Genomic DNA, 57671 nt, shown 5'->3' with positions numbered 1-57671 from the left:
AATACCGGTGCCGTCTCTTCCGGTGCTGCCGGCGGTGTAGCGGACGGCGTAGCTGCCGGAGACGGCGCTACAGTCGGGCTTGGCGTGGCCGCCGGAGACGGCGCTACAGTCGGGCTTGGCGTGGCCGCCGGAGTTACGGAGGTTCCGCCGCCGCTGTTCACAGCTGACGCAGCAGTAGCCGCTGCAGTGGCGGCTGGCAGTTCCAGCTTGATCAGGCTGCTGAACTTCGGATCATACGTTACTTTGCCGCTGCCTTGAATGGTAATCTGTCCGCCTTCATTGACAATCAGATTCTTGATCTCAGTTCCGGCATCCAAGCGCAGACCCGCTTTGCGGTTCAGCGTCAGTTCAGCAATGCTGCCTTTGGTCAGAGCAAGAGCCGGTTCGCCGAGCGCATTGACCAGAACCGTGTCGAAGCTGCCGCTAAGCTGAACCAGCGAATTGGGCGGCAGGGTCTGCTCAACGGTGATTTTACTGAACCCGGTACCGCTCAAAGCCGCATCTTCCTCCAGCTTGACACCAGAATGAACAGTTACGTCAGGCACAGAACTGCTGCCTTTGAGCACAATACGCAGCTTGCCGTTCTTCTTGTCCGCCACAAGCGCCGTTGCCGAAGAATTGTTCAGCACCACGCTGTTCTCTCCGCCGCCGGAGACGAAGATCTTACCCCCAACCTTCACGTTGTCGAGCGTGATGTCTCCTTCCGCGATGCCTTCGGTGAGATAGAGGTTGCCCGCAATCGCAGTATCCTTAAGCTCCGCACCGCCTGCGCCAATAACTATATTCCTGGCATTCTGTCCGGAGTAGGTCTTGCCTTCCAGGAGGATTTGTCCCGACAGATTGCCTATCATCCGCAGTGCTTCTGCCCGCGTCACGAAGCGCGTCCCCTTAAAGCTTCCATCCTCGTAACCGCTGAGGAATCCGTCATCCAGCAGCGTGAGCACCGCTTCCCTGCTCCACTGCGGCAGCTGCTCCGCATCTGTGGGTCCCGCTGCAGCCGCAGAAGCGTCAAGCTGGAACATGCGGTAGAGCATAACCGCAGCTTCCTGACGGCTTACAGCCTTGTCCGGCCCAAACGTTCCATCGCTGTATCCCGATACATATCCGGATAATAACGCTTTCATAATATCCTGGTAATACAAGCTGCCCGGCGCAACATCGCTAAATCCGGTTCCGTCCACAGATTGCAGATTAAAGACTCTGTTGATTAGAGAGACCCACTCAGCCCTGGTGATACTCTGATCCGGCTTATAGATACCGTTTCCATATCCCGCCAGCAGTCCCTTGTCTACCCATGTTTGAAAATCATCCTGCGCCCAGTGCCCGCTATAATCAGCCGCCGCAGCTTGTGCAGGCTGCCTAACCTCACTGTACTCGTTCGCAGTTCCAGAAGCCGCCATCATCGGCGAAGGTACGAGCAGCAGCAGCGCAAGAAATGAAGACGTTAGCCTGCCAGTTTTTTTGTTCAAAATGTTTGATCCTCCGATTCTACAGTTTAATTATTGCCAACCTTGCGATAATTCCTGCAAAAGATAAGCGGTACTCCGGTACCCGGCAGTCCTCCCTTCAAACCCAATAAATAAAACGCTTTCACAAAAAGATTAAAAAAAATCTGCTGCATTCCAGCATTTATTTCATATTTTTATGAAATAAATAATCAAATACTGCTTATACGATTTTATTTTAATGGGTAAATCAACTGTTAGTCAATTAGAATTTTTAATAAACCTAAATCTATTTATATTTATACTAATTAATTAAATAACACCACAAAAAAGCATGAAATGAATCACAAGGATCCAATTCATGCTCTTTCATACGTCAGACTACTCATAAAATAGATATTGAATGTACAAAGAAATCGCTTCTTTTGAAATGGTTGGGTGGTACCTCCATTTTACCAAAAAGGCGATTTCTTTTTTTGTGTTTGTTGAAAAAAGTGTTTTCGTATCCCGCTTAAACAGCGATTGGAACAACGGTCCGTTCGCGGAGCGTCCACCCAAGTGCCCACGTTGATGCTACTACAAAATAAAGAGCTGTCCCAAGAAATTGAAGATAATGTATAACTAAGCGCACAGATCACTATATTCGATAAAACAGCAGGCTCCGAAGGAACCTGCTGCTTACATTCACTATTTTCACATAAAAACCGAATGGCCGCCCCGTCTCGGCTCCTTACTTCGCTTCCACAGCATGGCCGCCGAATTCATTACGCAGCGCAGCAACTACTTTGCCGGTGAAGGTATCGGTCTCCAGCGACCGGTAGCGCATCAGCAGCGCCATGGCGATAACCGGCGTAGCCGCCTGCAGATCAAACGCGGTCTCCAGCGTCCATCTGCCTTCCCCGGAGGAATGCATGATTCCCTTGATCTCATCCAGCTTGGCATCCTTGGAGAAGGCGCGTTCGATCAGCTCCATCAGCCAGGAGCGGACGACCGAGCCGTTGTTCCAGACGCGGGCCACCTGCTCGAAGTCGAAGTCATAGCCGCTTTTCTCCAGCACCTCGAAGCCCTCACCGATGGCAGCCATCATGCCGTACTCAATCCCGTTGTGGACCATCTTCAGGAAGTGTCCGCTGCCGGATTTGCCGGCATACAGGTACCCGTTCTCGACCGCAGTATCACGGAAAACCGGCTCGACGACCGCCCACGCTTCCTCATCTCCGCCGATCATATAACAAGCGCCATTGCGTGCGCCTTCCATCCCTCCTGAGGTTCCGGCATCCATGAAATAAATCCCGTGGGCGCTAAGCTCATCATGACGGCGGATTGACTCCTTATAATGAGAATTCCCGGCTTCGATGATGATATCCCCCTCCGACAACAGCGGCGTCAGTTCTGAGATCACCGAATCCACAAAGGTGTGCGGGACCATGATCCAGAGGATACGCGGGGATTCCAGCTTGCCTGTAAGCTCTGCCAGACTTCCCGCACCTGCAGCTCCTTTCGCTTCCAGCTCCTGCACCGCAGCGGCGTTCACATCATAAGCCACGACTTCATGTTCGTGCTCCAATAGATTCTGGCCGAGATTGAAGCCCATTTTGCCTAGTCCAATTAAACCGACTTTCATTGCATATCCCTCCGAATGTTATAGATTAGATGATTATGCCGCCGCTCACGCACCAGGCCGGACGGCTTCCGGATTCAGCTCCTGTGTCTGGCGGACCCCGGAATGCTCCACAGCCTCCGGTTCATCAAGCCACCAGTGATGCTCTCCAAGCAGTTCATCGGCAGCCTGGGGTCCAAAGGAACCGGCTGGATACAGATGAAGCGGAAGCGTCCCTTCTGCTGTTGCTTCGATTATAGGCTGAACCCACTGCCAGGACAACTCAACTTCATCCCAATGGGCAAAGAAGGTGGCATCTCCCAGTAAAGCATCATAAATCAGGTTCTCATAGGCTTCCGGCAGATCGGGGTTGCCCGACTCATGCTTAATGCTGACCGGCTCGAGCTGTCCGTGCTGGCGCGGATTTTTGGTATTCAAGGTAAGGGAGATCCCTTCGTTCGGACCAATATCAATCACCAGCAGGTTAGGGTCCAGGGCAAGCTTGCTTCTGTTCTTATTATGCAAATCATTAAACGGCTCTTTGAATTCTATAACAATCCGCGTCGATTTCTCCTTCATGCGTTTGCCGGTGCGGATATAGAAAGGCACGTCCTTCCAAAGCGGGTCATCAATCCACAGCCGGGCGGCGATGTAGGTCTCATTCTGTGAAGAGGCTTCTATGCCGGGTTCAGCCGTATAAGCGGGAACCTGCTGCCCGCGCAGCTCACCCGCTGCATACTGGCCGCGTACCACATGCTGCGTCACTTCCTCACGGAGCAATGGCCGTACCGAACCGATCACATGGCGCTTCTTGCTGCGGACATCTTCCGGGGTGCTGCCTTTGGGCAATTGCATGGCCATCATCATAAGCAGCTGCAGCATGTGGTTCTGGAACATATCACGCAGCGCGCCAGCCTTGTCATAATACCCTGCCCGCTCTTCCACACCGACCGTTTCACTGGCCGTAATCTGCACGCTCTCGATATACCGGTTCTGCCACAATGCCCGCAGTACAGGATTGGAGTATTTGAGCACCTCAAGGTTCTGCACCATCGGTTTGCCGAGGAAGTGGTCAATCCGGAAGATCTCTTCCTCCTTAAAAGCTGCGTTCAGGCTGTCATTAAGCACCCTTGCCGACTGCAGATCCCGTCCGAACGGTTTCTCGATAATCAGCCGCTTCCATCCCTTCGTGTCACCAAGTCCGCTGGCGTTAATGTTACGGGCAATCTCACCGAAGAATTCAGGACCGACGGATAGATAGAACATCCGGTTCTGCGGAAGGCCCAGCTCTTCCTCGCGGCGCTGCACATGGCCCAGCAGCTTCACATAATCTTCGGGGCGTCCGACATCCAGCACGCTATATTCAAAAGCCAGCAGGAAATTCTGCAGCTCCGCCGAATCCTCAACCGGCCGCCGCGAGAAGGTGCGCAGTGAATCCAGCACCTGACGCTGGAAAGCCTCATGGGTCAGTTCTCTTCTGCCGAGGCCTATGACTGAGAGAGGACCAGAGAGCTTGCCATCTTTGAACAGGTTATATAGAGCGGGGTATATTTTCCGTTTGGCCAAATCCCCGGTTGCGCCAAATAGTACGAATGATGATGATTCCACTTTCATTCCTCCCGTAATTATCAAATGTTTATGTGGTTACTTATTATTACTCACAAACTTTATAACACTCATCATACGACTGCAGAATCCATTCGTCAACCTCATTTCGACATTTACGAAAAGTACTTATTTTCACGCACTTTCTGCTATGTTATAGTAAGGTGGGTATTTATAATAACTATATAAGGGGGAATCTGCATGTCACAGGAGCTTAAGCCCTTGCTCGCCAAAGTCGAGCATGTTCATCATATCATCGGCAAGAAGTGGGTGAATCTGATCATCCATGTGTTAATGGAGGGCACCAAACGGTTCAGTGAGCTGCACACGGTCATCCCCGATCTAAGCAAACGTATGCTCAACGAGCGCCTGAAGGAGCTTGAAGAATGCGGCCTGATCAGCCGCGAGGTCATTCCTGACCGACCGGTACGGACGGAATATTTGCTCACTGCCAAGGGGCAGGAGCTGGGCACGGCGCTCCTGCCCGTCGAGGCATGGGCGATGAAATGGCTGTAATGCCGCTGCCCTGAACACGCTAAACAGCAGATCTCCGGGAAGAAGACCTGCTGTTGTTAGCTTTTATAGTATAAATTAAGCCTCTCAGAATCAGGACACCAGTGTCTTCTCTCCGTCTGCTCCGCTGCCTGCCCGTACATACTTAGTGTTGAAATAGAGCAGCACGACATTGGATCCCAGCAGTGAGGCGGCCGCAAAGCACCAGATGAAGGCATACCCGAGATTCTTGGCCATGATCCCCAGGATCAGCGTAATCAGGAAACCGGCGAGTGATTTGAGCGCTGACAGTCCGGAGGAGAAGGTCGCCCGCTTGGCCCCGGGAATGAAATCCTGTACCCAGACACCTGAAGAAGACATATCCATCCCGAGCCCGAATTCAAACAGCACCAGACCGGCAATAAATACAGCCTTATGCGGAAACAATCCAACCAGCAGCAATCCGAGTGCAGAGATTACAGTTCCGCAGACGATGATCCGGACGGCAGCAACCTCTTTTTTGGCCAGATAGGAGACCAGGAAGCTCGATACACTGATTACTCCCATGAACAGAATCAGAAGGACCCCGAGGGCACTGACCGGAAATTCCAGCTCATTCACCCCATATACCTGCCAGGACAACAGAAAGGCCAGCAAGGCGGTATGTGTCAGGATGCTGCGCAGAAGGATAAACCGCATCTCTGTGCTGCGGGTGAAATCGGCCGAGCTGGCATAGATCTCCCGGAGGATGCTGCTCTGCGTTCTGCTTCCGTAGTTGTCGCTGAAGCTGAGCCAGGTATATACGCCGAGTCCTACCGCCAGCACGCCGGCAATTGCCACCGGAAGAACATAATGAACACTGCTGCTTACCGTACCCAGCAATGCGCCGACGATGGCAAATGCCGAGACAAACCCGCTGATGCGGGGCAGGGCAATTTTTTTATAATCCGGCATTCCCAGCTCTTCCAGCTGATCAATGTACCAGGCCTGGGGAGAATCCGAGATCATCGCTACACCCAAAGACATCACTATGGAGGCGAGGATGAATAAAGCGAGACCCTCAGCAGCAGCAAAAAACCAAAGTCCCGCTCCCCACACTATGAACCCGGCCGCCGTCATGCGCTTTCTCCCATAGATGTCGGACAGATTCCCGCTCGGGTAATCAAAGACGGCCATGGACAGTGAAGAAACGGCAAACACGATACTGATCTGAAAGGCATCCACGCCGCGCAAGCTCATCAAAATGATAAAAACCGCGCCATAGAGCTTATCAGCCACATTATACCCCGACAATATGACGCCCAGAAATACACTGTATTTCCGTTGAAGCTGATTGTTCTCCACTTTGCATCCCGCCTTTCACCTCGCTGATATTCCAGCCCGAGTTAATTATTGGGATTATATTATAATTGTTACCTTTTCAAAGTGAATTTTTGCACAGCTGGGCGGTCCTCTCATCCCGCTCCCGGGTCAACGGGTTAGAACCATGATGCCACGAGATCATTGATCGGCTTGTAGATGAATATAATGAGCAGCAGCGGGCTTGGGACCTGAATCCGCAGCAGTGTGCAGATCGTCGCCGCCAATCCGCCAATCCAGAGTACGCCGTAAACCATAAGATCACGCCGCTTAGCCCTGCCCTTCAGGGAGGGCAAATCCGCCGCAATACAGCCTGCGGCTATAACGACAAACAACAGCACCAGCAACATACAGGCTCACTCCTTGATATCGTCAAGAAAAGAATTGTCTATCGTACCGATCCGGTTGATTGTCACACTGGCATCGTAATGAATAGGCAGCGTTTTGAGGTAGCCTTCCTTGTTCTGCTCCAGCAGCTTGGCCCAAATTCGGGGGTGGGACCGGTAAATGGATTGGCCGAAGCCAAAAATATCAGCATTAAAGCGTTCGTTGACCTTCTCAACCGATCGTCTCATCCGCTCAATAATCCGGTCCTCCGATTCCTCCTCCAGCTGTCTAATCTTGTTCTCCGAATCCAGCTTACCGGAACCCTCTACTTCCTCCACATTGCTTACAGCTTCGACCTTCAGATAAATATGCGGCTCTCCGCCGATGATTTTCACTTTGCGCCTGGTTGTAGTCGACAGTGCCTCGATGATTACCAGGCTTCCGTTATCTTTGTCTTTGATGTGCCCTGTATTTTTGCTTACGTTATCAATAACATAGTTGTATCCTACAATCTCGTTGTCATCCAGCCAGCCAAGCATTTTCGCCCTTTTGAATACAGCCACCCCATTATAGCTAAGCCTTGCACGCGGAATGGTTTGTTCAATATTTATTTTCTCACCGCCTGCCTCGGGACTTCCCTGCACTTCTACTCCGGTCAACACCGGATTCTCTCCCTCGCAGAGCGCATCCTCTATGAATTTGTCCAGTGTAACCGCAGCTGTCTTGGCGGAGACCTTATAGGACTTGTCCAGTGCGTTGAATAATTTATTCGCTGGCAGCCTGTCCAGGGGCGTCAGGACTTTGAGCACATTCTCTGCGGTCGTATTCCGCGCCACAAGCATGAAGAAGTCCATACGCGGCTCGCGGCTTCTTTTGAGCACATCCAGCGTTTCACCGAGCCCATCACGCGCCAGCTCTTCCCCGATAACGAGCACACGGATATGCCCCAAATAAGGCGAACGCGAACTGATCAGATTGAACTTGCGGAGCGATTCATAGATCGTCGGCACTGTAAAATCATAGGTGACTACCGGAACCCCGCCTGCCCCTGAACCCCCGGCCCCCTGTGATGTAATCGAAGACGGAATGACGACCTGCATCGATACCTTGTAGCCCGACTCGGCTTTATCCAGCCCCAGAGCCAGCACAAAAGCCAGTTCATTTAACTCCTTCCGTTCCCAGCAGCCGCTGAGCAGCATCGGAAGCACCAATAGGGGAATGCATGTCGTCAAGACTTTCCTGATTCTTGTATACATATTAAGGTTCCTCACGCTTGGAAGTGTTCATCCGCTGCAGATTCTGCGTTTTATTCTCCTTCGGCCTTGTCTTCAGCAGCGGCCAGGGAAGCCTGAAGATGGAATCCTTAAGGTCTGCCGCCCTGAAGGGGCCAATCGGACTCATGTAAGGAACGCCGAAGGAACGCAGGCTGACCAGATGCAGCACCAGCAGGAACACTCCGCACAAGATTCCGTACAGCCCCATGAACCCGGCGAGTCCAATCAGGGCAAACCGGATAATTCTCGCGGCAATGGCCATCCCTGCTTCGGGAATGACAAAGCTTGAGATCGCTGTGATCGACACAATGATAACCATAGCCGAGGAGATGAAGCCTGCTGCAACCGCCGCTTGCCCAATGACCAGCGTGCCGACGATAGAGACAGCCTGACCGACATTCTTGGGAATTCTCACACCTGCTTCGCGCAGGATTTCATAGGTGAATTCCATCAGCAGCGCCTCGATAAAAGCCGGAAACGGCACTGTCTCCCGCTGGGCCGCAAGACTGATTACCAGATTGGTCGGGATCATCTCCTGATGATATGTTGTAATGGCTACATAGAACGCAGGCGCAAACAAGGTAACAAAGAAGGCCAGGAACCGTACGCACCGCAGCAACGTGGAGATATCCGCCCGCTGATAGTAATCTTCCGCCGACTGAAAAAACGATACAAAAATCGTAGGCGCAAGCAGTACAAAAGGCGTCCCGTCGACCAGGATTGCCACCTTCCCCTCCAATATCCCTGCAGCAATGGTGTCGGGACGGTCACTGTTATAAATCGTGGGAAAAGGCGTCGCCGCCGTATCCTGAATGAACTCTTCGATATAGCCGCTCTCCAGGATACTGTCCGTATCAATGCTGTTCAGGCGCCGCTTAACCTCCTGCACCAGCTCTTCATTCGCGATGTGGCTGAGATACATAATCGACACACTGGTCTGCGTCACGCGGCCGATCTGGATGGTTTCCAGCCACAGCTGGCTATCTTTGATTTTGCGGCGGATTAAAGCAGTGTTCGTTCTGAGATTCTCTGTGAAGCCTTCCATGGGTCCCCGGACCACAGATTGCGAGATTGGTTCACTCACGTTGCGGTCTTCCCAGCCGGGCAGTCCGATCCGCAGCGCTGAAGCGCTCCCCTCCACCATGAGCATCACATTCCCGGATAACAAATCGTGAACGAAATTCTTATAGTCATGGATCACAGTAAGATCGCCGGCCATAAGCACGCGTTTTCTCAGCATCTCTATTTTGCCGTCAGGAACCAGTTCTTCCAGCAGACCGGAAACCCTGCCCTCCTGGAGCGAGTACAGAATTGAGTTATGCAGCAGCTGTGTATCTATCAGACCATCGATATAAAAAATAGCAAGCTCCGTACGTTCCCCCAGCTGCAGACGTTTCCGCACCAGATCTGAGCTCTGCCCAAGCAGTTTGTACAATTGATCATCATTGTCTTCCAGCCGGCAGGATAACTCACCGTTAACCGCATCTTTCAATTTCGTTCCCCTCCACTTCCCTATCCATTCACTCTGTTGTAGTTTGGTAGCACCGCTTGATAATTATTCCTGAATCGTTGCCAGCGCTTGAAACACATAATTCTGGAAGGAGATGCCATACTAAGATGGTTTCCGGGAAGATATAACCTGCGGGCTATAGTAAGGTGTAAATGGAGGATAAACATGAGTATTGAAAAAGATCGGATCAGTACGGCGCAGATGGTAATCCTCGGACTTTTCACTTTTATTGGGGATATGGCCCTGGTCTACCCGGCAGCCATGACTGCTGTAGCTCATCAGGATGCCTGGATTGCTGCCCTGATCAGCATTCCGCCGGGAATCGCATTGGTCTTCCTGTTCGTCACTGTTGCGAATATTAATCCGGACAAAAACATTATTGAGCTCAGCCAGCAGATTCTGGGGAAGTGGATAGGCAGTGCGGTAGGCGTATATTATCTGTTCTTCTTCATCATCGCGGCCTCTACCTATGTCAGAGAGATCGAGGACTTCATGTGTACCCAGATCTATGAGGGAACTCCGGGCGGTGTCATCCGGTTCATGAGTATTGTTATACTTGTCTACGGGCTGCGTCTGGGCCTAGAGACTGTCGGCAGGGCTGCTCAGGTGTTTTTTCCGCTGTTCGCCTTATTCCTCGTTTGCCTTATGGTGCTCTTATTTCCGCAGGTCCGGATGGAGCGTGTCTATCCTGTTCTGAATACACCTTTCCCGGATATGCTGCATGCTGTCTTGTTCGGCGTATTTTATCCGTTTGGGGAATTATGTGTATTTTTCATGGTCTATCCCTACACCCGCAAGAGCCGCAAGATCAACCGGGATATCTTCCTGGCCCTCATCCTTGGGGCGCTGGGTCTGAATCTGATTCTGTTCCTCTCTTTGACCGTTCTCGGCGTCTATTTCTCAGAGCATAATTTCTATGCAGCCTATATTCTGGCCCAGAAGATTAATATAGCCAACTTTCTGCAGCGTCTTGAAGCACTGATGGCTACGGCCTGGATTATCACAACCTATTTCAAAACAGCACTCTACTTCTATGCCTTCGTTCTCGGAACCGCCCAGTTATTCAAATTAAAAAGCCACCGTCCGCTGATCTTCCCTGTGGCCTTCCTGATCTACGGACTCTCCCAGCTCATCGCCAAGAACATAATATTCTATGTAAAAGAGATCCCGGACTACTGGGTAGACTGGGATCTCACGCTTTCACTCGTACTGCCGCTGATTATGCTGATCGTATATAAAGTGAGAAGCCGTACGGCTGCTTCTTAAGCTGTATAGCTATAGGCTATGCCCGCCTAAGAAGTCCAGGCCTGTATACTCGAAGTAGTCAAAATACGCCGCCTTCGCCTGCTGGTCCAGATCCTGGGCGCAGATCCCGGCATAAGAGCCTGTGAAGCCCAGCTTGCCGCCATGCTCATCCGAGAGGGTGCCGAAATCAAGCGGCGTACACATCGCCGTCCAGACCTCCCCGTCCGGTGAAGCATAGAACATAATATCTCTGCCGTTAATCTCTGCTTTCAAATAGTAACGTTCCCAGTCCTTCACCGAAATCTGCATGGAGGAAATTTCCCCATATTTGCCGGCCTGACACATTACGACTCCTAAAGCTGCCCCTCTGAGTTCATCCGCCGTTACACGCAGATAATAGTAGTCCTTGTCATCATAGTATAGCACCAGTCCGGCCATCTGCATGAAGCTGTCCGGCTTGAATTCCAGGCAGGTAGTTACGGTGCAGGCAAAATGCTGAATCGGCCTCCCGATCAGACTCTGGTCAAACAGCGATGCCAGGGATTCCCGGCCGCGCAGCCGCAAGAAGCCGGGACGCTCCTGCAGGCTTACCCACGACTCCTCGAACGGCACGCGCAGACTCTGGTATGGATGACCCAGCACGGGGCCGTCAAAATCATCGCGCTCCGGCAAGGCATCGAACGGATGCGGGGGAAGCTCCGGCGCTTCGGTCCGCAGGGCCGGCAGCTTCCCGCCATGCGCCAGGCGCAGCCAGCCGTCTTCTGTCCAGACGCAGCGCTGGATCGCCGTCTCCCGGCCCAGCGGATTCAGCTTGCCCGTTCCCGGGATCGGGCGGGTGCACAGATGAGCCATATACCATTCCCCGGACTGCGTCTCCACCAGTGAGCCGTGCCCTGCCTGCTGGAAGGCATAGGTCAGATCATGAGCCGTAGTCATGACCGGGTAATCCGGATCGGTCTCATAAGGTCCGGTTAGGCTGCGGCTGCGGGCCATCGTGACCATATGATTCACTCCGGTGCCCCCTTCAGCAACCAGCAGATAGTAGTAATCTCCGCGCTTGTACAATTGCGGGCCTTCTGTTACCCCTGTTGGAGTCCCTTTGTATATTTCATGAATAGGGCCGGTCAGCCTGCCGCCCTCAGGGTCATACTCCTGCATCACGATGCCGGAGAAATTGCTGTGATTCTGCCGGAAATCCCAGCGCATATTCAGCAGCCATTTGCGCCCGTCACTGTCATGAAACAGGAACGGATCGAACCCGCTGCCGTTCAGCCGCACCGGCGGGCTCCAGGGCCCTTCAAGACTGGTAGCCGTAATCAGGTAGTTATGCAGATCCTTATACACACTGGAGCGGGACTTCACATCCGTAAACAGCAGGTAGTACAAGCCGCTGTCATATGATAATGCCGGCGCCCAGATGGAGCCGGAGCTTCCGTTGCCGCGCAGGTCCACCTGTGAGGTCTCGGTCAGCACACGGGTAAGCGTATGCCAGTGCACCAGGTCACGGGAATGATGAATCTCTACACCGGGAAACCATTCGAAGGTTGAGGTTGCGATATAATAATCATCGCCCACCCTAAGGAAAGACGGATCAGGATGAAAGCCGGTCAGCACCGGATTGATAATGGTTGGAGCCATAAATGTTACCCCCTGGTTAATGTAAGTTACAGATTGGATTGCACCGATTGGATTCTTAGAAGAACCCCTGTTTTTATTGTAGCGCCCGGGAGAACAGAAAGTTATAATGGGTTATAATAAAATGTTTGTATTTTGTCATGTTGGAGGCGTCAGCAAAGCGTTATGAAACAGCTATTCGAACCTGTTCTGTTTGCGAACCGGCAGTCTCTGATCTGGGACTACCGCATCTATACCGACGATCATTATAAGGGATATTACCACTGGCACCAGTGCTGTGAAATCATGTTCGTGCACGGCGGACAGGGCAGCATTGTGGTCAATCAGCAGATGTATGATATCCGGCCGGGCATGCTGTTTTTTTTCCAGCCGTATCAGCTGCACCGGATCTATTCTGAAGTTTCACCTGAGTGTCCATTCGTACGCACGATCTTCTATCTAGACCCCCATATTGCCGAGAATCTGCTGCAGGGCTTCAGCAAGCGCAAAGCGGTCTTCTCTGCTCTCTGGCAGGGGAGCAACCCGTATTGCGGCTTTGATCTCGGGGACCGGATTGAAACCATAGAATGGTTCTACCAGAATTACAATGAATTAAGGATGAAATCGTCTGAGGAAGACCCTGAGGATATCTCGATGCTGCTCCTGCAGCTGCTCAGCTGTCTCGGAACAGGCGAGCAATCGCTGATCCATACCGGAGAACGCCGGAATCTCCGCTATTCGGAGCAGATCATGAACTGGATTGAGGCTCATTATCAGGAAGAGGTTAATCTGGATCAGCTTGCGGAGGAGACTCATCTGTCGAAATCCTATGTCTCGCGGATCTTCCATCAGGAGACAGGCGGCCGCCTGGTCGACTATCTCACCGCCAGGCGGCTCAAGCAGGCCTGCCGGCTGCTCGGAACGACCGATATGCCTGTGGAGCAGATCGGCATTGCCGTCGGATTCCCGAACGCCTCCTATTTCAATCAGCTGTTCAAGCGGGTCCTCGGGACCACTCCGCTGAAATACCGTAAGGGGAACATGTAGATAAATGACAATATAACGATATTTCTTCATATCAAAGTGCAACTTTCCATAATCATAGGGCGCTATACTGAGGCCATATTCTAATTAATGGAGGCATCAGTGATGAGTACAGCATATTGGCAGGAAGTTATGAACCGGCTGGATACGAAGGTTACGCGGATGATAGAGCAGATCGGCGGAAAATGTCCGCATTTCGCCGGAGAAGACGGTAAGTTCGATGATATCGCCTCCGACTGGTGGACGACCGGCTTCTGGCCGGGGATGCTCTGGATTATGCATGATATGACCGGCAAGGACCACTATAAGAATGCGGCCTGGCACTGGGATGAGACGCTGGAGCAATGGTTCGTTAAGCCGACCGTGGAGCTGCATCATGATGTTGGTTTTCAGTTCCTGCCTACAGCCGTAATCAAGAACGTTCTGACCGGGGACGAGGATGGCCTGCGCCGGGGCCTTGAGGCCGCTAACTTCCTGGCCGCACGCTATAATCCGGTTGGCAGGTTCATCCGCGCCTGGAATGAGGACAAACACGGCTGGGTGATCATCGACTGCATGCTGAACATCTCCCTGCTGTTCTGGGCAAGCAAGGTGACTGGCGATCCGCGCTATAGACATATTGCGGTCAGCCATGCGGAAACTGCGATGCAGTATGGTGTGCGTGAGGATGGATCGACCAAGCATATCCTCTCCTTCGATGCCGAGACTGGCGCATATATCGAGAATTTCGGCGGCCAGGGCTATTCCGCAGAATCCTGCTGGAGCCGGGGAGCAGCCTGGGGACTGTACGGATTCATTAATACTTACCGCCACACCGGGGATGAACGTTTCCTGAATACTGCGAAGCGTATTGCCCATTATTTCATCTCCGCCCTTCCGGAGGATCATGTGCCGTACTGGGACTTCCGGCTGGCAGACGACAAGCGGATGTTCCGAGACAGCTCCGCCGCATCGATCGCTGCTTCAGGCTTGCTGGAGCTGGCTGACATCGTGCCGCTAGGCGAGAAAAGCCTCTACGCAAATGCCGCGGAGCGGATTCTGCGTTCACTGACCGAGAACTATGCCACCTGGGACCAGCCGGAACATGAAGCGATTCTGCTGCATGGTACCGGCAGCGGCGACTCCTTCATCGATGTATCGCTGATCTACGGCGACTATTACTACGTCGAAGCCGTCGCCAAGCTGAACGGCTGGAAGCACCGTATTTTCTAGTCCGGGTATTGGATAACATAAACAGCGGGCCCCCGCATACTGGGGACCCGCTGTTTGTTGTTTAAACTTATGCTGCTTAAGAGCATTCAATTGTTACAGCATCACGATTCAATTCCGGTCAAAATCCTGTACGGAATACAACATTTCCTTCATTTCATTACCTCAAATCCGATAATGTTGTATAAATTACATCATTCATCTTCTTCTAGGCAGCTTTGCAGGAAAATTGCTGTATTTCATACAACAATCCTCCCGAACGCACCGGTATTTTGGGTTCAAGGTTGTAATTCGTACAACATTTTTACCTTAGCAGGTGAAATTACGCTAACCGTTCGCGGCTCACATTTCCCGGCTTCCCCACTTATCAGCTTGCAAGTGCTTACACCCGCTGCTCCTCCAGCCACAAGACCGCCGTCACTCCGCGCGGATAATATTTGCTGCCGGTGATCTCGCCGGAGATAATCTGGTCGCTCCAGCTCCAGATCGAGAGCTGCGGATGCGTAAGCCAGGTTACATGTGCCGAATCGGCTGCATGACCTTTGTCCTCCCACTCCAGACCAAGAATTTGTCTGGCGATGAACTGGCACAGATAAATCTTGCTCAGCCAGCTGTTGTTGCTGGTGGAGGAGATTTTCCAGCCGCCGTCTTCGAACAGGCACACCCCTTCAACAAGCACGGCCTGCAGATGCGTGTCTAGCGCCGCAATGTATTCGCCGAACCGCCCCCCGCGCTCCAAAGCTTCCTTGCAGCCGGTAAAGTAAGGGAACACGAGGCCTTCAATCGCCGGAATAATCTTGGAGTCATTGCCTTCTCCGATTACAGCCGGGATATAGCCGCCCTCGGTAACACTGCCCACAATGGTTGCTGCGCAGAGCTCTGCCTGTCTGCCGGCAGTCTGTGACAGCTCCGTATTGCCGTTATCGCGGAAGATCTTCTCCATCGCCAAATACGCTGCCCAGCATTTACCCGCCAGGTAAATATTATTGCGCGCCTGCCCCAGTGACACATCTAGACTGTCGTACGTAGTAATCTCCGCGCCGCCCATTGTCCGCGAGCTGTCGAGGGCCATCACACCGTTTCGTTTCGCCGGGTCCGGATGATCCCGGTTCAGCATACTCTGCAGGCAGCTCTCCAGTACTGTAAGGTTGCGTTCCATCCAGTGGAGGTCACCTGTATGCTCCAGATATACCGCCGCAGTAAGAATCCAGTTCACCAGCTGCTCATGGGTCATATGCGAGAAGCAGCCGTCGATGCCGTAAAGCTCATATGAGGAATACCCTGGACGCGAGACGGCATTAGCCACCCCCATATCATGGGTGAAGCTGAGCCCGCCCGGATATTCGGTGGTATCTCCCGGGAAACGGACAGTATCCACATAGCTGTACCGGTCCACGAACATATCCAGCTCATTGCGAACGGTCCACGGATTCATCTTCAGCTCATAGAATAGCTGGTCGACTGTGAGGTCGAAAGTATTCATCATCCGGTATTCGCCTTCGTTCACGACCCAGAACGGCTGGCCTTTGTACTCCAGCAGTTCGGTTGAGCCATAATAACTGCGGATGGCATGAGCCAGCATGAAGGTCTGATCTTCGCTGAGCCCTGTTCCTTCAAGCATGGAGTTAGCCTGCACTGCCTGCTGCTTCAGCTGATCGAAATGGGACAGCGCATATTCCGCTACCGCCTCTACATTACTGTAATAGCGGTTATAGTAATAACCAGCGTCCATTCCCGAGGTTACATAGCCGGACCGGTGGAAGCAGACTGCGAACCGGTAGACCTTGCGCTCGCCTGCGGGCACATCCATAACCAGTGCTCCAACCTGGCCCAGTCCGAAGGTCCAGTTCTCCTCCAGCTCTGTTGTCAGAATATCCTCCATGGTGAAATGCATGGCGGATTTGACGCTTCCCTGTTCTGCTGCAATCGCCAGGAACCGCCCCTGGCCGACACCAGTCAGCTCTGCCTGGCTGCCCTCGAAGCGTCTCAAAGCGTTATACGGATCATTCCCCTGGAAGCCGAAGAAGGCCCGGCGGACAGAATCGCCCGAAGTATTGTCAACCTCCAGCTCTACCAGTACCGCAGGCAGCAGCACTTCCTTGAGCTCCGCATCTGCAGCGGTTTCCGGGTCCGGAACCGGCCGGACCGGGGAGAGAATACGGAAGGTCAGATCCCCGGCCTGCCAGCTGTCCGTAGCCAGCCGGAAATCGCGGGTGATCTCGTCGTCCGCGTAATGATAAAGAATCTGCGGCTTATCCGGGTTCGGATCAGGGTTCTCGATGTCATAGCGCTTACTTTCATCGTCACTGCCCTGCTCATGGAAAGGCAAGGTATCGAAGCCGCGGCCATCCTTGCGTTCCAGGCCAATATATATATTCTGTCTCGGCGGCTTACCCGCTTCCAGATCAAACCCGCCGGACGCTCCCTTAAACCCCAGAGTGAAGCTGGAAAATGAACCAATCGGTGAATGATGGGCATTAAAAAACTGATTTGTCGGCATATCGTAAATGCACTCCCTCCAGGCTGTGTCCCGGCAGTACCGGGCTCTTAGCTCTATGTTAGCGCCGGCCCGGCTTATGCAACAGGCGTAAAGCCGCCAATTATTTGGACAAATCAATCGGACGCGGCGGCCTATGCTATAATAGAGCCAACTTTTAGTGAAAAAGAGGTTGAGTATGAACGTATTAGATCCCGGCACACAGCATTCCATGGACGGCCGGATGTCCCCGGATATACAGGCTGCCTTTCATATATTCGCTGCCCACTGGCGCAAGGTGAACAGGGAGTGGCAATATCCGGCGCACACCCATCCGATGTTCGAGATCAATATCGTCCTGCAGGGTTCGCAGCAAATGAACGTAGGCGGGCAGTCTTACATCCAGCACAGCGGCGACATTCTGTTCATCCGCCCAAGCGTGCTACATTCCAGCCTGGGTACGGTGTCAGAGGATGAAATGACCTATTATTGCCTACATTTCGACATTGATGATCTGGTCCTGCGCCGTTCCCTGATGACGATGGACACCGTCAGCCTAAGCGGCGACTCTCCGGAGCTGCAGGCGATCCGTTCTTCGCTCGATGCAATTATCAGCTCGACGATCCTCCCTGATGCCAGCGATGCCCAGCGGGGCCGGCTGGTAACGCTCAATGCTTCGCTGCAACTGTTCACCGCACTCAGCAGCTGGGTACTGGCTGCATTACCCTCCCCTGCCCGGAGCACACTGCCCGGTGTTACGGAGAAAACCGTTGCCCTGGCGAATGCCATTGAAGGGCTGCTGCAGGAATCCGTATTCACCGCTGCGGCAACCGGCAGCCGGGCCGGAAGCATTGAAGACATCGCCGCAAGGCTTGGCTACAGCCCGAATCACTGCAACCGTGCCTTCCGGCAAATCTACGGATTGCCGCCGAGGCAGTATCTCTCTGACCTGATTATCCGCCATGCCAAGCTGCTGCTGCTGGATAACAGCCTGTCAGTGGAGAGTATCGCCTACCGGCTCGGCTACCGTGATGTCTCCCATTTCAGCAAGCAGTTCAAGCGCTGGACCGGCCTGCCTCCCATGGGCTACCGCCAGCTTACGGCAGAGTCTGAGCCGGTGAAAGAGTAATTCATCCGGACTTACTACATGCCTTCTATTTATTATGCATTTATATGAAATGATTTATATTTATATACTATTTTCCAACTAATGTTATTATATGGATGAGGCTATATATAAATGGCCTTACATTAAATGAGGAGCGTGAATATTCATGAAAAGATGGACAAGAATCCTGCTGCTGACCGCAGCGCTGTCAATGTCCGGAGCCCTTTCCGCCTTTGCTGCCGCCGAGGTCGAACCCAACAATGAACTCAGCTCAGCGAGCATTGCCCACTACGGTGGTGATTACAGTCTCGGCTACATTTCTTCGATTTCAGATATGGACTGGTGGGTGCTTACCGCTAACCGGACGGGCACCCATAACATTACATTCAGCCGCAATAATCAGCCTTTCAATCTCAACATTTACTCTTCAACCGGTGCCTCACTCTACAGTGGCAACGGCAGCTCTGCCATCACACTGAACCTGGTAGATGGACAGACCTACCGCTTCTTGGTCTACGCCACCTCGGTCCCTACCAGCTACTATTATCCATATTCAATTGTAGTCAACTAACCGGCATCTCCTTCACACTCTCCTGAACTTAATTGCGCTGCATACACATGCTGAACAGCGGTTCCCGCATAATCAGGAACCGCTGTACTCCCGGCAGTCTTACTCATTATTCAGCCTTGCTCCTTAAAGAGACAGGTATCTCATTTTGGTTATTTCCTCTATTGAAATTATCCCTTGGTGGCCCCTGACGCAATTCCCTTAACGAAATACTTCTGCAGGAAGATAAACACGATTAGCACAGGCACCACCGACATGGCGGTTCCGGCAAAAATCATATCCCAGCGCGACGAGAATTCCCCGATATACCGGTAGATTTCTACTACCATCGTCTTGGCCTGACCGGAAGGCAGCACCAGCATCGGCATCAGGAAGTCATTCCAGATCCCCAGACCGTTCAGCACCACCATACTTGCCGTAACCGGTCCGAGCAGCGGGAAGACGATTCTCCAGAAAATCCCGTAGCGGGAGCACCCGTCAATCTCTGCCGCTTCTTCAATCTCCCGTGGAATACCTTTGACGAAGCTGGTATAGAGCAGGCATCCGAAGCCTACGGCACCGGCGACATAGATCATGATAGGTCCCGCCAGACTGCCGTACAGGCCGAGTATTCTGAGCTCTTTGAACAGCGGAATCATATACGCCTGGAACGGAATCATCATGCCGGCCAGGAAATAGATGAAGACCAGCCGCGTCCAGCGGGCATTTCTGCGTTCAATCGCGTAACCTGCCATCGGAATAATCAGCACCTGGGCGACAATCGCCACTACGGTCAGAATAAGACTATTAAGGATCGCACGCGGAAATTCGGTCTCCGTAAGCAGATATTTGAAGCTGTCTAAATACAGTGTCTTCGGAAAAGCAACCGCATCGCGCATAATCTCGGCGTTGCTTTTGAACGCGGACATCAGATTAAAGAAAATCGGGAAGAAAAAGATAACCGCTACCAGGAGCGTTATGACAAACAAGACAATTTCAGTGATTCTCCGCTTGGTCTGCATCGTCATCTTAGAGCTGCACCTCCCGTTTCTGCAGGAATTTAACCTGAATGACCGTAATGATCAGAATAATCAGGAACAGAACCATAGCCAGCGCTGTGCCGAACCCTTGTCTCAGCTCCCCGAAGCCTACTTTGTAGATAATATAAGTTAATGTCTCCGTCTCAAAGCCCGGGCCGCCGTCGGTCATTACGGCAATCTGGTCAAATATCTTCAGCGCGCTGATCATGGAAAGCACCATGCACACGGTCATCGAACCCGCAAGCAGCGGGAACGTAATATGCCTGAACTGCTGCCAGCCGCCTGCGCCGTCAATGCTGGCCGCTTCATTAAGCTCCTGCGGAATGCCCTGCAGTCCGGCCAGATAGATGATCATATAATAACCCGCGCCTTTCCAGACCGTTGACAGAATAATTGACAGCATAGCGTATTTCGGATTGCCCAGCCAGTCGACGATATAGTCGCCTAAACCGACGGAGGTCAGGATCTGATTAAACACGCCGAAGTTGTAATTCAGAATCATTGCCCAGACAAAGCCCATGACGATTCCGCTGAGCAGGGTCGGGAAATAGAAGATACTTCTGAATAAATTGCGGAACCAGCGTACCTTGTCGACCATTAAGGCCATGGCGATTGCAGCAATGTTCTCAAGCAGTACTAGCGTAATTGTCATAACCAAAGTGTTCTTCAGGGCGTTCTGCACCCGCGGACTCTGGAAGATCTCGACGAAATTGGCGAATCCGATATACCGGATATCGCTGCTGATCCCGTCCCACGATGTGAAGCTTAGGTAGACGCTGCCTGCTGTAGGGACTATGACAAACAGTGTGTATAAAAGGAATGACGGCAGGATGAACAACAGCGCGTAGGACTGCCATTTTTTCTTTTTCTTGCCAGGCTTCTCTGCGGCTATGAAAGACTTGTCTGTATTAACGATGGATGTAGCCATGGTTCCTCTCCCCTCCCTGGGACGCGCTTGTCTAGATTAGAGGAACCTCTGCCGGAGCAGAGGTTCCCTTCCGGCGCTTTTATTTACAGCGAATTGGCTTTGACCTGATTGTCATATTCGGTATCGGCCTTCTTCATATATTCAGTTACGTCGGCATCGTTCACCACCATATCCTGGAGCAGCTTATAGTACCAGTTGCGGAATTGCGGAGGAATCAGGTTATCGCCCCACCAGTTATTGATGGCCAGTGACTTGGTGACACTCGTGTCGGCAATAAGATCCAGTGCAACCTGCATTTGCTCACTTGTCTCATAGGTAACTTTCTCTTTGGTGGAAGGAATGGCATTGATCGAAGCCAGGTAGACCGAGTATTGCTCCGGTGCAAAGAAGAAGCGGATAAAGTCTTTGATCGCTGCCGTTTTGTCGGCATCCTTGGCCGCATCAACGGATAACGACCAGCCGGCCGGTGACGGCAGACCGATGACATTCACTTTACCTTGGCGGTCCGGGATCGCGTAGAAGCCGAATTCGAAGCCTGGATCAGCTTCAGCAATCTGGGTAAACATCCAGGTGCCGGAATACAGCTGTGCGGCTTTGCCGGATACCAGAATCGACGCGGTCTGATTATCTGCGGTGCTCAGCCAGCCTTTGTCCACATAGTTCTTGAACAGCTCTTTGAAATCAGTCATGCCCTGGACTACAGCAGGATCTGCGAAGCTGACGGTCTTGGCCGTACGTTTGGAGTTCCAGTCCGGATCTTTGCTGTAGACATCGTCGATCAGGAATTTATTGACCCAGAAGCCCATATGGAAAATATCCTTGCCGCCTACTACCAGCGGGGAGATACCTGTAGCTTTCAATTTTTCCTGGATGGCAATGAACTCGTCATAGGTTTTGGGAAGCTCGGTGATCCCGGCGTCAGCGTAAGCTTTTTTGCTGTAAATGATCCCTTGCGGTGCATTGACCTGCATCGGAGCGTTCCATACTTTGCCGTCCACCTGCGGTGGCGATTCGAACAGCTCCAGCAGATCGGCTGGAAGCTCGACAATTTTGCCGGCATCCGCGAATACCTGGGTGTCACGCATTTCCACCAGATCCGGGAATTCTCCAACCGCATCCTTCGTCTTCAGCCAATCCAGATAAGCAGCCGATGAGGTTTCACTTAAGTCTTTGATGGTGACGTTAGGATTCGCTTCCATGAATTTCTTAACGGTATCAGCAATGGCTTTCTTGGTCGCCGGGTCACCCGACGCATAACCGATGGTGAAGCTGACATCCTTCTTCCCAGCATCAGTAGCTGCAGTATTTCCTGCCGGAGCCCCGGTTGCCGCTGCGTTGCCGCCACTGGCATTGTTATTGTTATTTCCGCCGCATGCGGTAAGTACAGTGGTTGCTGCGAGCAGCATGACGGATAATTTCGTAATGGTGTTCTTCATATCTTTAGTAACCTCCCCTTGGGTATACAGCCCGGAAACTGCCGGCCCGATGTGCGCATCATCGTCCGTAAGCGTTTCCTTATGCTCCAAGAATAGCATTCAGCCTTCACGGTTAGAATGAACTAATTTAAGAGGGATGTGCGGTAAATTTAAGAAGATTCTCCTGAGCAGAAAAAAACGAAGGTCCAGGAGACCTCCGTTCTTGCGCGGGCTATAGTGTAATGTCACTGCCAGTATTCCTGTACCTGCCTGTCGTATTCAGTATCGGCCCGTTTCATATATTCTAGTACATCCCCGTCCTTAACAACCATTTCCTGCAGCAGCTTGTAGAACCAGTTACGGAACTGCGGAGGAATCAGGTTATCTCCCCACCAATTGTTGATCATCAGGGATTTGGTAACGGCCGGATCGGCCATCAGATCAAGCACCACCTGCATCTGTTCACCGGCTTCCCGCCTGAATTCCTGCCTGGTCGAAGGAACCGAATCGATCCGGCTCAGAAATGCGGCATAAGGCTCTGGTGAGAAAAAGAACCGGATGAAGTCTTCGATCGCCTGCTTTTTGAGCGGCTCCTGTGCCGCCTGGGCAGACAGCGACCAGCCGGAGGGCGACTGCAGGCCGACCACATTCAGCTTCCCTTTACGGTCCGGCACAGCATAGAAGCCGAATTCGAAGCCGGGATCGGCTTCCTGGATCTGTGAGAACATCCAGGAGCCGGAGAACAGCTGGGCTGCCTTGCCGGATACCAGAATGGACGCCGTCTGGTTATCCCCTGTGCTTAGCCAGCCTTTATCGACATCGCGTCTGAACAGCTGTTTGAAATCAGTCATGGCCTGGACTACATTGTCATCGGTGAAGCTAACCTCACCGGCCGTCCGCTTCGAGTTCCAGCCGGGATCAGCGGCATATACATTATCAATCAGAAATTTATTAACCCAGAAGCCCATATGAAAAACATCCTTGCCGCCTACAACGAGCGGAGTGATCCCGCTTGCCCGCAGTCTGTTCTGGATCTCCAGAAATTCATCGTAAGTTGCCGGAAGCGTCTTAATGCCTGCCTCGGCATACGCTTTCTTACTATAAATAATACCCTGCGGGGCAGCGACAAACAGCGGGGCATTCCATACCTTGCCGCCGATCCGCGGCGGCTGATCGAACAATTCCGCCAGCTCATCGGGGAGCGGAACAATCTTCTCCGCATCGGCGAAGGCCTCGGTATCCCTCATCTCTACCAGATCGGGGAACTCGCCCACGGCATCCTTAACCTTCAGCCAATCCATATAGGCAGAGGAGCTTGTCTCACTGACATCCTGGACGACTATGTCCGGATTCGCCTGCATGAAGGCCTTAATGGTATCCTCGATAGCCTGCTTCGTCGCCGGATCACCGGAGGCATAACCTATAGTAAAGCTTATTTTACCTCCCCCGGAGGCTGTATCCGGGCGGCTCCCCTGATCAGCCGCATGATTCTGTCCGATTCCGCCTGATCCGGCTTTGCCTCCACAGCCGGACAGGATCAGCGCGGCCGCAAGCGGCACTATTGTTATTTTCATACATGATATCCTCGGCATTTGCACCACCTGTGTCCTCCTCATTCTGTGATAACCGGGAACGTCAGCGTAATGGAGGTCCCGACATGCTCTCTGCTGTTCACAGACAGGCCATACGCCTCCCCGAAGCTGGAGCGGATGCGCTCATGCACATTTTTCATGCCAACATTTTTGCTTGGAGCCTCCGGGTCTTCCAGAATCTTATTAATGCGGGACAGAGTCTCCCTGCTCATCCCTACGCCATCATCATATATCGTAATCGCCAGCACCTGCTCTCTCCGTTCGACCGTAATGCCGACGGTTCCTTTTCCCTGCAGGCGCAGTCCATGCTGAACCGCATTCTCCACCATCGGTTGCAGAGACAGCTTCAGGATAGGCCAGTCCAGATTAACATCCGGGGCAATATCCAGATGCAGCTCGAAGCGGTTCTCATACCGTACAGAAATAATATAGAAGTAATTCTGCAGATGGGCGAGCTCGCTGGCAAGGCTTACGCGGTCTTCCCCGTAATCGATGACATACTTCAGCTCATTGGATAACGCCAGAATCATATCCGCCACCTCGCCCGCTTCCTTATCCACGGCGTTCATCCGGATCACCTCAAGGGTGTTGTACAGGTAATGGGGCCGGATCTGGCTCTTCAGTGCATTCAGCTCGGTCTGCTTCTGCTTGATCTGGGCCACATAGGCCTCATCAATGTAGACCTGCAGCCGTTCCACCATCCGGTTGAACCCGTGGGCCAGCCTGCCCATTTCATCATTGCTGTTCACGGAGAGCTGGATATCCAGCTTGCCCGACTCCACCACGGCCATCTGCCGGATCAGCTCCCGGATGGGAGCCGCGAGACGTCTGGAGAACCAGGCCCCCATTACAATCATTACAAAAGCACACATGCCAATGGCGATATACACCGTTGCCCGCGCCGACAGCAGCTGTTCGAACAGGTTGCCGCGGTGGATTTTGGCGATGACCTGGCCATTCAAAAAAGGGATGGACTCACTGAGTACAATCATCTCATTGTTAGTTTGCTCAGCAGCTCTAGCCCCCGCCGCACCGGCAGGCTGGTTGCTGAAATACGTCCGCCCCTCCCCGTCAAGCAGGTACAGCTCATCCTTCTCCCCGAGACTCAGCTCACGGAAGAACTGCTGGAATAACGAGGTATCGATATCCAGAAAAAGCGTTCCGACTACCTTGGGCTCTTTGGTCACCCGTCCGGAGGTATCAATCAGGCTGCGCCCGATCGTGAACACCTGGCGGTCTGAGCCATAGAAGTAACTGTCCTGATGGGTCGGGAAAATAGCCACCTTCGCAGGGTCACCTGCCATGGCGGACAGCCACTCCGCATTCGGAACCGTCTCCATGTTCAGCGACCGGTTGCCACGCTCCTGAACATACAACTTACCGTCAGACTGGCGGATAAACTGGACACTGGAAATATAAGAATCACTGAACAGAACGGTCTTCAGGAAGGATTCTATCGGAATGGTGTTGATCTGCTCCAGCTCATTCACATTCTGTGTCTGATTCTGCGAATAGCTCTCAATGAATCCCTCATAACGCCCTGTATACATTAATTTGGATACTTCATTATACTGATTGAATGCTGAATTCAGATTATAGCTCATATAGAGTACCATTTGCTGCAGATTGCTGGTGGTATACCGCTCCACATAACCCGAGAAGGTCTGTACGGAGAAGAAACTCAGCGCAAAGAGCGGAATCAGCCCGACCAGCAGGAAGGATGCAGAAAATTTAACAAAAATACTCTTCGGTCCCCGTCCCCAGAATCGCACGGGCCATCGTCTTTTCACTCTATGATCTCCCTCCAATCCGCTTAGTTCCTGACCGATTGCTTGTATTCCTGCGGCAGCTTGCCGAATTGCTTCTTGAACATGTCGCTGAAATGCCGCGCATTGTTGTAGCCGACCCGGTCGGCAATCTCGTAGACCATCAGGTCACTCTGCAGCAGCAGCCGCTGGGCATGACCCATCCGCACTTCGGTAATATAATTCTTGAAGTTCTGGCCGGTATGCTTCTTGAAGAAGCTGCTGAAATAATAGGGATTCATATACACCATGGCGGCTATGGACTCCAGCGTAATATTCTCGGCATAATGCTCCTCCACATAGGTTTTCACCTGCGCGAGCTGCGGCATTTCCTTGCCGGAGATCCGGCAGCTCAGCTGCTCGGACATTTTGGACAGGACCGCTTCAAATTCCTGCTGCAGTGCGCCGAAGGTCGGGGCATCCGCCAGCTTTTCAAGCAGCGGCTTCTCTCCCTGATTCAACAGCCCCGCATCCGCGCCGAAATCAGCCATATCTTGTTCAAGCTGGATCACGGCATTATACACATAGGACACCGCCTGGTTCCGGCTATCTCCAGAGAGCAGACGCACGGTCTCCAGCAGCTCAACGGTTAACGCCGTTAGCCGCTCCTTATCGAGTGATTTGAGCGCTTCCGGCAGGCTGCTCTGGACGGCGGCAAGTGCGGATACCGGTACAGCAGCCTCCATTGGTTCGGCGGGATAGGGAATCACCCGGTTCAATCCGGCAAAATATCTAAATCTTAGCGCTTTCAGTGCAGACTGATAGGAATCCGCCGCCTCTTCAATGCCGCTGACCGGGCGGCCGATGCCTATAGAGACCTGCAGCTTCAGAAAGCTGTTGATTTTGTGATGCAGATCCTCCATTACTTGCTGTGGTTCATTCAAATGCTCATGCTGGAGCAGCACCCCGAAACGCTCTCCTTTGCGGAACACATACCCGTTGCCCCTTCCGTCCACCGTCTCCTTGATGATGTTCAACAAGGCGAATTCCACCAGCTTGCGCTCCCGTTCCTCCCAGCGCGAAGGCTGGCCGCCGTATTCATCCGTCTCGATGACACATACGCTGGCATAGCGGGTAATCGCCGTGTTGCCCATCCGGGCAAGCGTAGCTGCTGCAGCCTTATTGCCGTCGGTCAGCTGCTCCAGCTGCTCCTCAACCGTAACAGACAGGTTCTTCCGCTCATAGGATTTGAGCATTTCCTTGTTGCGCTCTTCCTCTGATTCCTGGCGGATCACCGTTACTGCGCGGATCACTACCTGCTCCAGCTGTCCCGTATTCACCGGCTTGACCAGATAATCCAGCGCCCCGTATTGTACCGCTTGCTGGGCATAACTAAATTCCTGATAGGCGCTGATAAAGACTACTTTGATCGGACGACCGGAATGATGAATTTCACGGATAATATCGATACCCGAATAACCCGGCATACTGATGTCACTGATAATGAGATCAGGATGACAGCTGTCGATCATCGCCTTCAGCTCTATCCCGTCACATGCTTCCCCTACTATATTAAGCCCGAGGCTCTCCCAGGCTATGAGCTTCTTCAGCCCGCGCAGAATAACCGGCTCGTCATCCGCAAGCAGCACCCGTATGGTTCTGTTCATTGCTGCACCTCCGCATGGTTGTCATTGATATATTATTACAGGATTGCGGCTGTTTCAGTCTGTAGTCGTTATTGAAGAGATTCATCCAATTATACTGTATCACGATAACCCCGGCGGCCGGGTGAAGCTTTTTAAGAGGAAAGCGCAGTTTTTTAAGAATATTGCCGCTTGGGTCTACCGTCATTTCAGGCTGAGAGAGAACAAATAAAAGAAAACAGCAGCAGTCATATAAGAGGGGAACCTCCATAGCTGCTGCCTGTTTATGTGCAAAACACCTGAAAATCAAATTGGTTTATGCTCCAGTCTGCTGGCCCCCAGCCTGCTCCACCGGAAAATATACTGTATACTCCTCGTCCTTAACTTCAAACAGAGGAATCAGACGAAATCCCCGCTCCTGGCGGATCGTCCGGTAACTGCCGAAGGTCCACCAGCCATGGTTACGTTCGCGGTCAGGGGTAAGCATGCTGCCGGGGTCAGTCGCTTCGCCAATCAGACGCCGCTCCTCACCGACCAGACCGGCCAGCACCACCGGACCGTCCATGAATGCGACAGCAGCCGGATCACCCGGTAACGGCTCCGCAGTTAACCCTTTGGGGAGCTCCACATCCACGGTGTCTCCGCTGCTCCACATCCGCTCTATTTCATAAAAGGCAAACGGGCTGCATATTCCCGGCTGCGGTGTTCCATTCACCCTGATGACTGCTCCCTCCCGCAGCCACCAGGGCATTCTCAGCCGCAGGCTGAACCGGCTGTCCTCATTAGCCGAAACGGTAAGCTTATAGACAAGCGCATCCGGACGGTGCGCCGGGATTGGCGGAATATCTACCCTGGTAATACTGGTCATGCCGGCTACCGACCAATTATTCATAGGGTAGACGCCATGCTGGCCATCCTGCTCCAGCCGGATACTTATTTCGGCTCCGCCCTGCTTGAAGCTTACTGTGGAAGGAATCCACTGGCATACTGCTAAGCCGCTCTCCTCCTGCATGTAAATCATCGGTTCATAGGAGGCGTTGGCCTGCATCAAGGTGCCATGGCAGCACCAGAAATGCCCCGTTTCCGAGCCCCATGTTTTGGTGCTGCCCGCACCGAGCCCAAGGAAATATGAAATCCGGCCGTTCTCTCCATGCTGATGGGCCAGCACACCGTTATAGAAGCGCCGTTCCCAGTAATCCCCGTAAGCCGCATCTCCGGTCCAGCGCAGCAGGATATGCGCGAGCCGCATCATATTGTAGTTAACGCAGTGCTCCTGTCCGGCGCCCAGCCGGGCCGACATTTCTCCCGCGGGCATCCACAGCTCTCCATCATCGCCCCCACCGCTGCACAGATAACCGCGCGCAGTAACGGCACATCTCCAGAACGCCTCCACAATGCTGCGGTAACGTTCATCCCCTGTGACTTCATACACTTTTGCCGCTCCCAGTATCTCGGGAATCTGTGTGTTGGCATGTTTATTGGTCAGCACATCCTGACCGTCCAGCAGGGCATCGAAGAAGCGGCGGCGGTCATAGCGGCGGATCAGCTCCAAATGCTCCTCCGATCCGGTAATTCCGTACAGATCCGCCCAGGCTTCGAGCATCCCTCCTGTCTCCAGATCAAGCAGTTCATCGAGCTGCTCCCTGCTGAACCGGCCGGTCCAGCGGAAGAACCAGGCTGCGATCCCCTTCATGATCTCCAGTGCCTGCAGATTGCCGGCTATGGCATACATCTCGTGTAAACCCATCAGGAGCTTATGAACTGTATAATGCGGAGCCCAGACATACTTGCCGTCCGCAATGCGATGCATATAAGTCTGCGGAAAAGCAGCCAGCCACTCCCCGCCGTTCGCTTCCTGGCATTTGGCCAGCTCCCCCACAATATGATCTGCCTTGGCCTTCACCAGCATATCTTCCGTCTGTGCGTAAATACGCGCAGCCGCAGACAGCCAGTGGCCCATAATATGCCCGCGCAGCTCACAGGTCGGCGACTCCCAGCCCCAGTGCCATTGCTCCGGTCCATCCATGCTTGTTGTGGAGGCCGCTGTTGTCCCGCCGTTGCCGCTATAGCTCCAGAGTCCCGCCTCCAGATAGAAACTGCGCAGCAGATTCATCGGGGTCAGACTCATAATATACTTTTTGTTCAACTCAAACCGGGCTTGCACCGGTCCGGGGGAAAGCTTAATCTGTCCAATCCGTAAAGCTGACATTGCGCTGTGCATGATTCAACAACCTCTCTTTATTTTGGCTATAACAATAATTATAGTCACTATCCATCAAGAAAAAATGCACCAAACCACAGATTGCATATCCTTTTTTGTGGTTATATAATGCGGATAGATTAGAGAGGTCAGGAGGTGAAACCTTGGAAGAGCAGGTCTTTTTGACGGCAGACGGCTTTCCCCTCATCCGGGATATCGGCTGGAATCAGACTTCAGGCCTCTACACCCATCCGGACCGCCGGCTGGATTATGAGGTATTTATTTATGTGACCCAAGGCAGCATGCAGGTGATAGAAGAAGGTACGGAATACGTAGTACAAGCGGGAGAATATCTTTTCCTGAGGGGAGGACTCCATCACTGGGGCGAACCCCGCTGCGCTGCCGGAACATCCTGGTACTGGGTGCATTTCACATTTGCTGAGGAGCACCGGGACAAGAGCAGTTACAAGGATTATATTCCGCTGCCTGAGCTGGGGTATTATTATCCCGATTATTATCAGTACCGGTTCCCGTTACCCAAATACGGCAGAGCACCGGTTCAGCTTGGACTGGAGAGCCGTCTGCGGCTAATTCTGGAGCAGGTTCAGCAGACCCAGTCGCAATCGCACTGGATGACGCGCAGCTGCCTCAGCGTATATGAGCTGTTCATGGATATACATGCGGCCGGGCAGCAGGAGAGCAGTACGTCTGTCAGCGGCAAAAACGGGAGTACTGTGCGGAGAGTAACGGCTTATCTGATGAAGTACTGCGGGGAGGAATTCGCCGGGGAACAGCTTGCTTCACAGCTGAATATGAATTACAGCTACCTGTCTGCCGCGTTCAAGCAGGCCACCGGACAGACGATTATTGAAACCCATACCAAGCTCCGGATGAACAAAGCTATCGAGCTGATGCGGACGAGTTCGTACAATGTATCTGAGATCAGTGAAGCGCTTGGCTACCCCAACCCTTACTACTTCAGCCGCGTGTTCAAAAAAGTGCTCGGTGAATCCCCCTCCTCCTACATGAAGCATCTGTATCGCACCTGAACATGGGCGAAGCTGGGAACACCGGCCGGACTCATGGTACAATACCAGAAATGACCTGCTATGCCAGGCCAGGTGAACATAATACTCTTATATAATCCTTAAAAAAGTTGGTGACCTGCTTGATCTACCTCATTAAATTCGCATACAGCTTTGTTCTGCCTCCGGGAATTTTTGTGATCCTGCTGCTGGGGATGGTGGTCTGGCTGTGGAAAAGCAGCCGCCGGCCGGCGGTCGTACTGCTCGCGGTGAGCCTGCTGCTCTATCTGTCGATGACCTCTGTGGTCAGTGACCTGCTGATCGGCAGTCTGGAACGGCAATATACGCAGCCTTCTGCAGTAGAAGGTGATGTTATTGTTATCCTCGGCGGAGGCGCTACCTCCGGCACTCCGGATCTGGACGGGCAGGGCAATATGTCCGGTCCTGCGGCGAACCGGCTGCTGGCTGCCGCCCGGCTGTACCGGCAGACCGGACTGCCGGTTATTTTCTCCGGCGGCCAGGTGTATGCGGACAGCGGCAATGAAGCCGATATCGCCCGGCGGCAGCTGATCGGACTCGGCATCCCGGCAAAAGACATCCTGCCGGAGAACCGCTCGCTTAACACCGAGCAGAATGCGGTCAACACCGCTGCACTTATGCAGGAGCACGGGTTCAGCCGTCCGGTGCTGGTCACCTCAGCCTTCCATATGCCGCGCAGCATGGTGCAATTTGAGCACGCGGGACTAACGCCGCAGCCCTTCCCGGTGGATTACCTGGCCAGCCGGCCCATGTCACTCTATTTCAACAAATTCACTCCCTCTGCCGGGGCCGTCTCCACCACCGGACTGGCGCTGAAGGAGTATCTGGGGCTAGTGGCAGCGAAGCTGTTGCCTTAACTGCTCTAGCTGCAAGTAGTATCTGCGGTATCTGCGCTACATTACGTACCTCCCTAGTGAAAGCGAGGAATGCCTGTGACTCAGCACGAAGAAATATTGACCGGCGGAAATGTGAATCACATTGTCCGTAAGGCGGACAGCGTCCGCCGTCCCACAGGGGGCTGGAGTCCTAATGTCCATCAACTGCTGCAGCATTTGGAGAAGCAGAACTTCGGGGGAGCGCCACGTTTTCTCGGAATGGACGAAGCCGGGCGTGAAATACTCAGCTATATTCCTGGAGAAGTTCCAGGCAATGCTTACCCTGAACTTAAGCCATATATGTGGTCTGGTGAGACACTTGCAGGTGTAGCACGCCTGTTACGTCATTACCATGATGCGACTGAAGGGTTCAACCCGCAACCAGAGGGAAGCTGGCAGCTCAGCTATGCTAATCCCGAAGCACATGAAGTGATCTGCCATAATGACGCTGCCCTGTACAATGTGGTTTTTCAGAATGATGCTCCAGTGGCATTGATTGATTTCGACATGGCCGGACCCGGTCCGCGGATGTGGGATATTGCCTATTCCATCTACACATCAGTTCCGCTGGCCAGCTTCGCACCTGACTACTCGTCAGGGTCCACTGCAGCATACCAAACCCATTTACATGCATCAGACCGGCGCCAGCGGATACAGTTATTTTTTGAGGCTTATGGGATTCCCGTCCCTAAGGATCTGCATACGTGGATCATTGAACGTTTGACCGTCATGTGCGACACGCTGAAGAAGGGGGCCGCGAGCGGCAATCCTGCTTTTATGAAAATGGTTGATGAGGGGCATCTGGCACACTATGAGCGTGAAATCCAGTTTATAACCGGTCACTACGCAGAATGGAGTTAGCCGTAACCGCCAAAGAAGCCGGAATCCCTAGACCTCCAGGAATTCCGGCTTCTTGTTCTACTGCTATTCTTTAATCAGATCCGTAAATACAGCAGACACCACATCTGCCAGCAGCTTAGGCTCAAGCTCCATCTGCATGCCGATGCGGCCTGCACTGACGGCGATGGTCTGCAATCCCTCCGCGCTGCTGTGTATGAACGTATGATACAGCTTCTTCATGCCAACGGGCGAACATCCGCCGCGCACATAGCCTGTCCACTTCAGCAGCTCCTTCAGCGGGAGCATCTCGATCTTCTTCGCTCCGGCAGCTTTGGCCGCTTTCTTGAGATCAAGCTCTTCAGCCACCGGAATAACAAATACATAGGGCTGCGGCCCGCTATGTGATACCAGTGTCTTAAACACAGTCTCCGCCGGGAGGCCAATCTTCTCAGCAACAGCACTCCCGTGAATCTGGCCATCCTCATTATCATAAGTATGAAGGGTGTATCCGGCCTTTTTTGCATCAAGCATACGCATGGCATTGGTTTTGTTCACTTGCATGTCCCTGCTACCTCCAACCACTCTCCGGCGCGCCGGAGCTTTCTTCAGTCCTGCTATACTCTACCCTGAAAGACTTGCCTCCAGCGGCTAATCCCGCGGGTAATTCACCTGCATAATATCCATGAACGGAACCTTGATAATTTCTTCGTTATATCGCAGGTGTACCTTGCCGGTACGCGAATCCATCTCCACAATCACTCCGCGAACCTGTTCTTCCTTCCCCCAGACCGTCAGCAGAATCTCGGAATCCTCCTGTTTCGCCTCGACCAGCTGATTGCCCAGCTCTTCCAGCACGAATTCGTCGCGGGTTGGACGTTTTGCTACTTTTGCCTTCGCCACACTATGCCTCCAGTAAGCCATTACAAATTTATGATACTTCCGGGTGTAAATGCTCCCGTATATTATAACACGACCTTTACCCCGGGTTTACAAAATAATACCGGTCTCTGCAGCCAATTTTCGCTATCCCCCGGATTCTGCCCTTTATTCCTTATTCAAAAGCGCAGCCCCCGCGATCCCGGGATGGGTCATTTCATACGGATCGAGGATCAGATTAAGCTCTTCCTCACTGAGCACATTGTATTTCAGGCATAAAGCGCGCACGGATTCGCCGGTCAGAATCGCTTCTCTGGCAATACGCGACACCACTTCATAGCCCAGATGCGGGTTCACCGCAGTAATGATGCCGACGCTCTGCTCGACTTCCCGCTGCAGCTTCTCCTTATTGGCCACAATGCCAGCCAGGCAATAGTCCGTGAACACCTTGAAGGAATTGTTCATAATGCTGATCGACTGGATCAGATTGAATACCAGCACCGGCTCCATAACGTTCAGCTCGAGTTGGCCTGCCTGGGCGGCGAGACAGATCGTATGATCATTGCCGATGACCTGAAAAGCGACCTGATTGATCACCTCGGCCATCACCGGATTCACCTTGCCGGGCATGATCGAAGATCCGGGCTGGCGGGCCGGAAGCGTAATTTCATTAAAGCCGGAGCGCGGACCGGAGGCCATCAGCCGCAGGTCATTGGCGATTTTGGACATGTTCATCATGCAGACCTTCAGCGCTGCGGAAACCTCGGTGTAAGCATCCGTATTCTGAGTAGCATCCACCAGATGCTCAGCACTGACCAGCGGCAATCCGCTGATCTCAGCCAGGAGTTCTACCACCCGCGCGATATAACGCGGCTCCGCATTCAGTCCGGTGCCGACCGCCGTCGCCCCCATGTTCACCTGATAGAGATGATGCCGCGTATGCTCGATCCGCTGAATATCACGCTCCAGCACGCGGCTGTACGCCTCGAATTCCTGACCCAGACGGATCGGCACCGCATCCTGAAGATGGGTCCGCCCCATTTTGATAACCGGATCAAATTCTGCTGCTTTCAGCACAAATACGCCATGCATGCTCCGCATAGTCACCAGCAGCTGCTCCAGCAGAGAGAGCGTGGCAATATGAATCGCCGTCGGAAAAGCATCGTTCGTGGACTGTGCCATATTCACATGCGTGTTGGGACTAAGCTGCAGATAATCGCCTTTGGCCCGGCCCAGCAGCTCCAGCGCGCGGTTCGCAATCACTTCATTCGCATTCATATTCAGCGAGGTGCCGGCCCCGCCTTGAATCGGGTCCACGATGAACTGGTCATGCCACTTTCCGGCAATCACCTCATCCGCCGCTGCAACGATAACTTCCCCCAGTCCCTTGTAGAGTCTGCCGATTTCCATATTGGCCAGTGCTGCAGATTTCTTGACGATGCCCATAGCTTTAATCAGCTCCTGATGCACCCGGTACCCGGTTATCGGGAAATTCTCTACTGCACGCAGCGTCTGTATCCCGTAGTAGGCGTGTTTCTCCACCTGTTTGCTTCCTAAGAAATCCTTCTCCAGCCGGTACTCTATCTCTGTCATAATGCTCCCCCCATGTCCTGTAGTCGATGATCGGCTTTCACAATAGTTATCTTATTCTTTCCTTTGATCTACTAAGATATTACCATTCTTAACATATCATGCTCCAGCCCATCTTGATAGCGAAGCTGGCTGCAGACAGCGCAAAAGAACCCGGCAGACGCTTCAGCATCCCCGGGTCCTCTATAGGTTCATTAATTATTTACAAGCTTAGACAGAATAACTGTCAAAAGAAACCGGTTTGCTGTTAATCTCTGCTTTTACCTCTGTCAGGCCATTGTCTGTGCTTAGCTGCAGATGCGCTTTGCTGATCAGAGAGCTATATTCCGCGGACAGAATTTCTCCCGCTCCAAACTTAGGTGCCCGCTGTGCGGCGGCTGCGGCAAACTCATCAAGCCCGCTTATTCCCAGCTCCGCAGCCTGGCTGACGCTTAGCGCTTCAACAACGACTCCGCCCGGCATCCCTGCGGAGATCACCTCGAGATAATCCGGGCGTTCCAGCAGCTCATAGCCATGCGATAAGTAGACGGCAAAATACACCTTGCCTGCATAACCGAACAGTGCTGCAGGCTGTTTACTCCACTGCCCCTTGGGAAGAACACCTACAACCAGCTTGTTCTCACCTTCGGGTACCGGGAACAGGGACATGACGGTGTTCTTATGATACAGCACTTCCATATAAGGGCTTTGGTGACGCGGATCCCCCGCGTTATACCCCTGGCCCGGATGGAAGAAGTACAGCCGGTTCACGCCTTCGGCTGCACCCACTGGGAGCGAATACGCCCAGCGCAGCTGCTCATTGTCGAACTCCTCTACCCGCTCCCACATACCGCCTGCCGCATAATTCTCTGTGATGTAGGCATAGGAATGAAGCGGCTGCTGGCGGTCCGGATCACCGGCAACCACCTTCTCGGTTTGCTTCTTGACCTCTACCGCTGCCTCGCGGTTCAGTGCATTCGAACGCACCTGCTCCGGCGCTTCATAGAACAGGAAACCGGCATATTCGGTGCGCGGCATCTCCGCCGGCAGCTTGAAGTCTCCGAACTGCACATAGTCGTGCAGCACATTGCCGTCAACCGGCACATCATGCGGCCAGCCTCTGGAATGGGCACCTGCCCAGGCGCCCTGCAGATACCACTGGCTCCGCTCGTTCCAGAGATAATCCAGCATCTCGCCAAGGGTATGCTTAATGCCGCTGTCTGTCTCCAGCTCCCAGGCACAGGTGAACGCTTGCACCCAGTGCCAGAACCACGGGAGGCTGCCGTACTCCGGCATCCCTTTCTCCCGGATATGCGCCAGTGTGATGTCCAGACTGCGCTGTCCGTCTTCCAGCAGCTCGTCATCCTCGAAGAAGCTGCCGAAGATCAGCTTGGCTGCCGTATATTTCGCTTCATGGTGGCCGAACGTCGTTACCGGCTTACGGAAAAATCCGCTGCGGTACACATGACCGATGGCCGTGTGGAAGGCAATACGCAGCCCCGCGCTGAACTGGGTCGAATATTGCTTGCAGAACCAGACCATCAGGCTGCCCATGATCTCCACCGGCAGCTCATGCGGCGGCGCTTCTCTGGGCTGCGGATTCAAGCCCAGCGGCCAGTGGCCATAGAGTTCTGTACCGGGCTGGCGGTTCTGCAGCAGGACCGTTTCCAGCATGACAGCTTCCGCCTTCCGTTTCGCTTCCTCCTTATCGAAAGGCAGCTCCAGCGTATCATCTACCGCAGCGGCAAATAAATAGGAAGCATAATAGAAGTTATTCCGCACATCATCATGGAACCAGAGGCCGCTTCCGAGCAGCGGACGCCGCTCCGCCTCCAGTGCGATTGAATTGATAATTTCCTGCCGGCGTATTTTATAAGAAGTCTGATCCTGAAGCCTGTCTGCCATTTCCCTCACCCTCCAATATATATTTTCTGTATCACGAGCCCCTAATCCGGGAGTCATGTCCGCGTGTGTATACATAGAACAACTATCCCTCTTCTATTAGGTATACTCCACCCTGGGAACTCACTGCTTTCCAGCTCTATTGTGCACGCTTTCAGTTCAGATGGCAATCTCTAAAACTAACAAACAAACTAAAATAAACGTACTAAAAAAGATTATCTCTTGCCAAATGAACGCAAATGGATTAAATTGTACCTATACGAACGAAAATACATTTTTCTTAAGGAGATTGAATATTCAATGGAAAGACGTTTTGCATCACATCCGAATGAAGTTAAGCAGTTTGACACTGAGCGCCTGCGCAAGGAGTTCCACATTCCGGTTATTTTTGCTCCGGATGAACTGAAGCTTGTCCTGACCCACGAAGACCGCATGATCGTTGGCGGGGCTAATCCGGTCAATGAGGATGTTGTACTTACAACGGACCTTAAGGAGCTTGGAGTGACTTACTTCCTGGAACGCCGTGAGCTGGGTATTATCAATGTCGGCGGCAAAGGTTCGGTTGTTGTAGACGGAACTGAATATGAAGTTGACTTCAAGGAATGCCTGTATGTAGGCCAAGGCTCCAAAGATGTTATTTTCAAAAGCGCGGATAGCGCCAAACCGGCGAAATTCTACCTGAATTCCGCTCCGGCTCACCAGTCCTACCCTACTACCAAGACCACGCTGGCTGAATCCGAATCCGGAGCCATGGGCGGACTTGAGAATTCCAACGAACGTACGATTCACCGCTTCATTCACACGAACGGCGTGCAGAGCGCACAGCTTGTTATGGGAATGACTCAGCTGAAACCGGGCAGCATGTGGAACACCATGCCATCCCACACTCATCCGCGCCGGATGGAAGCTTACTTCTACTTCGATCTGCCGGATGACTCTATCGTCTTCCACCTGATGGGCGAGCCTACAGAAACCCGCCACATTGTAATGCACAATGAACAGGCTGTCATTTCCCCAAGCTGGTCCATTCACAGCGGCGTGGGTACACATAACTACACCTTCATCTGGAGTATGGCCGGAGATAATAAACGTTACGACGATATGGACCCCGTAGGCATGAAAGAATTACAATAGAAGCAAATCAACTACGGAAAGATGAGGCAGGCGGATGAACCCGATACGGCGGCACGAGATGATTATGGAAGTTATGCTGAACCAGAAGGATGTAACAGTGAACGAGCTGAGCGACAAGCTCCAGGTAACGGGAAAAACAATCCGCGAGGACTTAAGCAAGCTGGAGGAACAAGGACTGATCATGCGTGTACACGGCGGAGCTGTGCTGGCACAGAGCGATCAATTCGGAATTCTGCCCTCCAAAGACCCGCTGGATAAGTATTCCGAGGAGAAATCGGAGATTGCCCTGCGTGCGCTGGCACATATCGCCAAGGATGACATCATTGCACTCGATGGCGGGAGCACCACGCTTGAGATTGCCCGGCGGCTGGAGAATATGCCCCTGACGGTCATTACCAACGATGTGTATATCATCAGCGAGCTGGTTCCCAAAGACAACATACGTCTGGTCGTTCCCGGAGGGTACCGTGTCCGCAATATGCTGGCCGGCCCTGAAGCTGTCTCCTATGTACAGAAGCTTAATATTCAAAAAGCCTTTCTCTCGGCGACAGCCGTTCATATTGAGCATGGCCTGTCCATCTATACCGGAGATTTAATCGATTTCAAACAAGCCCTAGTATCCACGGCCCGCCAGGTATTCGCCGCTTGCGATCATCACAAATTCGGGCACACCGCTCTGCGCACCTTTGCTTCACTGCAGGAAGTCGATGTGCTGCTTACAGACAGCGGGCTTGCGCCCGAGACGGTGGAGCTGTTCCGCAAGGCAGGCGTCAACATCGAGTGCGGGTAGTTTAAATACCCATTTAAGCCCTATAAGCGATACTCAATTATGCAACTTAAAAGGAGAGAATTATAATATGTCATCTTTATTCAGTTTGGCAGGTAAAACAGCAATCGTAACGGGTGCCGCACAGGGTCTTGGACAAGGGATCGCCCTTGCCTTCGCAGAAGCTGGCGCAGATGTAATTTCCGCTTCTCTTAATGGAAGTGAAGAAACTGTTGCAGCAGCTGAAGCTTTTGGCGTCAAGGCACTCAGCATCGCTACTGATCTGAGCGATCACTCCAAGCTTCAGGGCATGTTCGACGAAGCTGTTGCCTTCACAGGCAAAGTAGACATCCTCGTGAACTGCGCGGGTATGATCCGCCGTACTCCAGCCAAGGATCACAGCGAAAAAGACTGGTTTGACGTCATCAACCTCAACCAGAACACTGTATTCCTGCTGTCCCAGATCGCCGGCCGCCACTTCCTTGAAAGAGGCAACGGTAAAATCATCAACATCTGCTCCATGCTCTCCTACCAGGGCGGCATTAACGTACCAGGCTACACTGCAAGTAAGCATGCCGTAGCAGGTCTGACTAAAGCTTTCGCTAACGAATGGGCTGGTTCCGGCCTGAACATCAACGCGATCGCTCCAGGATACATGGCTACTGAGAACACAGCTCCAATCCGTGCGGATCAGAGCCGTTCCGATTCAATCCTTGACCGCATTCCAGCCGGACGCTGGGGAACTGCTGAAGATGTTAAGGGCCCTGCTGTGTTCCTGGCATCCGCGGCTTCCGATTACCTGAACGGACATATCCTTAATGTAGACGGCGGATGGCTGGCCAGATAATTCCGGCTTGGAATTTTTGAATAACAGCACCATGAATTGATTCGGCTTGCTCCAATTATAGAGATAATAAGCGCCGTATATACAAACTGAGCGCGTATAGATAGAATTGTTCATAGTTTAGCGGCGGCTGTTCAGAGCAGCTGCTAAACACATCAAACCCCGGATGCTTCTTAGGCACCGGGGTTCTTTGTATGCCTAATCCGCCCCAGCCCTTATCGGAACACGATGAACTCGTCAGGATTCGCACGAATGTAACCGGCGATGATCCGCAGAGTATGTGATGTAAGCTCCTGATATTGTGCATACAGGGTGGCTACGGCTTCTTGCAGCTCCGGGTCCGCTTCCAAATCTGTAATTGCCGCTTCGTCCCAGCCCGTGCCTGCACGCAGGTTCCTCGCCTCGAACAGCTCTTTCGATTCCTCCAGCAGATGAATCAGCGGAGCATCTTCAAAGAACTGCAATCCCTCCAGCACACCGCTCCAGTATCCCGGCTGATCCAGCAGATAACTGAGCCACCCGTAGTATTCTTCTGCGGACTTAGAGCTGTGGTCATACAGAATCCGGAACATACAGAGTGCCCTCTGTCCCCTGCTAAGCTGTGCAATTGCTTCATTCTTCACCGCCGGAGATTTGGCGCGGATCTTCATGAACGTGGGTTCCATGCAGGCATAGCCGAGCCGTTCATCGCTTAGCGAGTAGAATGTAGTACGCTCCATGGGTACTGGCTGCATTAGTCGTCCTCCCTGACAGTCAAGAATATAGAGCATGCCTGAACAATGGCTAAATACAAGAAATGCAGGATAAGTATCCCTATGAAGATTAGTCCGGTAACCGGCGTCGGCTTGTCCTCATGTACTGTCATAGGAAAGAGCGCAGCGAACAGGTAGACGAATAAGCTGAAATAGGCAAACCAGAGCAAGCTCGTAATCATAGCTATTCTCCGGTTGCCCAGTATTCGCCGGGTTAAATACACGATCAGAATTCCGGTCAGCAAAAAGCCTGCGATATTAATTAGCGTGACTGAACGCTCAACCTTCCCGTACTCCCATCCGGTGATCCGGCTAATCCTCAGTGCATTTCCAATCAGCTCAGTGGCCGCAAAGACCGGCAGAGCCAAGATGATGCTGGCCAGATTTAGCTTAACCAAATATTTCATCGTTCTCCTCCTGAGCTGTACATTCCCTCTACCACACCTTCATTTGGATATTACTGTATTTCTGTATCTATGGTAAGCTGTAAAAAATATAATCGTCAAGTCCCGCTGCATTCCGCATCCTGCTTTGACGCAATTGGTGAAGGAGCTTCTGTATGACCGAAGAGATACTGACTACATTTGATGAGCAAGGTAATAGAACCGGAACCGCTCCCCGCGATGAGGTACACCGCCGCGGTCTCTGGCACGAGACCTTTCACTGCTGGTTTGTCCGCCAGGCTGACAATGGGCTGATGATCTACCTTCAGCTGCGCAGCCGGCACAAAAGAGATTATGCCGGACTGCTCGATATCACCGCCGCCGGCCATCTGATGGCTGATGAGACGGTGGAGGGCGGTGTTCGGGAGGTACAGGAGGAGCTGGGCCTTAGGCTTGCTTTTGACGAATTAAAACCTTTGGGGATTATCCCCTACCAGATGGATACAGCCGGGTTTATGGACCGGGAGCGGGCGAATGTTTTTGTTTACGAGAACAAATATGCTCTCAGTGACTTCTCACTGCAGCAGGAAGAGGTAGCAGGGATCGTCCAGGCCCGCTTCGCCGAGTTCCGCAGCTTCATCGCTGGGGCAAGCAGCACTCTACATGTGCAAGGCTTCCGGGTAACCGATGACGGTGAACGGGCCGAAATTAATGAGCAGGTTGATCTCTCACAGCTCGTCCCGCATGAGACTGCTTATTATTTGCGGGTGATTGAGGGTATTGAAGCTCTTTACAGCAGTGAATGACGTCCAGATTTCAAAACTATTTGCTTACTCGGCTGCTTCCACGGCAAAATGTCAGGCGTAATGCTCAAAATAAAACCTTTAGATGGATTTAATACATTTATTTTTCGTCGAACGAATTGATTCCTGGCATTACGTGGATAAACAGCATCTGCTTCACTGCAAATTGGAGGCTTATCATATCATCCAAAAAGGCAGAACCCGACTTTTAGCGGGTCCTGCCTTTTTTTAACTCATTGCTTACATTTTCAGCAAATTATACCTTTGCAGTCTGGCGTTTCAGCATAACCAGCCCGTTGACCGGCAGCTTCAGCTCTGCAGGTGCAGCAGCACCGGATTCGAGGTCCGTATACTCCTGACCATCCAGCGTTACCACTTGCTCGCTGCCGCTGAAATTCTGCACAAATACATAATCATGCTCGCCGTCACTGCGCAGCTGAGCCGTTACTCCTGTAGGAAGCTCGGTGTTCAGGGAGCGGCTGATGCGTTCTTTTCCGGCAATGGCAGCATACAGATCCACATAGAACTGCGGGTCCTTCACCCGTGTGGCCAGATGATAGGCTTTGCCTGCCCCCAGCTTGTTCACGGTCAGTGCCGGACGTCCGGCGTAGAAGTCGCTGCGGTAATGGCCCAGCGCTTCAGCACCCTCCAGATGAATCAGCTCAGCGATTTCATGCGCATCATAGTCTCCGGTCAGCTTCAGGGTGTTGCCAGGGTCCATCACGAGGCCGTTCAGATCGCGGCTGTGCAGTCCTTCTGTCTCTTCTGCCCAGATTCCCAGGGTTCTGCGCAGCGGGCCAGGGAAGCCGCCGAGATGGCACAGGTCGGTCTCGCCAACGACTCCCGACCAATAGGTAGCCAGGAATGTGCCGCCCTGCTCCACGTACTTCTCAATCCGTTTGCCATTTTCTTCGCTGATCAGGTACAGCATGGGCGCAATTACCAGCTTGTAGCCGGACAGATCATCACCAGAGCCGACTACGTCCACCGGAATCCCCAGCTCCCACAGTCCACGGTAATGCTGAAGCACAGTCTCTTCATATTTCAGCCCGGAATTGCGGATACCCTGGGCATCCTTAACCGCCCAGCGGTTGTCCCAGTCGAACAGGATGGCCGTTTCGGCAGGAGTGGTTGTACCGACTACATCCGTTAATCCTGCCAGCGTACGGCCAACCTCAGCTACATCTCTGAATACACGGGTCTCCGCATGTCCGCTGTGATCGACAACCGCGCCGTGGAACTTCTCGCTGGAGCCGCGGCTTTTGCGCCACTGGAAGTACTGCACGGAGTCTGAACCATGGGCTACCGCCTGCAGGGAGGACAGCTTGTGCATACCCGGACGCTTCAGCTTGCTGACAATCTGCCAGTTCGTGAGCGAAGGTGTGCTTTCCATCAGCAGGAACGGTTTCTTTTTGAAGCTGCGGTACATATCGTGGTGCATCGCCGTCCAGGCTGCCAGCCGGGCATCATCATCGTCCTCGGTATACCCCCAGTCCGGATAAGCATCCCAGGAGACCACATCAAGGATCTTCGCCAGGTTACGATAATCAATGCCGTCGATCATATGCATGTTGGTCGTCACCGGCAGTTCAGGATTGAAGCTGCGCACCGAGTCAATTTCATGCTGGCAGAAGTTAATCGTCTGGTCACTTACGAAACGGCGCCAGTCCAGGTTAAGACCATGCACCTGAGTCTCTCCGTGCGGAGCCGGGGATTCAATCTGTTCCCAGGAGGTGTACGTATGGCTCCAGAATGTGGCCCACCAGGCATGATTCAGCTCGTCCAGACTTCCCTTATATTTAACCTTGAGCCACTCTCTGAAGGCATTCTGACAGTAATCACAGTGGCATTCGCCGCCGAATTCATTGGAGATATGCCAGCCGATGACTGCCGGGTGATGAGCGTAACGCTCAGCCAGCTTGGAGTTCATCAGCGCGGTTTTTTCACGGTAGACCGGAGAAGTGAAGCAGTGATTATGGCGGACTCCGTGCAGATTGCGCACCCGGTTACGTTCAACCCGCAATACCTCAGGATATTTCTCCGACATCCAGGCCGGACGTGCTCCGCTTGGCGTAGCCAGGAAGGCATAAATTCCATTATCCTTAAAAGTATCCAGCAGCTGATCGAGCCAATCGAAGGTGAATACTCCTTCTTCACGCTCCAGCGATACCCAGGAGAAAATCCCCACGGACATTACATTGCAGCCTGCCAGCTTCATCATCCGGATATCTTCTTTCAGCACCTCAGGGTATTTCAGCCATTGCTCGGGATTATAGTCGGCACCATGCAGCATTACAGGAGCCTTGCTGCTGATTGCAGGAACTTTGCTGTTCATATTATTACATTCATCCTCTCGTATAGGGTTCGATGTTAGAATGGGACTTTTCACTGATATAAGTTCTTCGTCAGCTCTATCCCTTTAGCTTGTAACCGTTTATACTATTTATAATAAAGGATAATCAGTTGCCAATGGTAGTATAATAATAGCGTTTCCATAGCACAAAATGAATATGAGGTGTGTACATGCTCCCCTTCTCCCTGATCGAAATGCCGCGCGACCTGAATGCGTTCCCCTTATACCCTTATTCGGTCGGCCGCCATATCCAGTATCACCATGTGCGTCCGGCCGGATTCCCGGTGCACCAGATTTTCCTGATCCGCAGCGGCAGCGGACGGTTCCGCGACCTTGAGAGCGGCACTGAGACAGTGCTGACGCCGGGAATGGCCTATGCTTTTCCACCCGACCGCGGGCACGAGTATTATCCGTTGTCACATGAGCCGTGGCATGTAGGTTTCATCGGCTTCCATGGAAGCCAGTCAGCATCTGTGCTGGAGGGACTCGGCCTGCTGCCGTCTGCGCTGTTCCATCCTGAACGGTTCGAGGATTGCTGGGATATGATCGGCGGAATCTGGCATACGGTAAATGGAAACAGCACCGGCCGCCAGGAGGAGCAGTCGATGCAGGATCTGTCGGTAACCCTCTATAGGCTGCTGCTGATGCTGCGCAGGAGCGAATGCTCCGCCGGTACGGCGACCCGCCTGGAGAACGAAAATGTACGCAACGAAGCTCTGAATAAGGCCGTCAGCCTGATCAACGAGCATTTCACGGAGCCGCTGCTGATTACGAATCTGGCCGCTGCCGTCGGTTATTCTGTCCAGCATTTCCAGCGTCTGTTCCTGCAGGAATACGGCGTGACCCCGCATAAATATCTGCAGAACCTGCGGCTGCAGCGCGCCGTACAGATGATCACCGAGGACCCTGAGCGTCCTGTGCAGGATATCGCCCTCAACCTTGGGATGGACACCAATTATTTCATCCGCGTCTTCCGCAAGGCGCACGGGGTGACTCCGGGGGTAATGCGGAGCCAGCTGCATGGGAGTGCAGAGTGAGCAACGTATCCGCGCTCCATCCGTTACGCTGCACTGCATAAGACGTCCAGCACCCCCAAACGTATGAAGAATAGTCAGCTCAACTGTGACCCGAAGGTGTGCTTGGGGGATGGGGTTATTTTCACGGACGAGTTCAGCCTGCTAATACTTAAGCCAAATGCTCCACACAGTTGTACAGCAGGCAATCCCAGTTATTATTGATTTTGGTGATCAGAGTTAGCGAAGCATTATCTATGTAAGTGGTGGTGAACACTTGCGGCAGCAGATGCTGGAGCGTTAAGCCGATTAAGGCACCGTGGCTGACAACGAGTACTTTTTTATCCGGATGGCGGGTATACAGTTCCTCCAGAACAAGCGCGCCTCTGCGTGATACATCCTCTGCCTTCTCCATCCCGAGCTCCAGGCTGCGCCAGTCCCTCCCCCATCTTCCGAGCCATTCTGCCTCATTCAGCCCTTCCAGCTGTCCGCAATCCATTTCACATATCCGTTCGTCAATCAGGTGCTCCTCAATTCCTGAGGCAGCAGCAATAATCTCTGCGGTCTCCCTGGCCCGGCACAAGTGGCTGGAAATCATGAGGTCCCACGGTTCTTTACTCAGCCGTCCGGCAAGTCTAACCGCCTGTTCTCTGCCTTCCCCGTTAAGCGGGATATCCGCCAGTCCCTGAGCCCTTCCCGCGATATTCCACTCTGTAATCCCATGCCTGATTAAACCGATTATTGCCACTCGAATGAACCTCCATCGTTATCGTCTATTGATCACTGCAATTTATCACCGAAATCTCTCGTTAGCTGTGGCACAGCGGATTGAGTTACTTACTCACTTTTGCATGGGGCACTATTGTTGTACGAATTGCAACTTTAATCCCTTAATATCCAGGTGTTCAGGAGGATTGTTGTACGAAATACAAGAATTGTCCCGCTCAGCCGCTTGGAGGTCGGGAAATCCTGCTTTTTATACAACAATTGCCGATTTGGGCCGAAATAATGAAGAGAATGTTGTATTATGTGCAGGATTATCCAAAAGTCACCGGTTCGCCGGATCTCCACCACTACCAGCGAGTTAACCGGTAAATTATGGCAACAGCAGCACCCCTAAGTAACCTAAAGCCCAAAGATCACCAAAGTCACAGCTGATTCTTATGTAAATCTCCTAAGTTCAGCTTATCCCGCTGCAAAAAAAGACAGCCGCAAGCCAGCCTCCTCCTAAGAAGTCCTGACCGCAGCTGTCTTTCTGCATTTACCTTATCTACACCGCCATAAACTGGCTATTATACAAGCGGGCGTAATATCCACCGCTCCTCACCAGCTCCTCATGCGTTCCGCTCTCGACAATGTCGCCGTCCTTCATGAACAGAATCAGGTCCGACTCACGGATCGTGGACAGCCGGTGGGCAATCACGAAGCTGGTACGGCCGGAGATCATCGCCAGAAAAGCCTTCTGAATCCGCACCTCCGTCAGCGTATCAATACTGCTCGTGGCCTCATCCAGAATAAGCATCGGCGGATCGACGAGCATCACACGGGCGATGGTAAGCAGCTGCTTCTGGCCTTGAGAGAGATTATCTCCCGAGCCGCTTATTTTCGTATTATAGCCCTCGGGCAGACGTTTGATGAAGCTGTGTGCATTCGCAGCTTTGGCAGCGGCAATGACTTCAGCCTCCGACGCTTCCGGCTTACCGTAAGCGATATTGTCGCGGATGGAGCCCCCATATAACCAGGTGTCCTGCAGCACCATCCCGAAGTTACGCCGCAGACTGTCCCGGGTAATCGAAGTAATGTCCGTACCGTCAATCCGGATGGTGCCGCTGTCGACTTCATAGAAGCGCATCAGCAGGTTGACCAGTGTGGTCTTCCCCGCTCCGGTCTGGCCGACAATCGCCACGCGAGTGCCCGGCTTCACCTCCAGACTGAAGTCCCTGATCAGCGGCCGTTCCGGGGTATAGGCAAAGCTTACCTTGTCGAAGGTAATCGTGCCTTGGCTTCCCTTCATCACTACAGCACCCGGAGCATCCGGATTCTCCTGGGGCAGATCCAGAATATTGAAAATACGCTGCGCCGATGCCGTCGCCGACTGCAGCTGGGTAATGACCCCGGTAATCTCATTGAACGGCTTCGCGAACAGATTCGAATAGATCAGGAAGCTGGACAAATCCCCGACGGAAAAATGTCCTCCGATCACAAGCGCACTGCCGATCATCGCGACCACCGAGAAGGTGATGTTGTTCACCAGACGTGTAGTCGGATTAGAGAGGGAGCCGTAGAATTGTGACTTAATCCCTGTCTTGTACAGCTCATTATTCCGCTCCGCGAAGCCTGCAAAAGAGCGGTCCTCGTAGTGGTAGGCCTGCACTACCTTTTGTCCGCCGACAAGTTCCTCCACATAACCGTTGAGCCCGCCGAGGATCTTGGCCTGCTCCCGGAACATCTGCTGGGAACGCATTGTAATGAAGCGGGCGACGAAGAAGGTCGCCGGTGCAGACAACAGCACCACCAGCGTCATCACAGGGCTGATATAGAGCATTAGCCCGATAGCCCCGGCAATGGTCACGATCCCCGTCAGCAGCGTGGAGAAACCCTGCAGCAGCCCGTCAGAGACAGCATCCATATCGTTCACGAACCGGCTGATGCTGTCGCCTTGCGGATGATTATCATGAAATTTCAGCGGCAGCGCGTCCAGCTTGTCAAACAGCTCGAGGCGGAGATCATAAACTGTCCGGTATGCCAGCTTGTTCGTATAGTAAGTGAGCAGCCAGCCGAAGAAGCTGCCAACCAGATATACGGCTCCCAGGATCAGCAGCAGGCGGAAAATCTCCGGGAAGTCCACCTGATCGGGCCCGATCATATGGTCAACCGCGCGGCCGATCAGCAGCGGTCCGATCAGGCTGGCAATCACACTCAGAATGGCGCAGATGACTGCCCCGATGGTTATCTTCCGGTATTGGCTTGTATATCTAAACAGCCGTTTCCAGGTCGTTGTACTGTTCATTGTACGGCCTCCTCGCTTGAGAGCTGGGACATGCAGATTTCCTGATAGACCCCGCAGCTCTCCAGCAATTCTTCATGGCTGCCAATACCGGCAATCCGTCCTTCATCGAAGACAATAATCTGATCCGCCTGTCTTACGGTACTCACCCGCTGGGATACAAGCAGAACTGTCATATCTTCGCTGTTCTTGTTCAGTGCACGGCGCAAAGCTGCATCTGTGGCAAAATCCAGCGCACTGGAGGAATCATCCAGAATGAGTATAGGCGGATGCCCTACAACCGCCCGGGCAATCGTCAGCCGCTGCTTCTGTCCTCCGGACAAATTATGTCCTCCGCGTGCGACAAGGGTATCCAGTCCCTCCGGCAGCTTGGCAATGAACTCTTCCGCCTGGGCTACCGCTGCTGCAGACATAATCTCTTCCCGGGTTGCAGAGGCCTTGCCCCAGCGGATGTTATCGGCAATTGATCCTGTGAACAGCATGGCCTTCTGCGGCACAATGCCAATTCTGCTCCGCAGCTGCTCCAGCCGATACTGCCGCACATTCACACCTTCCACCAGAATTTCACCCTCTACTGCATCATAGAACCGCGGAATGAGGTTCACGAAGGTCGACTTGCCGGAGCCGGTACTGCCGATTAGTCCGACCGTCTCTCCCCGGTGAATGTCGACCGTGATATTCTCCAGCGCAAGCTCACCGGTTGTGTTATACCCGAACGAAACATTGCGGAAGGAGATCACCGGCGCTGAATCATCACGCTTGGCCGCCGGTGCATCTGCCGCAACCTCGGCAACCGATGCCGTCATTGCCAGTACCTCGTTGACACGGTTGGCAGATGACGAAGCTTTGGTGAATAGAATAACGAGATTGGATACCACAATCAACGCCAGCAGGATCTGGGTCACATAGTTGATGAATGCAATAATCTCCCCCTGTGACAGCCGTCCGGCATCGATATGAATGCCGCCTGCCCAAAGAATGGCGATAATCGCCGCGTTAACCACCAGCGTGGTCATCGGGCCCAGCCAGGCGGATATACGTCCGACCCGGATTGCGGTCTGCGTCAAATCCTCAGAAGCTTCATTGAAGCGCTGCTTCTCCCGGCGGCTCTCGGCAAAAGCGCGGATGACCCGGATACCGGACAGATTCTCGCTAAGCACCAGCGCCAGACGGTCAAGCTTGGCCTGATATTTGCGGTAGAGCGGCGAGCTGCGCGTAATGATGAAATACAGAATGACTCCGAATACCGGAGTAGCCGCAATCAGGATCAGCGACAGCCGGAAATCTAGAATCATTGACATGATGATCGCCCCGATGCAGATGAACGGCGCACGGATAACCAGCCGGATCAGCATAGCTACGGCCAGCTGGAGCTGATTGACATCATTCGTGATCCGGTTGATCAGCGATGGCGTGCCGATAATATCAAGCTCTGCGTAGGATAACGATGAAATATGCTTGAACATTTTGTTGCGCAGCGATGTGCCGAAGCCCTGTGACGCGCGCGCTGCGTAATATTGGCAGATCATAGAGCAGCCGAAGCCGAGGATGGCCATCAGCACCATCAGGGAGCCCATGCGGTAGACATAGGCGCTGTCCTGCCTGCCAATTCCGTTGTTGATAATCAGGGCCACAATCGTCGGCAGCAGCAGCTCCAGAATCGCCTCCAGCAGCTTGAAGATCGGCCCGATGATCACTTCTTTCCTGTAAGGCTTTAGAAAAACAGCAATTTTGAACACAGTAATCCTCACCTAACCTACGTAGTATGTATTCGTTCTTGAAAAAAACAAAAGACCCGTTATGATTATGTCATACCTGCTTACATATTAATAATATTGGTTTCGTATCTTTGCCATATGAATTTCATATGGAATGTGATTGAAGACGCGGAACGGGAGGCTGTAATAACATGGATATCCGCCAATTGAAATATTTCCTGGCGATTGCCGAGGAAGGTCAAATCACCTCAGCCGCCAGGAAGCTGCAAATGGCCCAGCCGCCGCTCAGCCAGCAGCTTAAGCTGCTGGAGGAGGAGCTAGGGGTCAAGCTGGTTGAACGCGGTCCGCGCAGCATCCAGTTAACCGATGCGGGGATTATTTTGCGTAACCGGGCACAGCAAATTCTTGAATTAACGGATTCGACCACGAGAGAAATCAATGATTTTGCCAAAGGACTGAAGGGCAGTCTCTCAATCGGCACCGTCTCCTCTTCCGGAGCGACCCTGCTGCATGACCGGCTGGGCGAATTCCACAAGAACTATCTGGGCGTTACTTTTGAAATTCATGAAGGCAATACATTTATGATCATCGATCTGCTGAACAAAGGCATCGTCGAAATCGGCATTATCCGCACCCCTTTTAATTCCAGCAATCTTGAATGTCTGTATCTCAATTCTGAGCCGATGATTGCTGTGATGACCCCTGATTATGACTGGAATTCAAGCGAAGCGGCTATTTCACTCGGAGAGCTTCAACATAAGCCGCTTATCATTTACCGCCGGTTTGAGCAGCTTATTCGTGAGACCTGCCTGGAGCATGGCTTTGAACCGCAAATTTTCTGCATGAACGATGATGCGCGGACCACCCTGCTCTGGGCCAACGCCGGACTTGGCATCGGAATTATTCCCAAATCTGCTTTTGAGCTGGCGAATCACGGCAATCTGATCTATAAGGAGATCCGGTGTGAAGAGCTGCATACCCGTGTAGCCGCCGTCTGGATCAAGGACAAGTATTTGTCGTCGCTGGCTACCAAGTTTATCGAGACCTTCCGGGCACGCTGAACCCTGAACATAACATTCCCGCTCGCGGCAGCAGTGCAGTTATCCGGCCCGGACATTCTGGAGGATGTCCAATTTCTGCTTCCTTCATCCTGTCCTTCATCCTGTCCTTCAGGCCGCTCCACCCTGCATCACGCTGGCAGAATCCGGGATTCTGACGTTTCACACCGCATGGACTAAATGTTGTACTTCTTACAACTTGGCTACCTCGATACCTGGGTGTTCAGACAGATTGTTGTATGAAATACAAGAATTGTCCCGCTAATCCGCCCGGTGGAGCATAAATGCTTCCTTTTATACAACAATCTTGAATTATATCCGGGATTATAGTGGAATTGTTGTATTTTGGGCAGGATTTTATAAGTGATAGTTTTAAGTTCCGCTTATTTAAAACTAATCAATCCGGAGGAGTGAAGCTAATGCTTCCCACAAAGAGATCATTAGTCACAGCGGTTATTTCCACTGTAATATTTTACTCTTCAGGAATTGCAGCTGGAGATATTTCAGAATTGAGTAGTAAGGAAGAAGGAGTAATAACCGCTCACGACACAGAACGATTGAAATCATTGGGAATACAACTTAATCCGCCAACATCAAGTAATATGGTAATTACAAAGAAACAAGCTATTTCCTTAGCGCACACGAGTGCACCAAAATTTGCTTCCGAAGCCCCTGAGGTAATTATAGAATATCAGCTGCTAACCTATCCATATTTGACTGCATTCTCAGAACAGGCGCTGAATAAGAATGCAAACCTTAGAGCAGATGGTTATTTAAACAACACACCCGTTTATATCGTGACCTTCAAAGGGATTCATGGTACCGGCCATGCTGCAAGAGGGCAAAAGGTGCCTACGTATAACGAATTCAATGTTGTAATCGATGCCAGCAGCGGTGAAACATTATTTTCATTTACTTACCAATAAAAACACCCCGCACTGGTCTGCACCAGTAGCGGGGTATTCTTGTATCGCAGGTCCTCTGGCCGGCGCGAACGCCGGTTTAGACCATGATTTTGCAAATATCGTTCGTGAACTGCACCGGATCGTTAACCTGCAGACCTTCGATCAAGAGCGCCTGGTTATACAAGAGGTTAGTGTAAAGACCCAGCTTCTCCTTGTCGCCTTCGGCAGCAGCCTTCAGCGATTTGAAGACATCATGGTGAATGTTGATTTCCAGCACCTTGTCCGCTTGTACATCCTGGCCGCCGTTAGGCATAGCCTTGAGGATTTTCTCCATCTCGATCGTCAGCTCGCCTTCTGTAGACAGGCAGACCGGATGGGATTTCAGCCGCTTGGATGCTTTGACTGCCTTCACTTTGCCGGACAGGATGCCTTGCATCGCTTCGAACAATCCCTTGTTCTCATTCTCTTCCGCTTCAGAAGGCTTGTCCTCGGCGCTTTCTTCGATCCCCAAGTCACCGCTGGAGACGTTCTTGAATTCCTTCTCTTTGTAGGACATGATCATCTTGATTGCGAATTCATCGATATCGTCGGTGAAGTAGAGGATCTCATACCCCTTGTCCAGCACCATTTCCGTCTGTGGCAGCTTCTCGATGCGTTCCACCGATTCACCGGAGGCATAGTAGATAAACTTCTGGTCTTCCGGCATTCTTTCCACATATTCAGCCAGCGTAACCAGCTTCTTCTCCTTGGAGGAGTGGAACATCAGGAGGTCCTGCAGCGTTTCTTTTTCCATACCATAGTCGTTATAGACCCCGAACTTCAGCTGTCTGCCAAAAGATTTGTAGAACGTCTCATATTTCTCACGCTCATCCTTCAGCAGGCTCAGAAGCTGGCTCTTGATCTTGCTCTTAATGTTCTTCGCAATCAGCGTCAGCTGGCGGTCATGCTGCAGCAGCTCACGGGAGATGTTCAGCGACAGATCCTCGGAATCCACCATCCCCTTGACGAAGCTGAAGTAGTCCGGCAGCAGATCTCCGCATTTGTTCATAATCAGCACGCCGTTGGAGTAGAGCTCCAGGCCTTTTTCATATTCCTTGGTGTAGTAGTCGAACGGCGTATTCTCCGGAATGAACAGGATTGCGTTATAGACCACAGCGCCGTCGGCACTGATATGAATATGCTTCAGCGGCTTGTCGAAACCGTAGCGTTTCTCTGCATAGAAGTTGTTGTAGTCTTCTTCCGTCAGCTCGTTTTTGTTCTTGCGCCAGATCGGCACCATGCTGTTCACGGTCTGCTCTTCAATAACATCGACGAATTCATTCTCGGCGTCCTCTTTAGGCTGTCTGCCGGTAATGTCCATCTTGATCGGGAAACGGATGAAGTCCGAATATTTCTTGATGATCGACTTCAGACGGTACTCTTCCAGGAACTCATCGTAGTTATCGTCTTCGGTGTTCTCTTTGATCTTCAGCGTAATTTCGGTTCCGACCGCATCCTTCTCACAAGGCTCAATCGTGTAACCGTCCGCACCCTGGGATTCCCATTTGAACGCCTGGTCGCTGCCCAGCGCTTTACTGATCACTGTAACATCGTCAGCCACCATGAATGCGGAATAGAAACCTACCCCGAATTGTCCGATGATGTTGTGTCCGTCCTTGGCTTCATTATCCTTCTTAAAAGCAAACGAGCCGCTGTTCGCGATAATCCCCAGATTGTTCTCCAGCTCTTCCTGCGTCATCCCGATTCCGGTATCGGAAATGGTTAACGTACGGCTTGCCTTATCGGCGGTCACTTTAATGTAGTAATCCTCTTTATTGAACACCAGGCCTTCGTCGGCCAGTGCTTTGTAATAGATTTTGTCGATGGCATCGCTTGCATTCGAAATCAGTTCCCGCAGAAAAATCTCCCGCTGTGTATAGATGGAGTTAATCATCATTTCCAGCAGTCTTTTGGATTCGGCTTTAAACTCTTTTTTGGCCATGAATAAATAAATCTCCTTTCAAAAATAACCTTCGGATTGCGGATCATCGTTTAGCACTCCACTCACCTGAGTGCTAACACTACCTTTTATATACCATATTCTCGTTTTTGATGTCAATATCTTGCTGCATACAGAGGTCCGCTCAAAAAAGAAATGAATTCTATTTTAGTCCATGTTAGCATTCGAAATGTACTCATTACAGCGAAAGAAAGGACAATGAAACGATGAAAATCCAGCTCGAAACGCTTCCTGCAACACGCATTGCTTATGTGCGCAGGGCAGGTCCCTATGGTCCCGGTAACAGTAAGGCTATGGAGGCCTTAAAGGAATGGGCGCAGGCACACCAGCTGCTTACCGGATCAGCCATCCTCTTCGGGATTCCCCAGGACAACCCCGACACCACCCTGCCTGAACATTGCAGATATGATGCCTGTATCAGCGTGCTTGAGAATGCCCCAGCGGATAAGTCTATTAACTACGGTGAAATCCCCGGCGGTACCTATGCGGTTGTTACTATACAACATACGGCTGAGGCAGTTCAAAAAGCATGGACGGAGATCCTCCCCGCCCTCTACGTCAGCGGACATCAGCTCGATAACCAGCGCCCGGTTATGGAGAGATATACAGGTGATATGATCAGCAATCATCTTTGCCAGTTATGTTTTCCTGTGCACTAATTTAGAAGCCGAGTTTTCCGCCATGGTAGCAGTAATAGGATCGTGCGTTAAGAGCTTGTAACCGGTTCAGCGACTGCTCTGCACTCTCCAGGTCGAAACAATACTGCGGATTCGCGACAGCCAGTTCATTCTCCTCGCTCACTGCCGCGTCACCTGTAATAACACTGCTTAGCTCAGGAAAATACAAAGAAATATGACCAGACGTATGCCCCGGGGTGGCAAGGACCTGACACTTACCATCCAGAATACACTGGCCCTCCCGGACCGTCTGATTCACCGGAACATGCCGCAAATTCTTCAATAGCTGTACAAACTCTTCACCGGACGCCTGCTCTTCTTCAGGCATCTCCACTAGCAGAGCTTCTGCTTGGACCAGACGCTCAGATTTCACCAAGCCTGAGATCGATGGGGTCTCCACTTCGCTCGCCATGACCGTAACTGACGGGTATTTCTCCACGAACTCGTACAAGGCGCCGATATGGTCATCGTCGTAATGGGTGATAATGATATTTTTCAAATTCAGGGGGTCGTACCCCAGCTTCAGGATCTCCTTCTCTATCAAAGGCATGAAAGCGGGATAACCGGTATCGACCAGGGTTAACTCTTCCCCGGATACAATGAGGCTCGGGTAAATGTAATATGGCTGTCCTTCATACTCAAACTGAATAGGTAGCTCAATGATGTTCATATGATCCTCCGCGTGTCTATATTAGAACATTACATACTGGGTTGACTCAGCCTTCCACCCTCACAGTATAGCGGCTTTAGCCTTCGCATCCTCCCGCAGCATCTGGATCAGTGACTGGAGCGGCAGCGACTTCCACTTCTTCGGATGGAGCAGGAGCTGCAGATCGAAATGAATCTCCGGATGGGCAAAAGACAGCTCGGCAAGATTCCCCCGCTCGATCTCCTCCTCAGCCACAATTCTCGGCAGCAGCGCGATACCCAGACCGTTCCGCACACAGCGCTTGATCGCTTCCAGATTCGACAGCTCAAAACCGATACGGAATACAATCCCGTGCTCCCGGAGCAGGTTCTCGAACAAGCTGCGGTAGATACAGCTCTCCTCGGAGACGATCAGCTCGCAGTTGTTGAGATCCTGGAGCGTCACCTGCGTCAGGCTTGCCAGCGGATGACTGGCAGGGGCCACGAGGACGAGCGGCTCTTCCCGGATGATTGTACGCTCAAGCAGGGTATCCGCTGTGCTGCGGTCCAGGAGGAGGCCGATATCGACCTCGCCGTCCCTGATTTTGGAGACCAGATTGGCCTCCTGCTCCGTTTGCAGATGAATGTTCAGTCCGGGGAACATGGTCCGCAGCTGCTGCAGGAACGGCGGCAAATAAAAGGCGGCAAGTGAATCAATCGTCCCGATCGTCAGCGTCCCGCCAATCTGCTGGGCGATCGTTTCTTTGGAGCGGTCGTACAGATCAAGAATCTCCACGAATAGCTTCAGCAGCTCTTCCCCCGGAGGAGTCAGGCGCAAGGCACGGCCATGCCGCTCTATCAGCGGTACGCCGTATTCCTTCTCGATCTTCTGAATCTGCATCGTTACACTGGACTGGGCATAGCCCAGTTCTTCAGCCGCACGGGTGAAGCTCTGCCGCTTCGCGACCTCACGGAAGGTCCGCATATAGGTTAAGTCCATATCATCACCCTAACATCAATATTATTGATAACCTTCATCATTTATTATAGCTAACGACGATGCAATAATCCATGGTACAGTAGGATAAAAGGATTTTACAATTTTGGAGGACGATATTCATGTTAACAGAAGAACAGATTTATGGAATCTATGTTCCCGTGGTAACCCCGTTCCATGCCGCCGGCGAGATTGATCTGGAGTCGTATCAGCGGTATGTGAACAACATCATCAAGAACAGTATTCATGGTCTGGTCGTTAATGGAACCACTGGAGAATCGCCGACAGTCAACATACAGGAATTGCAGACACTCGTGGATGCATCGCGTGAGCTTTTGAAATCCAGTCCGATCCCGCTTGTGGTGGGTACAGGTACGAACGACACCGCCTCTACCGTAGCCCGCACAGAGCTTGCCGCGAACTCAGGTGCCGATGCCGCACTGGTTGTTGTCCCTTATTACAGCCGTCCTTCACAGGAAGGCATTATCGCCCATTTCCGCAAGGCGGCTGAGGTCGGTCTCCCGGTCATCGCCTATGATATTCCCGGCCGCGCCGGAGTCGGTATGTCCGTAGACACCGCCCGTACGATCCTGGAGATGAACAATGTTGTCGGGTTAAAAGACTGCTCCGGCTCTCCGGTTCTGGTCTCCGAGCTGTCCCGCCACGGCTCCAAGCCCGTGCTCTGCGGCGATGACTTGAACTTCTTCGATATGCTGGGCTGCGGAGCCGCCGGTGGTATGCTGGCCTCGGCCAATGTACATACCGCCTCCTATCTCAGCATCTACGAGCAGTACAGAGCCGGCCAGGTTGAGGCCGCCCGGGCTGCTTTTGATCAGCTCGTGCCGCTGATGAAGCTGCTGTTCAAGGAATCCAACCCGGCGCCGATCAAATGGCTGCTCAGTGCACGCGGCGAGATCTCCTCCGACACGCTCCGCCTGCCGATGACCTCCATCAGCGCTGCGCTGCGCGAAGAGCTGGGTGCTTATCTCGCCGGGTAACTTCTTCTGCTCATTATGGTAACGATAAAGGCAACATCGGCGAAACCGCCGCTTCTCAGTCAGGGACTGGAAAGCGGCGGTTTTTGCGTGCTCTTCTACTAATAATGATTGACGAGTAAGTAATGTTTTACGAGACGCTTCCTTACAATTTCTCAATACGCAATTGGTGAAGGGAGTATGGCTAAAGTATGCAGAAAACCACGAACGGTAGAGTTAACGAACCCATTGTATGCGATAAACCGAGTACATTGCGTCACCGTAAAGCTTAACGAACCCATTGTATACGATAAACCGAATACATTACGCGTCCGCAGAGGTATACGAACCCATTGTATACGATAAACCGAATACATTACGCATCCGCAAAGGTATACGAGCCGATTGTATGCGATAATCCGAGTACATTGCGCATCCGCAAAGGTTTTACCTCAAATCAAATAAAACAGCCTCCCAAGGGAAGGCTGCAGTTTATCTTTACATTATTCATCTCAAAGAGTTATTGAGATCTGCCTGCTTTGGCCGCAGGACGGTTGCCAGGTCTATTGCCGGACTGGCTGGAACGGCCGTATTGGCCTCCAGCCGGCTTGTTGCTCTGGTTGCCGCCTGGACGGGCGGCAGATCTTTCGCCCGGCCGGCTGCCGGAGCCTGCTCTATTGCCGGACTCGCCAGCAGGCCGGCTGCTGCCTGCTCCGCTGCCTGCATAGCCACTGCCCGACGCGCTTTTCGCTCCACTGCCTGCATAGCTACTGCCCGACGCGCTTTTCGCTCCGCCGTTACCGCCGCCCTGCTTGCCTTGCGAGAACCATTCCGATTTCGGCTTGCGTGCCGGATTCGTTTTGGCTTTCTGCGACGGTTTGGCCGGTGCTTTGCCTGGACGGTCTGCCAGCAATGCCAGATTGCTCTTGGACATCGGATAAGCATGATCCTTCACTTCCGGAATCACCTTGCCGATCAGCTTCTGGATATCCTTCAGATATGGAATTTCCTCAGCTTCGCACAGCGAGATGGCAACTCCGCTCATTCCCGCACGGCCGGTCCGGCCAATACGGTGAACATAGGTTTCCGGAATATTCGGCAGGTTGAAGTTGATGAC

47 protein-coding genes and 2 pseudogenes (2 of these 49 cut by a window edge) are annotated in these 57671 nt (G+C 52.5%); 18 read left to right on the top strand and 31 right to left on the bottom strand.

From position 1 onward, the window contains the following. The 4 genes and pseudogenes from NSQ73_RS34955 to zwf all read right to left on the bottom strand — a co-directional run. A pseudogene (locus NSQ73_RS34955) lies at window positions 1-215 on the bottom strand (LamG-like jellyroll fold domain-containing protein) (its annotated part extends 2398 nt beyond the left edge of the window); the annotation flags it as partial. A 654-nt stretch (window positions 216-869) separates the two neighbouring features. Beyond that, a pseudogene (locus tag NSQ73_RS34950) lies at window positions 870-1400 on the bottom strand (S-layer homology domain-containing protein); the annotation flags it as partial. 775 nt (window positions 1401-2175) lie between these two features. Continuing rightward, complete coding sequence (gnd, locus tag NSQ73_RS12660) at window positions 2176-3069, bottom strand: phosphogluconate dehydrogenase (NAD(+)-dependent, decarboxylating) (RefSeq protein ID WP_336101752.1); 894 nt, start codon at window positions 3067-3069, stop codon at window positions 2176-2178. Window positions 3070-3114: 45 nt separating this feature from the next. Next, window positions 3115-4653 carry a glucose-6-phosphate dehydrogenase gene (gene zwf, locus NSQ73_RS12655; RefSeq protein ID WP_340986691.1) on the bottom strand — a complete coding sequence of 513 codons (1539 nt, stop codon included), beginning with the start codon at window positions 4651-4653 and terminating at the stop codon, window positions 3115-3117. Window positions 4654-4851: 198 nt separating this feature from the next. On the opposite strand from zwf, the gene NSQ73_RS12650 reads away from it, so the two are divergent. Beyond that, window positions 4852-5166 carry a winged helix-turn-helix transcriptional regulator gene (locus NSQ73_RS12650; protein ID WP_340986689.1) on the top strand — a complete coding sequence of 105 codons (315 nt, stop codon included), beginning with the start codon at window positions 4852-4854 and terminating at the stop codon, window positions 5164-5166. 90 nt (window positions 5167-5256) lie between these two features. Here the strand turns inward: NSQ73_RS12650 and NSQ73_RS12645 are convergent, their stop codons facing one another. The 4 genes from NSQ73_RS12645 to NSQ73_RS12630 all read right to left on the bottom strand — a co-directional run bounded on the left by NSQ73_RS12645 (window position 5257) and on the right by NSQ73_RS12630 (window position 9594). Beyond that, on the bottom strand, window positions 5257-6486 hold the full coding sequence (locus tag NSQ73_RS12645; protein WP_340986688.1) for an MFS transporter: 1230 nt from the start codon (window positions 6484-6486) through the stop codon (window positions 5257-5259). Window positions 6487-6620: 134 nt separating this feature from the next. Next, window positions 6621-6851, bottom strand: coding sequence for a hypothetical protein (locus NSQ73_RS12640; RefSeq protein ID WP_340986687.1), 231 nt, complete (start codon window positions 6849-6851; stop codon window positions 6621-6623). 6 nt (window positions 6852-6857) lie between these two features. Further along, a complete protein-coding gene (locus tag NSQ73_RS12635; RefSeq protein ID WP_340986686.1) occupies window positions 6858-8060 on the bottom strand; it encodes a Ger(x)C family spore germination protein in 1203 nt (400 codons plus the stop codon). 25 nt (window positions 8061-8085) lie between these two features. Beyond that, window positions 8086-9594 carry a spore germination protein gene (locus tag NSQ73_RS12630; RefSeq protein ID WP_076246842.1) on the bottom strand — a complete coding sequence of 503 codons (1509 nt, stop codon included), beginning with the start codon at window positions 9592-9594 and terminating at the stop codon, window positions 8086-8088. 183 nt (window positions 9595-9777) lie between these two features. On the opposite strand from NSQ73_RS12630, the gene NSQ73_RS12625 reads away from it, so the two are divergent. Next, window positions 9778-10878: a GerAB/ArcD/ProY family transporter gene (locus NSQ73_RS12625; RefSeq protein ID WP_340986684.1), complete on the top strand. Its 1101-nt coding sequence runs from the start codon at window positions 9778-9780 to the stop codon at window positions 10876-10878. A 9-nt stretch (window positions 10879-10887) separates the two neighbouring features. Here NSQ73_RS12625 and NSQ73_RS12620 read toward each other — a convergent pair whose 3' ends face one another. Beyond that, entirely contained in the window at window positions 10888-12495 is a 1608-nt protein-coding gene (locus NSQ73_RS12620) for a glycoside hydrolase family 43 protein (protein WP_340986683.1), read from the bottom strand. Window positions 12496-12657: 162 nt separating this feature from the next. On the opposite strand from NSQ73_RS12620, the gene NSQ73_RS12615 reads away from it, so the two are divergent. Both NSQ73_RS12615 and NSQ73_RS12610 read left to right on the top strand, forming a co-directional pair. Continuing rightward, window positions 12658-13518 (top strand): AraC family transcriptional regulator, encoded by an 861-nt coding sequence (locus NSQ73_RS12615; RefSeq protein WP_336103798.1) that lies wholly within the window; start codon window positions 12658-12660, stop codon window positions 13516-13518. Window positions 13519-13620: 102 nt separating this feature from the next. Beyond that, window positions 13621-14727 carry a glycoside hydrolase family 88 protein gene (locus NSQ73_RS12610; protein WP_336103797.1) on the top strand — a complete coding sequence of 369 codons (1107 nt, stop codon included), beginning with the start codon at window positions 13621-13623 and terminating at the stop codon, window positions 14725-14727. 379 nt (window positions 14728-15106) lie between these two features. On the opposite strand, the gene NSQ73_RS12605 is transcribed toward NSQ73_RS12610, so the two are convergent. Further along, window positions 15107-17224: a glycoside hydrolase family 52 protein gene (locus tag NSQ73_RS12605; protein ID WP_340986682.1), complete on the bottom strand. Its 2118-nt coding sequence runs from the start codon at window positions 17222-17224 to the stop codon at window positions 15107-15109. Between the two features lie 175 nt (window positions 17225-17399). On the opposite strand from NSQ73_RS12605, the gene NSQ73_RS12600 reads away from it, so the two are divergent. Together NSQ73_RS12600 and NSQ73_RS12595 are read left to right on the top strand one after the other, a co-directional pair. Next, window positions 17400-18329: an AraC family transcriptional regulator gene (locus tag NSQ73_RS12600; RefSeq protein ID WP_340986681.1), complete on the top strand. Its 930-nt coding sequence runs from the start codon at window positions 17400-17402 to the stop codon at window positions 18327-18329. A 145-nt stretch (window positions 18330-18474) separates the two neighbouring features. Beyond that, a complete protein-coding gene (locus tag NSQ73_RS12595) occupies window positions 18475-18879 on the top strand; it encodes a hypothetical protein (RefSeq protein WP_340986680.1) in 405 nt (134 codons plus the stop codon). Window positions 18880-19046: 167 nt separating this feature from the next. On the opposite strand, the gene NSQ73_RS12590 is transcribed toward NSQ73_RS12595, so the two are convergent. The 7 genes from NSQ73_RS12590 to NSQ73_RS12560 form a co-directional block, all read right to left on the bottom strand. After that, window positions 19047-19877, bottom strand: a complete 831-nt coding sequence (locus NSQ73_RS12590; protein WP_042141275.1) for a carbohydrate ABC transporter permease — start codon at window positions 19875-19877, stop codon at window positions 19047-19049. 7 nt (window positions 19878-19884) lie between these two features. Then, window positions 19885-20823, bottom strand: coding sequence for a carbohydrate ABC transporter permease (locus tag NSQ73_RS12585; RefSeq protein ID WP_039294669.1), 939 nt, complete (start codon window positions 20821-20823; stop codon window positions 19885-19887). An 83-nt stretch (window positions 20824-20906) separates the two neighbouring features. Further along, window positions 20907-22259 carry an ABC transporter substrate-binding protein gene (locus NSQ73_RS12580; RefSeq protein WP_340989262.1) on the bottom strand — a complete coding sequence of 451 codons (1353 nt, stop codon included), beginning with the start codon at window positions 22257-22259 and terminating at the stop codon, window positions 20907-20909. A 224-nt stretch (window positions 22260-22483) separates the two neighbouring features. Beyond that, window positions 22484-23812 carry an ABC transporter substrate-binding protein gene (locus tag NSQ73_RS12575; RefSeq protein WP_340986679.1) on the bottom strand — a complete coding sequence of 443 codons (1329 nt, stop codon included), beginning with the start codon at window positions 23810-23812 and terminating at the stop codon, window positions 22484-22486. 38 nt (window positions 23813-23850) lie between these two features. Beyond that, the gene (locus NSQ73_RS12570; protein ID WP_340986678.1) at window positions 23851-25620 is read right to left on the bottom strand and encodes a cache domain-containing sensor histidine kinase; all 1770 of its coding nucleotides are present in this window, start codon (window positions 25618-25620) and stop codon (window positions 23851-23853) included. 23 nt (window positions 25621-25643) lie between these two features. Next, the gene (locus NSQ73_RS12565; protein ID WP_340986677.1) at window positions 25644-27242 is read right to left on the bottom strand and encodes a response regulator; all 1599 of its coding nucleotides are present in this window, start codon (window positions 27240-27242) and stop codon (window positions 25644-25646) included. A gap of 292 nt (window positions 27243-27534) precedes the next feature. Further along, a complete protein-coding gene (locus NSQ73_RS12560; protein WP_340986675.1) occupies window positions 27535-29439 on the bottom strand; it encodes a beta-L-arabinofuranosidase domain-containing protein in 1905 nt (634 codons plus the stop codon). Window positions 29440-29582: 143 nt separating this feature from the next. On the opposite strand from NSQ73_RS12560, the gene NSQ73_RS12555 reads away from it, so the two are divergent. The 3 genes from NSQ73_RS12555 (at window position 29583) to NSQ73_RS12545 (ending at window position 32218) form a co-directional block, all read left to right on the top strand. Then, complete coding sequence (locus tag NSQ73_RS12555) at window positions 29583-30467, top strand: helix-turn-helix domain-containing protein (protein ID WP_340986674.1); 885 nt, start codon at window positions 29583-29585, stop codon at window positions 30465-30467. Between the two features lie 119 nt (window positions 30468-30586). Next, entirely contained in the window at window positions 30587-31339 is a 753-nt protein-coding gene (locus tag NSQ73_RS12550) for a YdcF family protein (RefSeq protein ID WP_340986673.1), read from the top strand. A 75-nt stretch (window positions 31340-31414) separates the two neighbouring features. After that, window positions 31415-32218, top strand: coding sequence for an aminoglycoside phosphotransferase family protein (locus NSQ73_RS12545; RefSeq protein ID WP_340986671.1), 804 nt, complete (start codon window positions 31415-31417; stop codon window positions 32216-32218). A gap of 63 nt (window positions 32219-32281) precedes the next feature. Here the strand turns inward: NSQ73_RS12545 and ybaK are convergent, their stop codons facing one another. From ybaK to NSQ73_RS12525, 4 genes are all read right to left on the bottom strand, one after another. Then, window positions 32282-32758 (bottom strand): Cys-tRNA(Pro) deacylase, encoded by a 477-nt coding sequence (ybaK, locus tag NSQ73_RS12540; RefSeq protein ID WP_340986670.1) that lies wholly within the window; start codon window positions 32756-32758, stop codon window positions 32282-32284. 87 nt (window positions 32759-32845) lie between these two features. Then, entirely contained in the window at window positions 32846-33097 is a 252-nt protein-coding gene (locus NSQ73_RS12535) for a YolD-like family protein (protein WP_039294685.1), read from the bottom strand. A gap of 144 nt (window positions 33098-33241) precedes the next feature. Then, a complete protein-coding gene (aspA, locus tag NSQ73_RS12530) occupies window positions 33242-34666 on the bottom strand; it encodes an aspartate ammonia-lyase (protein WP_042138041.1) in 1425 nt (474 codons plus the stop codon). 207 nt (window positions 34667-34873) lie between these two features. Further along, entirely contained in the window at window positions 34874-36547 is a 1674-nt protein-coding gene (locus tag NSQ73_RS12525; RefSeq protein ID WP_340986669.1) for a hypothetical protein, read from the bottom strand. A 297-nt stretch (window positions 36548-36844) separates the two neighbouring features. Here NSQ73_RS12525 and kduI point away from each other — a divergent pair, with 297 nt between their 5' ends. From kduI to kduD, 3 genes are all read left to right on the top strand, one after another. Further along, window positions 36845-37678 (top strand): 5-dehydro-4-deoxy-D-glucuronate isomerase, encoded by an 834-nt coding sequence (kduI, locus tag NSQ73_RS12520; RefSeq protein WP_039294695.1) that lies wholly within the window; start codon window positions 36845-36847, stop codon window positions 37676-37678. A 34-nt stretch (window positions 37679-37712) separates the two neighbouring features. Then, window positions 37713-38468: a DeoR/GlpR family DNA-binding transcription regulator gene (locus NSQ73_RS12515; RefSeq protein ID WP_039294698.1), complete on the top strand. Its 756-nt coding sequence runs from the start codon at window positions 37713-37715 to the stop codon at window positions 38466-38468. 67 nt (window positions 38469-38535) lie between these two features. Further along, window positions 38536-39291 carry a 2-dehydro-3-deoxy-D-gluconate 5-dehydrogenase KduD gene (gene kduD / locus NSQ73_RS12510; protein WP_042138045.1) on the top strand — a complete coding sequence of 252 codons (756 nt, stop codon included), beginning with the start codon at window positions 38536-38538 and terminating at the stop codon, window positions 39289-39291. Between the two features lie 212 nt (window positions 39292-39503). Here the strand turns inward: kduD and NSQ73_RS12505 are convergent, their stop codons facing one another. Then, complete coding sequence (locus tag NSQ73_RS12505; protein WP_340986667.1) at window positions 39504-40022, bottom strand: hypothetical protein; 519 nt, start codon at window positions 40020-40022, stop codon at window positions 39504-39506. Further along, on the bottom strand, window positions 40022-40447 hold the full coding sequence (locus tag NSQ73_RS12500; RefSeq protein ID WP_340986665.1) for a hypothetical protein: 426 nt from the start codon (window positions 40445-40447) through the stop codon (window positions 40022-40024). The genes NSQ73_RS12505 and NSQ73_RS12500 overlap by 1 nt, the downstream gene beginning before the upstream one ends. Window positions 40448-40599: 152 nt before the next feature. Between NSQ73_RS12500 and NSQ73_RS12495 the strand changes: the two genes are divergently transcribed. Next, window positions 40600-41229, top strand: coding sequence for an NUDIX hydrolase (locus NSQ73_RS12495; protein WP_340986664.1), 630 nt, complete (start codon window positions 40600-40602; stop codon window positions 41227-41229). Window positions 41230-41482: 253 nt separating this feature from the next. Here NSQ73_RS12495 and NSQ73_RS12490 read toward each other — a convergent pair whose 3' ends face one another. Then, window positions 41483-43561, bottom strand: coding sequence for a beta-galactosidase (locus NSQ73_RS12490; protein WP_340986661.1), 2079 nt, complete (start codon window positions 43559-43561; stop codon window positions 41483-41485). Between the two features lie 188 nt (window positions 43562-43749). On the opposite strand from NSQ73_RS12490, the gene NSQ73_RS12485 reads away from it, so the two are divergent. Continuing rightward, window positions 43750-44616, top strand: coding sequence for an AraC family transcriptional regulator (locus NSQ73_RS12485; RefSeq protein ID WP_340986659.1), 867 nt, complete (start codon window positions 43750-43752; stop codon window positions 44614-44616). 148 nt (window positions 44617-44764) lie between these two features. Here NSQ73_RS12485 and NSQ73_RS12480 read toward each other — a convergent pair whose 3' ends face one another. The 3 genes from NSQ73_RS12480 to NSQ73_RS12470 form a co-directional block, all read right to left on the bottom strand. After that, complete coding sequence (locus NSQ73_RS12480; RefSeq protein ID WP_340986657.1) at window positions 44765-45340, bottom strand: histidine phosphatase family protein; 576 nt, start codon at window positions 45338-45340, stop codon at window positions 44765-44767. A gap of 522 nt (window positions 45341-45862) precedes the next feature. After that, complete coding sequence (locus NSQ73_RS12475; RefSeq protein WP_340986656.1) at window positions 45863-47602, bottom strand: ABC transporter ATP-binding protein; 1740 nt, start codon at window positions 47600-47602, stop codon at window positions 45863-45865. Then, on the bottom strand, window positions 47599-49338 hold the full coding sequence (locus NSQ73_RS12470; protein WP_336099932.1) for an ABC transporter ATP-binding protein: 1740 nt from the start codon (window positions 49336-49338) through the stop codon (window positions 47599-47601). The genes NSQ73_RS12475 and NSQ73_RS12470 overlap by 4 nt, the downstream gene beginning before the upstream one ends. Before the next feature lie 170 nt (window positions 49339-49508). Between NSQ73_RS12470 and NSQ73_RS12465 the strand changes: the two genes are divergently transcribed. Next, entirely contained in the window at window positions 49509-50378 is an 870-nt protein-coding gene (locus NSQ73_RS12465) for a LysR family transcriptional regulator (protein WP_340986654.1), read from the top strand. Between the two features lie 416 nt (window positions 50379-50794). After that, window positions 50795-51301, top strand: coding sequence for a hypothetical protein (locus NSQ73_RS12460; RefSeq protein WP_340986652.1), 507 nt, complete (start codon window positions 50795-50797; stop codon window positions 51299-51301). Between the two features lie 76 nt (window positions 51302-51377). On the opposite strand, the gene htpG is transcribed toward NSQ73_RS12460, so the two are convergent. Beyond that, a complete protein-coding gene (gene htpG, locus NSQ73_RS12455; protein ID WP_042138064.1) occupies window positions 51378-53261 on the bottom strand; it encodes a molecular chaperone HtpG in 1884 nt (627 codons plus the stop codon). A 224-nt stretch (window positions 53262-53485) separates the two neighbouring features. Here htpG and NSQ73_RS12450 point away from each other — a divergent pair, with 224 nt between their 5' ends. Continuing rightward, entirely contained in the window at window positions 53486-53938 is a 453-nt protein-coding gene (locus NSQ73_RS12450; protein WP_340986650.1) for an AraC family transcriptional regulator, read from the top strand. Between the two features lies 1 nt (window position 53939). On the opposite strand, the gene NSQ73_RS12445 is transcribed toward NSQ73_RS12450, so the two are convergent. Continuing rightward, window positions 53940-54626, bottom strand: coding sequence for an MBL fold metallo-hydrolase (locus NSQ73_RS12445; RefSeq protein WP_340986649.1), 687 nt, complete (start codon window positions 54624-54626; stop codon window positions 53940-53942). A gap of 60 nt (window positions 54627-54686) precedes the next feature. Further along, window positions 54687-55583: a LysR family transcriptional regulator gene (locus tag NSQ73_RS12440; protein WP_340986647.1), complete on the bottom strand. Its 897-nt coding sequence runs from the start codon at window positions 55581-55583 to the stop codon at window positions 54687-54689. Between the two features lie 119 nt (window positions 55584-55702). Here NSQ73_RS12440 and dapA point away from each other — a divergent pair, with 119 nt between their 5' ends. Continuing rightward, a complete protein-coding gene (dapA, locus tag NSQ73_RS12435; protein WP_340986645.1) occupies window positions 55703-56578 on the top strand; it encodes a 4-hydroxy-tetrahydrodipicolinate synthase in 876 nt (291 codons plus the stop codon). 496 nt (window positions 56579-57074) lie between these two features. On the opposite strand, the gene NSQ73_RS12430 is transcribed toward dapA, so the two are convergent. After that, window positions 57075-57671, bottom strand: the 3' end of a protein-coding gene (locus tag NSQ73_RS12430) for a DEAD/DEAH box helicase (RefSeq protein ID WP_340986643.1). The gene runs 948 nt beyond the window's last position; only the last 597 of its 1545 coding nucleotides appear in the window; its start codon lies beyond the right edge, outside the window; its stop codon occupies window positions 57075-57077.

The organism is Paenibacillus sp. FSL R10-2736 (genome assembly GCF_038000245.1).
GTDB lineage: Bacteria > Bacillota > Bacilli > Paenibacillales > Paenibacillaceae > Paenibacillus_AQ > Paenibacillus_AQ phytohabitans.
Note: the sequence above shows the minus strand (reverse complement) of the source record. Positions and strands in the feature narration are given on the sequence as shown.

Coding starts and splice junctions, on each gene's coding strand:
- gnd (WP_336101752.1), bottom strand. CDS start 3,069: ATGAAAGTCGGTTTAATTGGACTAGGCAAAATGGGCTTCAATCTCGGC.
- NSQ73_RS12650 (WP_340986689.1), top strand. CDS start 4,852: ATGTCACAGGAGCTTAAGCCCTTGCTCGCCAAAGTCGAGCATGTTCAT.
- NSQ73_RS12640 (WP_340986687.1), bottom strand. CDS start 6,851: ATGTTGCTGGTGCTGTTGTTTGTCGTTATAGCCGCAGGCTGTATTGCG.
- NSQ73_RS12625 (WP_340986684.1), top strand. CDS start 9,778: ATGAGTATTGAAAAAGATCGGATCAGTACGGCGCAGATGGTAATCCTC.
- NSQ73_RS12620 (WP_340986683.1), bottom strand. CDS start 12,495: ATGGCTCCAACCATTATCAATCCGGTGCTGACCGGCTTTCATCCTGAT.
- NSQ73_RS12615 (WP_336103798.1), top strand. CDS start 12,658: ATGAAACAGCTATTCGAACCTGTTCTGTTTGCGAACCGGCAGTCTCTG.
- NSQ73_RS12610 (WP_336103797.1), top strand. CDS start 13,621: ATGAGTACAGCATATTGGCAGGAAGTTATGAACCGGCTGGATACGAAG.
- NSQ73_RS12605 (WP_340986682.1), bottom strand. CDS start 17,224: ATGCCGACAAATCAGTTTTTTAATGCCCATCATTCACCGATTGGTTCA.
- NSQ73_RS12600 (WP_340986681.1), top strand. CDS start 17,400: ATGAACGTATTAGATCCCGGCACACAGCATTCCATGGACGGCCGGATG.
- NSQ73_RS12595 (WP_340986680.1), top strand. CDS start 18,475: ATGAAAAGATGGACAAGAATCCTGCTGCTGACCGCAGCGCTGTCAATG.
- NSQ73_RS12590 (WP_042141275.1), bottom strand. CDS start 19,877: ATGCAGACCAAGCGGAGAATCACTGAAATTGTCTTGTTTGTCATAACG.
- NSQ73_RS12585 (WP_039294669.1), bottom strand. CDS start 20,823: ATGGCTACATCCATCGTTAATACAGACAAGTCTTTCATAGCCGCAGAG.
- NSQ73_RS12580 (WP_340989262.1), bottom strand. CDS start 22,259: ATGAAGAACACCATTACGAAATTATCCGTCATGCTGCTCGCAGCAACC.
- NSQ73_RS12575 (WP_340986679.1), bottom strand. CDS start 23,812: ATGAAAATAACAATAGTGCCGCTTGCGGCCGCGCTGATCCTGTCCGGC.
- NSQ73_RS12565 (WP_340986677.1), bottom strand. CDS start 27,242: ATGAACAGAACCATACGGGTGCTGCTTGCGGATGACGAGCCGGTTATT.
- NSQ73_RS12560 (WP_340986675.1), bottom strand. CDS start 29,439: ATGCACAGCGCAATGTCAGCTTTACGGATTGGACAGATTAAGCTTTCC.
- ybaK (WP_340986670.1), bottom strand. CDS start 32,758: ATGCAAGTGAACAAAACCAATGCCATGCGTATGCTTGATGCAAAAAAG.
- aspA (WP_042138041.1), bottom strand. CDS start 34,666: ATGACAGAGATAGAGTACCGGCTGGAGAAGGATTTCTTAGGAAGCAAA.
- NSQ73_RS12525 (WP_340986669.1), bottom strand. CDS start 36,547: ATGGCAGACAGGCTTCAGGATCAGACTTCTTATAAAATACGCCGGCAG.
- kduI (WP_039294695.1), top strand. CDS start 36,845: ATGGAAAGACGTTTTGCATCACATCCGAATGAAGTTAAGCAGTTTGAC.
- NSQ73_RS12515 (WP_039294698.1), top strand. CDS start 37,713: ATGAACCCGATACGGCGGCACGAGATGATTATGGAAGTTATGCTGAAC.
- kduD (WP_042138045.1), top strand. CDS start 38,536: ATGTCATCTTTATTCAGTTTGGCAGGTAAAACAGCAATCGTAACGGGT.
- NSQ73_RS12505 (WP_340986667.1), bottom strand. CDS start 40,022: ATGCAGCCAGTACCCATGGAGCGTACTACATTCTACTCGCTAAGCGAT.
- NSQ73_RS12500 (WP_340986665.1), bottom strand. CDS start 40,447: ATGAAATATTTGGTTAAGCTAAATCTGGCCAGCATCATCTTGGCTCTG.
- NSQ73_RS12495 (WP_340986664.1), top strand. CDS start 40,600: ATGACCGAAGAGATACTGACTACATTTGATGAGCAAGGTAATAGAACC.
- NSQ73_RS12490 (WP_340986661.1), bottom strand. CDS start 43,561: ATGAACAGCAAAGTTCCTGCAATCAGCAGCAAGGCTCCTGTAATGCTG.
- NSQ73_RS12485 (WP_340986659.1), top strand. CDS start 43,750: ATGCTCCCCTTCTCCCTGATCGAAATGCCGCGCGACCTGAATGCGTTC.
- NSQ73_RS12475 (WP_340986656.1), bottom strand. CDS start 47,602: ATGAACAGTACAACGACCTGGAAACGGCTGTTTAGATATACAAGCCAA.
- NSQ73_RS12465 (WP_340986654.1), top strand. CDS start 49,509: ATGGATATCCGCCAATTGAAATATTTCCTGGCGATTGCCGAGGAAGGT.
- NSQ73_RS12460 (WP_340986652.1), top strand. CDS start 50,795: ATGCTTCCCACAAAGAGATCATTAGTCACAGCGGTTATTTCCACTGTA.
- htpG (WP_042138064.1), bottom strand. CDS start 53,261: ATGGCCAAAAAAGAGTTTAAAGCCGAATCCAAAAGACTGCTGGAAATG.
- NSQ73_RS12450 (WP_340986650.1), top strand. CDS start 53,486: ATGAAAATCCAGCTCGAAACGCTTCCTGCAACACGCATTGCTTATGTG.
- NSQ73_RS12445 (WP_340986649.1), bottom strand. CDS start 54,626: ATGAACATCATTGAGCTACCTATTCAGTTTGAGTATGAAGGACAGCCA.
- NSQ73_RS12440 (WP_340986647.1), bottom strand. CDS start 55,583: ATGGACTTAACCTATATGCGGACCTTCCGTGAGGTCGCGAAGCGGCAG.
- dapA (WP_340986645.1), top strand. CDS start 55,703: ATGTTAACAGAAGAACAGATTTATGGAATCTATGTTCCCGTGGTAACC.